The following is a 57,671-nucleotide window of genomic DNA, read 5'->3' as shown; positions in this document are numbered from 1 at the left end:
AAATAGATTAGATGAAGAAATTTTAAGATTGCGAAAAAGTGCAAATCTTAATTTAGTAATAGGAACTTTATCGACATTTTTAGCTATTTTTTGTTTAGTTTATGAAGTTTTTTATAATGGAATAAACTTTAAAAATAACGTTGAAATTTTGTCTCATTATATCCCAAGAATTTCACTTGTGATTTTCATAGAATTTTTTGCATTCTTTTTTTTAAAGTTATATAAATCAAATTTGTATGAAATAAAATACTTTAATAATGAAAAAACAAATATTGATTTTAAAATATTTTCTTTAAGAACAGCAATTCAATTGGATGATAAAGAAATGATTAAGCTATGTATTTCAAATTTCATTGAAACTGAGAGAAATTTTATAATTAAAAAAGACGAAACTACTATTGATTTTGAAAGACATAAATTTGATAATGTTAATAATTCTGAATTAAAAGACTTATTATTAGGAGTACTAAAAACTAATAAGTAAATCTCTTAATTAGTTTATGAAAGAACTACTCCAACTAAAAAAACAATTAATCAATCTGTATTTATGGACAAGTGTATTATTCACGTTAATTTAATTTATTTTATCTATTTATTTTTTTCTACAAAGAAATAGAGTGGAAATAGATTATCATTGTTTTAGTAATTATCTATACAATTTCTTTATTAATTCCTTTCTCACATGCTTTTGAAGCCTATAAAAATCGAAAGTATATTCAAAAAATTTGTTCTGAAAAACCTTATTCTGATTTGTGTAAAATTGGTTTTAACCAAAAAAAACTAATACGAGATGTATTTTCAGGAATAAAAGATTATGCTATTTTTTCTATTAAAGAAAATATCCCTATTTTCTTGAAAGCGGATAATAAAACACCAAAAAATGTTGAATTTGTCATTTATTGCTATTCTTATAAAAATCATAGAGAATTCATGATAAAACTAAAAGAATTAGAGTCAAAAAATATAGATTTAGATGTCGTTACAATTTCAATAAAAATAAACACTAAAAAGGAAAAAATTGCCTTACAAAGTCTAGAAATGAGACTTAAAGAGCTCATTCGTATCGTCAAAGTTAATAAGTTTCATGTTTTTTCATTGGATAAAATAAATCAATATTAAAAACGAACTGTAACATTTTTCATAAAAGTCTGTCTTATAAATAAAAGAAAAATTTAGTAGCTCTAGACTACTAATTATTTCTTGTTTCAATCATCAATCAACTTTAAAGTTTTACAACTAAACTTAAAAAAACACAGACACATGAAAACAAAACATCTAATTATTTTACTACTTATGAGTATTACCACACAAGCCCAACAATTTGTTGGAGACTGGAAAGGAGAACTAGACGTGCAAGGCATGAAATTGGAAGTCATTTTTCACATTACACAAAAAGACAATGTGTATACATCCACTATGGATGTTCCTATGCAAGGAGCTTCTGGTGTTGCCATTGATAAAACAGAAGTAAAAGAGAATTCCATTACTTTAAAAGCACCTCAATTAGGTATTGAATTTAAAGGGGAATTCAAAAACAAACAAATTGTAGGAGAATTTCATCAAGCAGGAATGAATCTTCCGCTTACACTTTCTTCTTTTGAAAATAAATTACCAGGAAACACAGCTCTTCCTTCTTCTAAAGAAACATTAGAAAAATTAAAAGCCTACGACAAAGGAAATTATAAATATTCTGTTTCAGATTATTTTGCTAAACCTAAAGCATCTAGTTTTCAATTGTCTCCAAACGGTAAATACATGTCTTATCGTGAAAAAGATGAAAATAACAAACGACATGTTTATGTAAAAGAATTGGCTACTGGAACTATTAAAAAGGCTATTGAAGAAAAAGAGGAATTAGTTCGTGGTTACGGATGGATTAATGACGAACGTTTGTTTTTTGCAATGGATAAAGGGGGTGATGAAAACTATCATGTTTATGCAGTAAATCTTGACGGAAGCAATTTAAAAGACCTGACTCCTTTTGACGGTGTTCAAGCTAGTATCACAAACATATTAAAAGAACAAAAAGATTATATCATCGTTTCGATGAATAAAAATAACAAACAAGTATTCGAACCTTTCAAATTGAATATTATAACTGGTGCATTAGAGCAATTGTATAAAAATGAAGACATTGCAAATCCTATTCAAGGGTACGAATTTGACAAAGACGGTAATCTTAGAGGTTATAGTAAATTGGTTAATGGTGTTCAAAATCAATTCTACTATAAAGATAATAAAACGGGAGAATTTAAATTACATACTACAACAAACTGGGATGATTCATTCGGTATAATCAGTTTTAATTATGCTTCAAAAAATAAAGATGAAGCTTATGTTTTAACTAATTTAGATAGTGATAAAACACGAATTGTTTTATATGATTTGGCATCCAAAAAAATAATCAAAGAAATTTTTTCTAATCCAACATTTGATGTAAGTGGCTTAAGTCTTGCTAGAAAACGAAATTATGAAATTGATTATTTTTCATTTGAAGGAGAAAAGAATGAAGTAATTCCTGTAAGTAAATTATACAAGGAAATTTATGGATTAATGGAAAAAGAGTTTCCAAATAAAGAAGCATATATCGTTGATAAAGATGATAATGAAACACAATTTTTAGTAATTGTACAAAGCGATAAATTATACGGAACTTATTATCAATTTGACGCTAAAACTAAGAAATTTAAATTATTATATGATTTAATGCCTCAACTAAAAGAAGTTGATATGGCAGAAATGAAACCTATACAATTTAAAAGTAGAGATGGAAAAACCATTTATGGCTACATCACTTTACCAAAAGAAGCATTACAAGGTAAAAAAGTACCGTTAATTGTAAATCCGCATGGTGGTCCACAAGGTATCAGAGACTCTTGGGGTTTTAACCCAGAAACCCAGTTATTTGCAAGTCGTGGTTATGCTACTTTACAAGTAAACTTTAGAATTTCCGGAGGTTATGGAAAAGAATTTTTACGTGCTGGTTTTAAACAAATTGGTAGAAAATTAATGGACGATGTAGAAGATGGTGTAGCTTATGCTATAAAGCAAGGTTGGGTTGATAAAGATAAAATTGCCATTTATGGAGGAAGTCATGGTGGTTATGCTACGTTGATGGGCTTAGTAAAAACTCCTGATTTATATGCTTGTGGTGTGAATTACGTAGGAGTTTCCAATATCTTCACTTTCTTTGATTCTTTCCCAGAATATTGGAAGCCTTATAAAGAAATTGTAAAACAAATTTGGTATGACCTAGATGATCCAAAAGAAGCTACCATTGCAAAAGAAGTTTCACCAGTGTTCCAAATTGACAAAATTAAAAAACCTCTTTTTGTAATTCAAGGTGCGAATGATCCTCGTGTGAATATTGCCGAATCCGATCAAATTGTAACAGGTTTAAGAGCTAAAGGATTTGAAGTACCTTATATGGTAAAATACGATGAAGGCCATGGTTTTGCCAAAGAAGAAAATTCAATAGATATGTATGAAGCGACTTTAGGATTTTTAGCGAAAAACTTAAAGCAATAAAAATAACTATTCAACAAAAGGGTGATTTCGTAATTGATATTACCCTTTTTTATATATTTATTTTTACTTTAGAAATAAACACTTTTGAAAGTTATGCTTATATTTCGAAAAAAATAATCTTACTATTTATATTCCTTTCATTACTATCATCATTTTGTAATAACGTAAAAAATACAAAAAACCATTAATTAAACAAGAGAAGCATATTGTATAAAAAACATGAAAAAAGATACCATAGAAATTCCGTTAAGTAAGAAAAAAATGATGCTTAAGTTATTGGGTTCAATACTATTTTGTTGTATAGGTTTATGGCTAATCATCAAACAACCCGTATCTAGTAATCTATTTTTAAGTAATCCAATTGTTACACTACTTATAGGCTGTATAAGTATCTTATTTTTTGGAATTATTACTATTAGTATTTTAAATAAATTTAGAAATAGTAACATTGGTTTAACCATTAATGCTGAAGGAATAATTGATAATACAAGTGGTATTTCAGGTGGATTAATTCTTTGGAAAGATATTATAGACATTCAAAAAACTACTGTTGTAAACCAACAATTTTTAAAGATCATTACAAATAACCCACAATTGTATATTGATAAACAAAAAAGTGTTTTCAAGAAAAAAGCTATGTTATTGAACTATAAATCTTATGGTTCTCCTATTTTTATTTCAGCAAATACTTTACAAATTAACTTTGACACACTTTACGAAACTGTTCTTGAAAAATATTTGTTTTATAAATCATGAATATTATTTCAATTCATCTAATCCAAACAACAACAGCTGAGCAGTTGCTTCATTAGTTGCTAATGGAACATTATGCACATCGCAAATTCTAATCAACATCGAAATATCAGGTTCATGAGGATGACTTGAATTTGGATCTTTAAAAAATAGAACCATTTTTGTTTTCCCTTCCGCAACACGAGCTGCAATTTGTGCATCTCCACCTAATGGTCCTGACAACATTTTTTTTACTTTAATTCCTATAGTTTCAACCTTTCCTCCTGTTGTACCAGTAGCTATTATAATGATATTTTCTGCTTGCAATATGGATTTATTTTTATTCACAAACTGAACCATATCTGCTTTTTTTCCATCGTGTGCAATAATTGCTATTTCAAATTTCTTTTTCATATTAACAAATATAAAAAAATCCCGATTATTCGGGATTAAATTTATTTATTTAAAACGTGATAAGCAATTAACCCATCTATTGGCCTTCTCAAAATATTACCCACATTTATCTCATACTTTTTCAAAATTTCATTTAACTCGTCTCTTAAATAAAATGCAATCGAACCTACAAAATGCACAGGTACTTCTTTATAATTTTCAAACTGCATGATATAATTCTCAACAAACGACTCCAATTCTTCTTGAATATATTTTTTACAAAAATCAGAATCTTTATACTTAATTAGGAATTTTGCAAATGTAGCTAAGTAGGCATTTGGGTTTGGCTCTTTATATAATTTATTTTTAATAAAATCTGGTTCTAGATTAAACGTCTTTTCAAAATCATTAGCCATTTCTAAAGGCATTTTATTAAAATAATACCCTCTAATTAAATGTCTTCCAAAACGATTTCCACTACAATCATCCATAGCTATATAACCTAAAGATTGTACTTTTTGATGCAACACTTTACCATCAAAATAACTACAGTTGGAGCCTGTACCTAAAATACTAACAATTGCTTTTTCATTTTTTGGTGTTGTTGCGTAAACTGCTGCATAAGTATCCTCATGAACAGTAACTTTAGCATTACTAAAATACTCTTCAAAAACAGATGCAAGGAAATTTTTCATTCTATCTGTTCCACACCCAGCACCGTAAAAATATAATTTAGAAGCTTTTGCTTTATTGTGAGAAATATCGAACTTATCATCTAATCGATTAATAATTTCTTCTCTACTTAATACTTCTGGATTTAATCCCAATGATTGTGTTGTAAAAATAACTTTTCCGTTATCATCTATAGCAATCCAATCGGCTTTAGTAGAGCCACTATCTACAAGTAATTTCATTTCGTTTCAGTTTTGTTGGTTGGTTGAAAAAAAACCAAATACTTTTTATTTTATTTGGTGATTAATAGTAGCCATCATAGATATAAAAATGTCCTGTTCTTTTAGAAAATAGCAACAGGACATTTTTCTTTATTTATTTTACTGACATTACGTGAACAGCTAAATCTATTAATTTTGATGAATATCCATATTCATTATCATACCAAGATACAATCTTGAAAAAAGTAGAATTCAATCCAATTCCTGCATGAGCATCAACTATTGAAGTTCTTGAATCAGAAATAAAATCTTGAGAAACTACTAAATCTTCTGTATAACCTAAGATACCCTTTAATTCATTTTCAGAAGCCTTTTTGAAAACAGCCATAATTTCATCATAAGATGTTTCTTTAGCAACTTTTACTGTTAAATCAACACAAGACACATCAGCAGTAGGTACTCTCATAGACATGCCTGTTAATTTACCATTTAATTCTGGAATCACTTTCCCTACAGCTTTTGCTGCTCCTGTTGAAGCTGGAATAATATTTAATAAAGCGGCTCTACCTCCTCTAAAATCTTTGCGTGAAGGACCATCAACTGTTAATTGTGTTGCTGTTGTAGCATGAACTGTTGTCATCAAAGCTTCTACAATACCAAAATTATCATTAATAACTTTAGCTAAAGGTGCTAAACAGTTTGTTGTACAAGATGCATTTGACACTATATTATTTGCTGCAGTAACTTTATCATGATTAACCCCCATTACAAACATTGGAGCATCTGCAGAAGGAGCCGAAATTACAACTTTCTTCGCACCCCCTTTAATGTGTGCTTCTGCAGTTGCTAAAGTTGTAAAAATACCAGTACATTCTGCAACTACATCAACATCTACTTTTGCATCATCCCATTTTAATTGTGTTGGATCTTTTTCAGCTGTTACACGTATGAACTTATCGTTAACATATAATTGTCCGTCTTTAACTTCAACTTTACCATTGAAACGACCATGAACTGAGTCATATTTCAATAAATAAGCTAAATGATCTACATCTAACAAATCGTTAATTGCAACTACTTCTATATTATCTCTATTGAATGATTCTCTAAATACAATTCTTCCGATTCTTCCGAATCCATTAATTCCTAATTTTACTTTTGACATTTTAATCTTTATTTAATTAATGTTTTATTATGGTTTAATTTATTCTTAAAAGTGTAATTTTTTAAAGTTTTTGTTTTAAGTCGACATAATATCAGAAACTCGAAGTAGTTCTTTATCTATTTCTGTATGACCCTTTATAGCTTGTTCTAAAGGAGTTAAAGCAACTTTATCGTTTAATAGACCTACCATAAAATTTGATTTCCCTTCAAGGATTGATTCAACAGCCTTAACACCTAATCTTGAAGCCAAAACCCTATCAAAACATGAAGGAGAACCACCTCTTTGCATATGACCTAAAACAGATACTCTTACATCATACTCTGGCATATTCTCTTCAACATAATCTTTCAGTTCAAAAACTGTTTTACCAATTTTATCGCCTTCTGCAACAACAACAATACTTGAAGATTTACCAGACTCTTTACTTTTCTTTAAAGATTCCAACAGTCTTTCTAATCCCAAATCTTCTTCAGGAATTAAGATTTCTTCTGCTCCTGCTCCAATTCCAGTATTTAAAGCTATATGACCAGCATCTCTACCCATAACTTCTACAAAGAAAAGTCGGTTATGAGAAATAGCAGTATCTCTAATTTTATCTATAACCTCAACAACTGTATTTAATGCTGTATCGTAACCTAATGTATGGCTAGTACCAAAAATATCATTATCTATAGTTCCTGGAATTCCCATTACTGGAAAACCATATTCCTTATTAAAAACTTCTGCTCCAGTAAAAGATCCATCTCCTCCAATAACAACTAAAGCATCAACTCCAGCCTTTTTTAAATTATCGAAAGCTTTTTTTCTTCCTTCTGCTGTCATAAATTCCTTAGATCGAGCTGATTTTAAAATTGTTCCTCCTTTGTTTACTATATTGTTAACAGAACGAGGACCCATTTCTTTAAAATCTCCTTCTATCATTCCTTGATATCCTCTATAGATACCTATACATTCAATACTATGAAAAGCACAAGTTCTTACAACAGAACGTATGGCTGCATTCATTCCAGGTGAATCTCCTCCAGAGGTAAGTACACCAATTTTATTAATCTTTGGCAACATTTATAATTATTTATCGTAAATTTAAAAAAGGAAAATGGAATATTTGGATATTTTTATCAAATATTAAATTTTATACTAAAATTCAATCGTTTTCGTTAATAACTTTTTGTTTTTTAATATAAAAATTGAAGAATTACTCTATTTCTGGAACTTTCTCTAGTTCTTTCTTTTTATCCTTTTCTTCCTCTATTTCTTTATTTTTTCTAATGTAGTAGTCTTTGTTCCATAATTCCTCAGAATCAGGAATATCTTCATTAGAGGAAGAACTATTATTTTTGTCTTTATTTTTTGTAAATATTTTACGAATCATTTCACCAAAGGAATCAAAATCTAGTGAATAACTTAGCCCTAGACCTTGTGTATAACCTATACCTTCTCCAATATTATAATTAATATCATTTTCTCTATTAAATACACGAGCTCTTAAAGATCCGTCTTCATTTAATTGTAATTGCACTTCAACATCACCAACTAATACAGATTCTGTAACCCCTCCTACAGGAACTCCTACTTTACCATTAATAGATATCTTGTCATTAATTTGAGTACTCAATGTTAAACCTACTCTACCTGAAATTTGATTAATTCTGTCAGCTTGATCATAATTAACACCTACTTGCAATTTAGAATCATCATCAGAAATAATATCATTAAATAATGAACTTGCTTTTTCGAACAAGGAACCATAAGCTACACTTCCTGCGTTTTCAGGAGTAGTAAATGACCCAAAAGCCAATAATGCAAATGCTTGATTTTGTCTCACATCTTTATTCTGTAATCTATAATCTATTTCACTTTTAAAAACACTACTAACTGTTGGGAAGTTTATATTAAAATCCGGTTCTGGATTACTCAAACTACCATTAATCACAATAGACACTTCTGTAGGTAATTTTCTATTAGTGTTAAAAGATGAGCTTTCAATTAAAACAGATGGATTTGCTTGAGTTTTATAAATAGCTTCAAGATTCAGTATAGCCCCTAACGGATCTCCTTCCCATCGAATGGTACTTCCTTTTTTTACAAGGAATTTTTTATCTATTAAGCCTGCTTTTTTAAAATTATAAACACCTTCTTGAACCTGAAAATCACCATACATTAAAAACTTACCTAATGTATTTATCTCCATTCTCATAGAACCATAACCGTTACCTTTCATGGCATGACCTGATTCCCTATCTAATATAACTTCAATTTCAGCATCGGTATCAATATCAAAATCTAAGTTCAATTCTAAGCCATTGTACTTGTTCTTGGATAAGTTATTAGTATTATTAGTAAGCAAATCTTCTTTCTTAATAAAAGTATAATAAGGTTTTCGTCCAACATCCTCAGCATCTCTAACAGGAATCTTTATAGAAGTTCCTTTTTCAGACTCTCCCACAACGGTAACTAATAATGATTCTATTCTTCCACTAATTTTTGCACTACCATTTAAAAATGCAGTTCCATAATAATAAGAGTCCTCAGAATCTTTTGTATTTAAAGCTAATAGATTATTAGTTCGTACTTCTAGATCTAATTCCCAATCTGAAAACATTTCGTGTTTAACAGAACCCCTTAAAACTCCATTTGTATTAAATTCTGTATCAGTTATAACTATATTTCTAAATAAGAACTCTTTCTCTGTAATATCAACTATGGCATTTTTTTCAAAATTATAATCTACATTTAAATAAGGTGCCCTTAAACCAGCTTCATTTAAGTACAATCTTCCATCAATTTCAGGATCAGTGACCAATCCTCTTATATTAGCACTTCCTGTTGCATCTCCTCTTACATCTGTAATAACTTCTCCAATCAAAGAGCCAAATGGAGCCAAATCAAAACGGTTAAAAATCGCTTCCATATTTAATGTGGATTGATTGTTTCTATATTTTAATGTTCCATTTAAATTAAAACGTTCTGATCCTTTTTGGACAATATAAGAGTCAATATCAAATTCATTGAAAGCATCATTACCTTCAACCAATAAATACATATCTCCAACTGGAAACTTGTTTATTTTTAAACTATCTATATGAATATTAGACAATGGTTTATAATAGGTCTTATCTTGTTTAAACTTAATAAAACCATTTACTTTACCATCTAAAGCTATACTATCTAAAGATGGAGTTACTTTGTCTAAATCAACATCATTAAAAGTCAGATTAAAATCTTTATAGGTAGAATCTTTCATTTCGCCATAAAAATCCATATTCTGATTATTGTGTGACAATCTTAGCTTTTGGAATTTAAAATCTTTAAAATTCTTATCAAAAATTATTTTATTATCATTGTTTTCATTTTCATTTATAAACCATAAATAATCTTTAAAATTAACTTCCGATTTTTTAAAACCAATAACTGATTGTTTATTTTCATCTATTGTATGATAAATATTCAAAGAAAAACTATCATCCTGTTCATTACCTCCTTTGAATTCCGAACGAACAAACAATGTGTCGTTCATCGTTAAATTAATTAAATTAAAGTCAGAAATTCTATAGTTTTTAGTTCGAATGCTATCCATTTCAATATAAGTATTATATAATGGATTTTTATTATCGATGTCTATTTTAATATTTTTAAAATAGTTACCAAAGGCTACTACATCTGGTGAATTGAAATCAAATTCAAATTTTCCTAAATCAGCATTTATTTTACCTTTAATCTTAGTATTTTCTGATATTGAAACTTCTGGAACAAAAATATCTACAATTTTATTATAAAGAGTAAAATTAAAATCTAAGAATTGTCCTTTTTGTAATTTATTAGGTGAATAATTAGCATAAAGACTTCCAACTGCATTTTCAAGAATTTTTCTTACTTGATTAATTTTGAATTTACCTACTACTTTTCCATTAATGATATCTTTAGAATTAATAGTAATAGTTCTTATCCTTTCTGCATCAAAACTAGAACTCAATTGGAAATCATCAAAATAATAACTGTCCTTATTGTTTTGATAAGAAACGTTTTCTACTTGTAAAACACCATCGAGATCATTCAATGTATTTCCTTTCGCTAAAAAAGAAATTTTACCTTTAAAAATAGATATAGAATCAATTTTAGAAAATTGCAAAGCATATAAATCAGCATAATCAATATTAGCTTTAAAATTATAATTTTTAGCTCTAGAGCTTAAATCTACTAACCCATCGAAATCCATCCTTAAATTAGGATCATTACTATTAAAATAACCTTTAAAATAAGGCATTTTCATATTCCCGTCTACAGTAATATTTTGATAACTGTATTTATTGAAATAAAATTTATCAATTTTACCTTTCACATTAGTATTTAGGTATTCCTTGGTAAAGCCCTGTCCTTCTACATCTAAATTCAATGTTGCTTTTCCAATATCTGATTGATTTAAAAATTCACCTAAATTAAAATCATCTAACATTACATTTCCTTGATAAGTTGCATTATCAATATTAGATAAATTCTCAATAGACAAATTGGTTACAATTTTTCCTAAAACAGAAGAAACTACTACATCTGAATTTATAAAATTATCGGTTAGTTCAACATCACCTACAAGAGTAACATTACCTAATTTCACTAACGATGAAGGCAAACTATTACCTAAAATTGTAGGAAGAATTGCAATTAAATTATTATAATTAGAGCTTATTTTACTGAATTTCCCTTTTATGTAAAAAGACTCCTCTTTATTGAATAAGTTTTTAAATTGAACGGTTCCTAAAATTTTAGAATCATTTACATCTTTTAAATGCAAATTTTCAGTAGTAAAATTATTTAAAGTTCCTATCAAATGTGTATCTATATCAAATATATTATTCTTACCAAATTCATTATAAAAATAATTTAAATCATTAGAAGCTATTGAAGCTTCATCCATTTGCACATCAAAAATTACTTTATTATTAAAATCTGAAAAATCTGATCTATTGTATCTTAATTCAAGATTACCTCTAAATAATGATTCATTTGTTTTAATATATAATTTATCTAATAATATATTCTTTTTAGTATAAGTAAAATTAGCAGTTAAATTCTCAACTAAAAGCCCTCTCTCTTCTTTAAAAGACAACTTATTTATATACGTACTAACATCTGGCCCTTTAATATAAAAATCCTCTATAGTTCCATTTAAATCTTTTAAATCAAATATCTTCTGATTTTGTAAATTCTCATTTATATATTTAAATCTACTATTATATAAAGTCATAGAACTAGACTTCATTCTAAATTTACCAGAAGAAGGAGTTCCATCATCAAAAGATTCTATAAATTTATCAATATTTGTAAAATCTTCACCTTTATATTGTTTAAGGTTAAAATCAAGTCCATCTAAAATTACTTTTCCTAAATAGGGATGCCCACTATCATACAACTCATTTATACTTAAAATAGAAGTATTCAATCTTTTAATAAAAAACAAAGTATCCTTATGATGATCTTTTATTAAAATTCCTTTTAACTTTACAGAACCAAAAGCAGTTACAGCTACTTTTTCAATATTTATATCTGTCCCAAACTCTTTATTCAATTGTTCAGTTGCATATTTTCCCAAGTAAGTTTGAACAAAAGGTAAAGACAAAAGTATTCCTGATACCAATAAAAAAATTAGCACTATTAATAGCGTTCTGAAGAATATTTTTTTAAGTTTTTTAATACTATAAAATGTTTAAATTTGTCAGAAAAAGAAGAATCATTGAATTATCAACAAAAATAATCATTTTTGTAAGATAATTACAATTGAGGTTTAGCAAATTTCATGCCCTTTTTAAAATGAAAAAAAATGTATATACTTTAGCAATAGAAAGTTCCTGTGATGATACTTCTGCTGCTATACTCTGCAACGATAAAGTACTATCAAATATTGTAGCACGACAAGCTATTCATGAAGAATATGGAGGAGTTGTACCCGAACTTGCTTCAAGAGCACACCAGCAAAATATTGTTCCTGTAGTGGACGTTGCTATCAAAAAAGCCAATATCACTAAAGAGGATTTAGACTGTATAGCTTTTACTCAAGGACCTGGTCTAATGGGATCCCTACTAGTTGGAGGTTCTTTTGCGAAATCAATGAGTATGGCTTTAGAAATTCCATTGATAGCTATAAATCATATGAAAGCTCATATTTTAGCACATTTTATTGATGAAGAAAATTATGAAAAACCTACTTTCCCTTTTTTAGCATTGACTATTAGTGGTGGACATACTCAAATTGTTCAAGTAAATAGTTTTTTTGACTTAAAAATTATTGGAGAAACAACAGATGATGCTGTAGGAGAAGCTTTTGATAAATCAGCTAAAATACTTGGATTACCCTATCCTGGTGGTCCTTTAATTGACAAATATGCACAAGAAGGAAATCCAAAAGCATTCCAATTTACAAAACCAAAAGTAGAAGGATTAAACTTTAGCTTTAGTGGATTAAAAACACAAATTCTATATTTTGTTCAAAAAAATGTGGCTATTAATCCCAATTTCATTGAAGAAAACAGAAATGATATTTGTGCTTCTATCCAATATACAATAATTAATATTTTAATGGATAAACTGAAAATAGCTGTTCAAGAAACAGGAATTAAACAAATTGCTATTGGAGGTGGAGTTTCTGCAAATAGTGGTATTAGAAAAACTTTAAAAGGAACTGAAAGCAAATTGGGTTGGAAAACTTACATACCAAAATTTGAATATACTACTGACAATGCTGCCATGATAGGAATTGTAGGATATTATAATTATCTTGAAAATAATTTTAATACCAACACCATCACTTCTAAAGCTCGAATTGAATTTTAATATGCAATTATTTTACAACCCTAACATAAAAAAAGAAGACTCCTTTTTTACTTTTGACAAAGAAGAAAGCAAACATATTGTAAAAGTCCTTAGAAAAAAAGAAAGTGATATAATTCAGTTATCGAATGGAAATGGCTCTCTTTTTACTTGCGAAATTACTATTGCTTCAGACAAAAAATGTCAAGTAAAAATAGTGGATTCACAATTCATCGAACCCAAAAAATACAAAGTTCATTTAGCAGTAGCTCCTACTAAAATGAATGACAAATATGAATGGTTTTTAGAAAAAGCTACAGAAATTGGTATTGATGAAATAACTCCTATTATTTGTGACCATTCTGAAAGAAAAGTTTTCAAAAAAGACAGGGCAGAAAAAATTTTACAATCAGCTATGAAACAATCTTTACAATATTATTTACCTAAAATCAATACACCTATCAGCTTTTTAGATTTTATTAAAGAAAATCATGAGGATTCAAAATTCATAGCACATTGCGAAGAACAAAATAAAAAATCATTTAAAAATTCTATCAAAATAAATGAAAACATATTAATCCTAATTGGTCCTGAGGGAGATTTTTCATTAAATGAGATAGCGCTAGCTTTAAAAAACAATTTTATTCCAGTAACTTTAGGAAATACTAGATTAAGAACAGAAACAGCAGCAATTGTTGCTTGTCATACAATAGCACTAATAAATGAATAAAATGAAACAACTATTTCTTTTACTTTTACTTACAAACCTTTCTTTTTCACAAGAAGTTGCCATACTAAAATATTCTGGAGGTGGAGATTGGTATGCTAATCCAACATCATTACCAAACTTAGTTCAATTTTGCAATCAAAATATTAATACTAAGATTACTCCTAAAATAGCAACTGTAGAAGTTAATAGTTCTGATATTTTTTCTTACCCATTTATTCACATGACAGGTCATGGTAATGTAATCTTTTCTCCTAATGAATCACAAAATTTAAAGAATTACCTTACTTCTGGTGGTTTTCTACACATAGATGATAATTACGGTATGGATGAATATATTAGAAAAGAAATTAATAAATTATTTCCACAAAACAATCTAGTAGAAATACCTATTACTCATGAAATTTTCAATACTCCTTATAATTTCCCCAATGGATTGCCAAAAATTCATGAGCACGATAATAAGAAACCACAAGCATTTGGAATATTTATTGAAAACCGTTTAGTATTACTATATACCTACGAATCTGATTTAGGTGATGGATGGGAAAATGCTGAGATTCACAATGATCCATTAGAAATAAGAGAAAAAGCTTTAAAAATGGGAGCCAACATTATAAATTATGCATTCAAAAACTAAAAACACAACCATATACTTAGTACTTTAATATTTTTATTGCGGTTTTTGCAATTATATAGAAAACTTTTTTATAAAACAATATACCAATATCACTTTTTTTTGAAAATCGAATCTTTTTTTAACATAATATTGTGGTGTTATAAAATAACATAATCTTAACATCAAACAAACAGTAATTATGAAAAAAATTTTCGTGCTAGCATCTGTGCTAATTTTAGGTTTTTCTTGTCAAAATGAAGACAGAGCAATAGAAGAAACCAATTCCAAAGATCTTGAAGTTGCACATAGAGGATGTGCTTCAGACGAAGTATTACAGAAACAGTTAATCGCTGATCCAGGATTAGCTAAAAGAATGCAAGACATTGAATTACAAACTGCAAAAGCCATTTCTGAAGGAAGAATTGTAAATGGAGTTTTAGAAATTCCAGTAGTATTCAACGTATTATACAGAACTACTGCTGAAAACATTTCTACCGCTCAACTACAATCACAAATTGATGTATTAAACAAAGATTTTAATGCACAAAATTCAGATTACAATACTGCCAACAATCCTTATAGCAGTGTAAGAGCAAATGTAGGAATACGTTTTGTATTAGATCAAGTTATCAGAAAGAGCACAACTAAGACATCATGGGGAACAAATGATGCTATGAAAAAAACAAGCACTGGAGGAATTGCTCCTACATCTCCTACTACAAAACTCAACTATTGGGTTTGTACTATTGGTGGTGGAATTTTAGGATATGCTCAGTTTCCAGGTGGATCATCTGCTACAGATGGTGTAGCTATTGATTCAAAATACACCGGTACAACAGGTACTGCAACTTATCCATTTAATTTAGGTAGAACTGCAACTCATGAAGTTGGGCATTGGATGAATTTACGTCACATTTGGGGTGATGCTACTTGCGGATCAGACTTAGTATCAGACACTCCAACTCACAATGCTGCTAATTATGGAGTACCTGCTGTGGGACATAAAAGCACATGTTCAGGAACTCCTTTAGAAATGTATATGAATTATATGGATTATACAGATGATAGAGGGATGTACATGTTTTCAAACGGTCAAAAGAGTAGAATGTTAGCCATATTTAATGTAGGAGGTTCAAGAGCTTCTTTTAGATAATAATTACGATTTACTAAATAAAAACCATCAGTATATAATTACTGGTGGTTTTTTTTATTTTATAAAATCATAAATAAACAAAGTCAACATTTATTCAATTTTGTTCTTACTACCTGAAAAAAAAAAAAAACATCTATAACTATTTTTAATTATTCAATAAACTCCCTTTAAAACAAGAAACAAATGAATTTAATTTACTAATTTTAACAAAAAATACAATAAATATGTAAAAAAAACAATTAAAAAAATAATAATGTTATGTTTTTATGTTATATAATTGCAATATAAATATTAACAAACAAACAGTTTACATTATGAAAAAATTTTTTTTAACAGTTTCAGCAGTAATGATAATGTTTTCTTGTAACAATGAAGACAATTCTATTTCAGAGACAGAAACAACTGAAGCATCTGTTAGTGCACACAGAGGTTGTGCATCAGAGGAGGTTTTACAATGGCAATTAAAAGAAAATCCAGGATTAGCAAAAAGAATGCAAGACATTGAAGTAGCTACATCACAAATGATTAGTCAAGGAAGAATCGTAAACGGTGTTTTAGAAATTCCTGTTGTATTCAATGTACTATATCGAACTTCTTCTGAAAACATTTCACAAGCACAATTACAATCTCAAATTGATGTATTAAACAAAGATTTTAATGCTCAAAATTCAGATTATAACACAGCTAATAATCCTTACAGCAGTGTAAGAGCTAATGTTGGTATTCGTTTTGTATTAGATGCAATTAATAGAAAATCAACGAACAAGTCATCTTGGGGTACTAGAGATGCTATGAAAAAATCAAACAGAGGTGGTCTAAACCCTACTTCACCAACTACTAAATTAAATATTTGGATATGTACAATTGGTGGTGGAATTTTAGGATATGCACAATTCCCTGGAGGATCTTCTGCTACAGATGGTGTTGTCTGCGATTCAAGATATGTTGGAACAACAGGAACAGCAACCTATCCTTTTAACTTAGGAAGAACAGCTACTCACGAAGTAGGTCACTGGATGAATTTACGTCATATTTGGGGTGATGCAACTTGTGGATCTGATTTAGTATCTGATACACCTACTCATAATACAGCAAATTATGGTGTTCCAGCAGTTGGGCATAGATCAACTTGCTCAGGTACTCCTTTAGAAATGTATATGAACTATATGGACTATACAGATGACAGAGGAATGTATATGTTTTCTAATGGGCAAAAAAGCAGAATGTTAGCTATATTTAATGTTGGAGGTTCAAGAGCTTCTTTTAGATAAATAAAAACTAAATCAAACAATTACATAAAACTCGCTATCAGTTAGCGAGTTTTTTTTTATTTTTGGTTCATGACATCAAAAGAACTTTCAAATGGTTTACTAAGAACATTACTTATTTTAACAGGAATAAGTCTTGTTTTGATTTTACTGTATAAAATATTCATTGTTATTGTTTACTTACTAATTGCAGTAGTCTTCTCTTTAATTACGAACCCTATAGTTCAATTTTTAAAAAATAAATTAAAATTTAAGAATACATTAGCTGTAATCACTACTTTGCTTCTCTCTCTTTTGTTTATTGTTAGTTTCGCTTTGCTATTTGTGCCACTAATTATTTCTCAAGGAGAAAACCTTTCTCTTTTAGATATTAATTCATTAGAAAGTAGTTTTAATGATATAGTAAATTCAATAAGTCTGTATTTAGAATCCCATCATATTAATCTTAAACAAGTATTTGAAGGCTCTGACATCTCTTCAAAAATTAATTTTAATTTTATACCAAATATTTTTAATGGAATTATCAATATAGTAGGTAATTTTGGAATGGGATTAGCTTCAGTTCTTTTTATATCCTTTTTTTTACTAAGGGAAAAAGATCAAGCTTTTAGGATATTTAAATTTGTACTTCCTAGAAATCATAAGACTAAGATTTTAACATCAATGGAAAAAATTCAACATTTACTTTCAAGATATTTTATTGGTCTTTTATTACAATTATTCATCATATTAATATTATATCTAATTGTATTTTTGATTTTTGGTATAGACAATGCTTTTATTATAGCATTACTCTGTGCCGTTTTAAACATTATCCCTTATTTAGGTCCGCTTTTAGGTATGATTGTGGCTTCAGTACTAATAATGATTAGTGGTATTGGACATGATTTTATTCAAAATACAATTCCCACCACTTTGTATGTACTTTGTGGTATGCTTGTTGTTCAATTGATAGACAATAATTTAAGTCAGCCTATTATTTTTTCAAAAAGTACTAAATCACACCCATTAGAGATATTTTTGGTCATCATTTGTGCAGGAATTTTATTTGGTATAACAGGAATGATAATTGCCGTCCCATCTTACACTGCTCTTAAAGTAATTGGCAAAGAGTTTTTACCTGATAATAGAATTATAAAAGCTTTAACAAAAGACATTTAATGCATTCTTTAAAATTATTATTACAACCTGAAATACAAGAATTTATTTCCGTTAATATTGAGAAAGATGTCAGTCAATTAGCATTTCATAAAAATGAGTTTTCAATAGATTATATTTCAATTATCAATCAAATTGTTTCTAAACAAAAGGCTAAAAAAAAATTACCTACTTGGTTCAATACATCAAAAATTTTATATCCATCAAAAATTTCAATTGAACAAACTTCCTCAGAAATAGCAGCTAAATATAAAAGTTCCTTAGTATCTGGAGAAAATTTAATTGATTTATCAGGAGGTTTTGGTATAGATGATTACTATTTTTCTTCCGTTTTCCAAAAAGTAATTCATTGTGAAATTAACCCTGAATTATCTTTTATTGTGAAGCATAATTTTCAGCAATTAAGTAAAAAAAATATTGAATGTATCGTTGGTGATAGCACAAAAACACTAGAAAACTTAAATCAAAAATTTAGTTGGTTATATATTGATCCTTCAAGAAGAAATGATACTAAAGGCAAAGTTTTTCTTTTAAGAGATTGTGAACCAAATGTCCCAGAACTTTTGGACTTTTATTTTCAGTTTACCAATAATATACTCATTAAAACCGCTCCTTTTTTAGACATTCAATCAGGTTTACTAGAATTACAATTTGTTAAAAAAATTCATATTCTAGCCATTGAAAACGAAGTTAAAGAGTTACTTTGGGAAATAGAAAACAAGTATACTGATACTATTTCAATTAGCGCCATAAATATTGAAAAAGAAGAGACTCAAATTGTCACTACCTCTTCAAACGAAGAGTCTATTGCGACCTTTTCTTTACCAAAGAAGTACTTGTACGAACCCAATGTAGCACTTCTAAAATCTGGGAATTTTAATGCCTTTTCTAACTTATTTGCTCTAGATAAATTACATCAACATTCACATTTGTACACTTCAAATGAAAAAATTCAATTTCCTGGAAGAAGTTTTAAAATAGACGCCATAATTCCTTTCCAAAAAAGTGAAATTAAAACACATTTGCAAAACAAAAAAATGAATATCACCACTCGAAATTTTCCAATAAAAGTGGATGAAATTAGAAAAAAGTACAAAATTAAAGATGGTGGAACGATTTTTGCTTTTTTTACCACAGATATTCAAAATAATAAAATAGTTTTGCTTTGCTCAAAAATATAAAACTCATGAAACAATTATTTTTACTTTTTTTCTTATTACCTCTTTTAAATTTCAGTCAAAAAAAAGATTGCAAATATGATTTCGAAGAAAAAACAGATTCGACGTATATAAAAGCTTTAAATAGCAAATTAGTCTATGAAAAAGTCTTTGGTAATTCTAAAGAATTCATTCAGTTTAATTTAATAAACAATAATGGAGTTCCAACCTTAAGTTTTCAACAAATTCAAAAAAGCTTTGATTTTATTCCTGTAAAATGTTTTAATAAAAAATCTAAAATTATTTTTCAATTGGAAAACGGTTCCATTATTACTTTAATAAGTTCTAATGATGAGACCTGTTCTGCCCTTTCGTACATTGCTGAAGAAAAAAGTAATATACGTTTATTAACAGGTTATTTTATGTTTACCAAAATGAATTATGAGGACTTAAAAAAATCACGTATTATAGTAATGCGTGTTCAATTTTCAGGAGAAACAAAAGACTATATTTTACCCGATGCAATAGAATCTGAAATTTTAAATCAATCTTTAAAACCTAGTTCTTATTTTATAGATTATTTGAGGTGTATAGAATAAAAAAGCCTTGCTTTCACAAGGCTTTACAAACAAACTCACACTTATCCCTTAATAATTTTAATGGTTTTTTTATAAGATGATTTTTCGTTAGTCACTTGAATAAAATAAAGACCAGAAGCATATTTCTCAAGACTTATTACTCTTTCATTTTTCACATTTAGTACTTCTTTTCCAAAAATATCAAATACTTGTATTTTAAAATTAATCATTTGTGTATTCAGATTAACAATATCAATTGTAGGATTTGGATAAAGAGTAATTGCATTTTCTGAATTAAAATCTTCAATAGATAAAGTAGTATCTGTTATTTTCCAAAGTTCGACTCCTTGTGTTGGATATTTCCCATCAAAATAAACTTCATTATTGTAAACAACAGGTTGAAAAACCGTAACACCTGTAGGCACATTTGTTACACCTGTATTTGTTATTTTCTGTGTACCTGCATCTGTTCCATCCGTAACCCAAACCTGTTGTGCATTATGCTCAAAATACAATTTGTTATTTAAAACTGTAAATGTTTTGTCCAGCAATGAAAAATAAGGAGAGACATTATTTAGAGTACTCGAATTGATCACTTTTATTGTTCCATTCTCCGTACCATCCGTTTTCCAAATCTCTCTTGAACTCGCTGTTCCATCTTTTGCTATCACATATAACTCATTGTTTAAAATAAAAAAAGGATTACTAGTGCTAATACCATCATTTAAATTACCAGAATAAAAGTCTTTTACTCGATTCCAGCCATTTGCAACAGTATATTTATACAATTCAGTGCCTGTTATTTGGTTTAAACCTGCATCATAACCTCTTGCTGTAAAATAAAGTTCGTTATTAAATTCGATAAAATCATCTGGACCACTCCCTTTTCCAAAAGAAGGATTTAAAGTATTTGGAAAAATGTCTGCCACCATGGTTGTTCCAATAGCTGTCCCATCGGTTCTCCAAAGTTCTCTTCCATTGGTTCCATCATCAGCAGAAAAAAACAAATAGCTATCATATACAAACAAATCATTTGGATTAGAACCAGAAGACAAATTTGATGCTGTTGAAGGGTTAATTTCTAAAAACAGTCCGGTTCCACTAGCAGTTCCATCAGTAACATACAATTCAGGATTTTCGCCTGGTGCACTATAAGCCGTGAAGTAAATTTTCCCGTTATAGGTTGTCATATAATTTGGCCCTCCTGAAAAAGAAGGATCTAAAACCTTAACTGTTCCTGAAGGAGTACCATCTGTTTTCCAAAGCGAATAAGGCCCTGAAACTTCTCGTGCCCAAAAATACAATTCTCCATTTAATTCTCCATAGAAATCGAGATAATCATAGTTAAGACTTGATCCATTTGGACCTGGATAAATATCCAATAAGACTTCTGTACCAGAAGCAGTTCCATCTGTTATAAAAAGCTCTCCACCATGTGCTTGAGAAGAGGCGAGAAAAAGTAATTTATTATTAATTACTTTTAAAGGTTTAGGGTTATAACCCACACCATTTCCATTTATATCAGCCACTAAAGTAGCTCCTGAACCTGACGTTTTATATAGTTTTTGCTGAAAACTAACAGAAGCATTAAAATACAATTCTCCATTATATTCCATAAAATACCTTGGATTACTACCATCACTTCCAGCGTTAATTTCGGCTACTTGTGTAAACTGGTATTGTGCTATACTTAATTGACTAAGCCAAAAAAAAGCAATTAATATGTATATTTTTTTATTCATGATTTTTTTGTTTTTGTGTAACTGTTTTTTTGTACTGTTTATTTTTTTAGAATTTTATAGGTTTGAATTTGTTCTCCATTATCACTACTTAAAACTAAAAGATACATTCCTGAGGTACACTTTTCTAATGAAATTTGAGTTTCAAGTGAATTAATAGTATGAGTTAGGATTTGTTTTCCTAATTGATTAAACAAAGAATAACTCCCTTTAAAATCATTTTGAAACTGGATAGTAACTAAATCATCTGTAGGGTTTGGATAGACTTTTAATTCGTTTAATAGATCAAATTCTGAAGTTGATAAATTAGTTGCTGTAAGTTTCCACAATTCATTTCCATTAGAATTAAAGCTTGCTGTAAAAAACAAGGAGTTGTTAACTTTAGTAAAATTTCTACCGTTATCCGTTAATGGGCCAACATTAGGAGCTATAGGAGGTGAAATTTTTATAGTACCTGGTTGTGTTCCATTTGAAACCCATAAATCGTATGCGAAAATAGCAGTCTCATCAGCAGTAAAGATTAGCTCATTATTATATTCATTTAGAAAACGAGGCTTACTACTTCCAGCAAAAGGAAGAATATCTTTAACTAAAAAAGTATTTAAATTACCAGAAACTCCATAAGTAGCAAAAAGTTCTTCCCCTACTGTTGTACCATTTGCTCTAAAGAATAGTAAATTATTTACTACAGTAAACTCTTCTGGATTAGAATCTCCGGGAGTTAACAAGTTGCTAAAAAGCACTGTTCCTGCTGTAGTTCCATCTGTCACCCATAATTCTTTTCCTACAGCACCATCATTTGCAATAAAAAATAATTTATTATTGAATACTTTAAAATTAAAAGGTCTAGAACTTTCAGTTCCAGGATAAATATCTTTAAGCAATTGTGTTCCTGCGGTAGTGCCATCTGTACTCCAAAGTTCAATACCATTACTGTTGTTTTGGGCGCTAAAATAGATTTTACCTCCAAAAGCAGTTAATTCGAACGGTTCAATAGGAGCATTACTTAAAACTGTGGTACCTAAAGTTGTACCATCGGAAATCCACAATGCTATTGAACTTGTTTGTGGATTTCTAGCACTAAAGTATAAGTTTCCATTTAAAACTTCAAAATCTAGTGGATTACTACTAATGCTCGAATACAAATCTTTGACTAATTGTGTACCTACTGTAGTACCGTCTGTCACCCATAATTCTGTATCAGATGTGCTGTCTGTTCCTGAAAAATACAATAATTCGTTAAAAACTATTGCCGAAGTACTAAATATATCTATACTAATGTATACATTCTTTAAAAATTGAGTTCCAACTGTAGTACCGTCGGTAACCCAAAGTCCAGAATTCACTCCGTCATCTGCATTAAAATAAACTTTTCCATTGCATTCATAAAATTGGGTAGGAGTCGTATCTCCATTAGGGTTTATATCTTTAAGCATAAAAGTTCCTGCGTTAGTGCCATCAGATATCCAAGGTTCTCTACCATGCACTCCATCGTCTGCTGTAAAAATGAGTTTGCTGTTAAAGTAAGTAAACTTGCCTGGGTTAGAATCACCATTTGGATTAATGTCTTTTATAAGCTCAAAATTATACTGAGCATGTAATAAAAAACTGGAAAATAACAGACAAGCATGTAATAAAGTAATTTTTTTAATTTTCATAAGTAAAGATTTTTAATTGTTTTCATCCACTTTTTAGAATAAAAAATGGGTTCACTTTATACATTGGTAGAAAACCAATTAAAAAGTAAACCCAAAAACAAAAAAAATCTATCTTATTTCTTTTTTAAAACAATTTCCACTCTTCTATTTTTCATTCTTCCTTCCTCTGTTTCATTGGTAGCAACTGGACAAGCAGGTCCAACGCCTAATGGAGTTAATCCGGTTCCAAAATCACCATAATTATTCATCAAAGCGCTCACAACAGCTCCTGCTCTATCTTCAGATAATTGCAAATTAGTATCTAAAGACCCTACATCATCGGTATGGCCAACAATATAAATTCTAGCTTTTGGGTTTTTATTTAAATATTCGCCTACCATTTCAATAACTGAAAATGAACTTTGCTTTAAAGTGGCTTTTCCTGTGTCAAATAAGATTCCATCTAGAATTAATTTGCCTTCTTTTTCCAGTTTGTCTTTAATTACATCTGCATTAATTTGAATTAAACCACTTTGTAATGCTTCTTGTTCGATTACTTCCACACATACTTTTACAGGTTTCCCATCATAAGCTGGAGTCATTCCAATTTCAATGAAATAAATTTTATCAGAAGTAATTATTTTACCAACCATATAGCGTTGGGCAACATGATAGGCTCCAAAATCATAATAATGTCCTGTTTCCCCGTTACTTTGTCGGTTGTCTTTACCGTAGACTTTTTCAAAAAACTTAGCACTATACCAAGCCGTTGTTCCATCACATTCACCGCCTTTACATTGGAACAAAATTTCGGCATTATTGGCTTTAAAAGCATCTTGGTAATTTTTCATTACCTCAACAGTAGATTTACCTATAGGAACTTCATACACAATTGAAGTTTGGTATCCTGAAACATCTAACCATTTTTGAGGCTCTTTTTCTGGTTTCGCAGCTTTAACAGCAAATTTTAATTCATTGTAGTCTTTTTGGAAGTAATAAATAATTTTAGAACCAGGATAACGAGTCAATAATTCATGATCTTTTGCTTTATCAATATCTTGAGCTAATAGAGTAAAACAAGATAAAAACAGTACTATCAAAAATTTAGTTTTCATATGTATAACTTGTTAGTTCAGAAGAAGTAGTTCCATTATAGATAGTTGTTGTTGTAAATGACATTACTTTTTCATTTTCTAAAGTATAGCTCATGGTTACGTCAAAAATAGGTTGAGTAGTATTATTTACACTATACTCTTTAACAGATTTAATGTTATATTCTGGTAAAATATAAATATTGTTATAATCCGTATAAGCAAAAATACGACTGAAATAAGGATAAATTTCAATTGGTGAAAATATAAATTGACCAAAATCCATTTGTTGCTTAAAGAATTTATAGACCGGATTTTTATGCGATTCGTACTCATATTCAGCATACGATGTTAAAACATAAGGCTCTGCAGGACTTCCTGTGCCTAATTGATCTACTCGAATAATTCGATTCGAAGAATCGTAAGTATAAGAAAAACGGGTTTGTTCATCATTATTCGTTATTGTTGCTATTCTACCAACAGCATCATAAGTAACATTGACAGTGTTTTCCAAAGAAGGATCGAAAAATTCAAAGTCTGATATTCTAAAGTTGTTGTATATTAAATCCGTTTCATAAGTATCTACTTTAATTTTATTTAAAGAAAAATCAGGAGCTGGAGAATAAAGGTATTCTACACCACTAGATTGATTCTCTACATCAAACGATGAAATTTTATCATTGCTAGTATAACTTACACTGTAATTTTTACCAAAACGATTTACACCAGATATCCATTTTCCAGAAGTATCATAATTAAAAGTAGTTGTTTTAGTTGTTACTCCTTTAGAAGAAGTGATGCTTTTAAGCTTTTTTTCTGGTGTTTCAACAGGATCACTATCATCATCTTTTGAACATGATACAATCGTTAATAACAATAAAATTGCTATTGTTTTTAATATACTTTTTGTCATTATATTTTTTGTTTTATGTTTTTACCAATTTGAAGTAGTTTTTCTTTTATCTCTTCTGAATTTACTGTTTCTGAAGAATTAAAAAGTATCTCAATTAAATAGGCTTCATTAGACTGAAATTTAATTTTTTGAACATTTTGAAAATCAGGTTCAACCCAATGATACGCATTTGCTCCAAAGCCGTCAATTGGAGTTGGTTTTATGATTTGCTGTTTAGTTCCCATAACTCCTTTTTCTATGTCCATTCGTAACATATTGGAGAATTTACGAGGCATGTCCTCCATTTCTAAATTGGAAGAAATCGTAATCATGATTTGACTTGCTTTAGTAACCTCATTTGGATCATTCCATATAAATTCACATCTATTAGTATCTGGATATGGGTTTCTAGCATAACTTTCGATTGTTGCAATATCTATTCCAAAAGCTGAAGCAATATCATCCATAGAAACTAAATCACAAGGATTGACTAACATTACTTTTTCTGACACCTCATTTTCTATGGCAGCTTCCTTATTATCTGAATTTGTATTTTCCTTTTTAGAAGTACAACTTATTAGAAATACTACTAGTATTGTGTTTGCGATATTTTTCATTTTATTATAATTTATCAACTATATATGTAATTCTGAAGGTGTTGTCACCATTTACAATTATAAAATAGTTGGGTTTACCCATTTTAACATCTTTTATAAGAATAGCTCTTTGGTGAAAACCAAAGTTGATATCTTGTCTTAAATTCTTTTCTTCTTTTAAATTGCATTGTACATTTACTTGTAACTCTTGATTGGCTAATTCTCCTTTTATTAAATAAAATCGTTCCTTATTAATCGCTTTTTTACCTAAATAAAAAATAGCATCACCAAAAACATCATTATATCTTGTACCTGCATTCTGCTTCACATCAAACGTATCAGAACCACCACTATAATCCCAAATTCTGGCAGGGTAATTTTTAATTGATGGTATATCAATAGTTCCTGATTTACTCTTTCCATATATTCTAATTCCTATCGCACCATAAAGTTGAATCGTACTAGCTAATTGCGATCTTCCAATGCATGTAGTTTGCATATCAATCACCTTAATTCTGTAAAGACCTCCATAAGGAGAATCATCACACAAATTTGATTTTGTAGCTTTGGTACCATTCCATTTATCTTTTAGAGAATTGTTCCAACTCCATTTCCCTTTAAAAGCGTTACATTCCATGGTGAATTCAAAATTTCCTTTACTTCCATTATTTGTAAAAGTTCCTATAAGTTTATCACCAACAACAGTTGCTTCTATGTAACCAAGATTTCTATATTTCCCTTTAACCTTATTTCCAGTTTGCTCTAAAACAATTTTACCAAAATCAGTCTCCCAAATACCACTCCAAATAGCAGATTTCATTGTAGTTGAAGGTTTATCATATATAATTTCTCCATTCCAATTTCCTCCTGATAATGAGGAATTCCAACCCCATTTTCCAGAAAATGTATTGGATACAAAACTCCATTTAAACGAACCCCATTTATTGTCTCCATGAGCAAATGTTCCCACTAAATATCCCTGTCCATTAAATTTATCCACTATAAATTTGCCCACTACGGTTCCTCTTTCTCCATAATCTCCGTATACAATTGAATCTTCTTGTATTAATTTTACAATACCAAAATTAGTACTGTAAGTGCCGTCAACTTGAGCATAACAGAATTGAATTAGAAAGAAAACAATAACTATTTTTAGATTTTTCATTTTATTAGTTTTTTTCAATTTTAAAACCTATTGCTATCCAATTATCTTTGTCTTTTTTATTTACTAAATAATATTGCTTACCAAACTCGATGTCTTTGATTTTTATACTTCTTTGTTTCCAACCAAATTTATAATCTGGTCTTCCAGTCAGTTTTTGTGTAACGTCCATTTGAACATTTACTTCCAAATTTTCATTTGCTAAATCTCCTTTTATATCAAATTCGATAATCCTATCGATATTATAATACATGTTAGAATCTGAAACTTTTATTAATTCATATATGCTTTCAGAATTTTCGTTACTACTATCTGGATTATTCAGACCACTATTTTGTTTCAGCTTAACAGGGTCTGAGGAAGAAATATCCCATAGTCTTGGTTTCTTGTTTCCAATAGCTTTAATTTCAACATTACTTGAAGTTGACTTTCCATACATCCGAATTCCCGCTGTACCAAAAATATCTACATTCCATGTTAAAGGATTATCTAAATCATAAAAAAAAGTGTCAATATCCGCTTTTATATGTGTAAGTGTTACTCTATACCTTCCCTCATAATCTTTTTTCGTTTTTATACTACTAGTTGAATTACTTAATCCTTGTGAAACTGTTGTTAAGCCTCCAGTAGCTTTTGTATAATTTGTAGCCGATGTACTATTTCCTCCTGTCAAAGAAGTAAATTCAGCTACAGTCATCGGTTTTAAAAATTTTGCATAAAACTTAACCTTTTCATTAGTATTTAATTTTCCTATTTGTCCATACCAAGCTGTTATATTTTCACTGTTTTCTGTTTTTATATAACTTTTGTAAAGACTATACTGAGTATTTTCATGATAAAACGAACCATAGGCTACCGTTTTCAAATCATTGTCTAGTTTTCCGAAAAAAGATTTTCCATCATCAAATTTACCTACCAATCGTAACCCTTTTTGTTGTAAGTTTAGTTTTTTATTAAACACTCCTGGATAAGCATTGAACTCATATTGACCAGTCCATTTGTCCATTTTTAAACTTGGGTAAGAATCTGATTTTAAAGTTCCTGTCCAATTGCCTTGATTTTTAGTATCTCCTTGCCATTTCCATTCACCAGTAAACGATTTATTATCTGACGCTAATTTGAAGTAGAACTCTCCTACTTTTCCGTTATTGGTAAACTTCCCATTAATAGTATATCCTGTTTGTATGGCATCAATTATACCTATTGAAGAATAATCTCCATATACAAATTGATCTTCGTGAATTAATCTTACATCGCCAAAAGGAGTATTCCAAGTGCCTGTAAAATTTTGTGCTTGTAGTAGTATTACAAACAAAAATGTAATTATTGTTGTGATTTTTTTCATTTTGTTTTCAGTATGAAATAAATTAATAAATGATTATTACATCGGCAATTTTTACCTGAGTATTAGTGTTTATCATAGCATAATATGTTAAACTGCCTTTTTCTGATTCATTAGTAATAGAATAATTTTCATTATTAAAAAACAATGTTGATGCAGCATTTCTATCAAAAAACAAAAAATCTCCATTGGATAAAAAAGATGAAATAAATGCGAATAATTTATCTTGATTTGCGTAGATACCTTTAATACTTGGTACTATGTTTTTAGAAAATACAGAGATATTATTTGAAGAAATTCCTATCAAATTCTGATTTTCTCCATAGGTGAGAGTTCCTGAGTCTGTTCCATTAGAATAATTATAAGTGCCATTAGTAGTATTATAAGTTAAACCATAGGGTTCATTTTGTCCAGATATTGAAACAGTAGCGTTCTCTCCATTATAAGCAACAGTAAGAATTTTAGTAACATTATTGAATGTTTGAGTAATTTGAGAAACTTTTTTATCTGCGTTATAATTGATTGTTCTGTTCTTAACACCATCAACATTGGAAATTTTCATTGCTGATAGTAAATTATTTTCATTATAACTAAATTCATACAAAGTAGTGGTTGTTATGTTACCTTGCTCCGAATAAGTATTAAGTATTACTTTTTTAGCATTTCCTAAGGTTTCTTGTTGTACTGTTCCATCATCATCTTTTGAACATGAAATCAAAGAAAAAATCGACACGAATAATAGGGTTGAAATATTTTTTTTCATTTTTATTTTTTTTTTTAAATTTTAATAGAATAACTCTTCTTTTTTAACCTGAATAAAATTCATTACAGGATATTTACTTATTATTTTTCCATGAATGGGTTTCCAATTTTCGGGTTTATTGGCATCTAAAAAAGTTCCAGCTTTACCAGAAAATTCAATACTAACTTCATCTTGTACTAATTTTGTTATTGTAGCTTCACCTTCTAGCAACGTATAAACAAACCCATTTTCCTTAGCTATTACAATAGTTACTACTGTACCATTGGCATCTTTAGGATCTAACTTTCCTTCTTTATTTTTTCCAATAATAGGCTTGACGTCTAACATATCTTTCAGTCCTGAGAAGGATATATTAATCTTTGCATCTTCACTATCAATAGAGAAAACCATCATCTGTTTTCCTGCTGTATTCATGATAGTTTTAAAATTTTCATCTTTACTAAATAGATTTTGTCCGTCATAAGTAATTTCAATTTCAGCTTTATTTTGATTGGCTCTTTCAATATTTTCAGAAGCAACACCAACTTGATTGAGTGTTTTTTCAATTACTGAGTTTGTAACATTTTCAGATGCTTTTTCTTTTGCATCTTGGCAACTTAAAAACATTACAATTGATATTAGTAGTGCATTAATTTTTTTCATTTTATAATTTTTGGATTTTAAACAAACTCATATTTATCATTCTCACTTTTTCCTCTAAAGCAATTACTTTCATAGAGTTTTGTTTTTTGGATTGTTTATTGAAAAAAGTCATTTCCATAACGTAACCATAGTCTGTATTTAAAAGTTGTATTGGATTTTCTTCTTTTTTCTTGGAGAATAATTTTGACATTCCTCTCAAATAATCTTGATAATCAAATTTTACATCAGGAGCATACCAAGCATTAATTTTTCCTTCATCGTAAGTAATATTGTATTCATGGCAAGTATACCCATTCATTACTTTTGTTTTTCCTGTTTTTTTTACTGAAGGAACAACGTCTGAAGCTTCTTCACTTGAGATATTTTGGTTACCCATTATCTTTTCCATCCATTCTAAAGACATCACTTGAGCCGTTCCACTAGAAATATTTAACATAATCGCAGATTCATTTTTCATATCAATGATAAAAGGATCTCCATTTTTTTCCATTTCTGTGATCAAAGCCTCTTTGCCATAGCCTTGTTTCATAGTTGTTTTTTTACTATTAGCGTTTACATCTTCTACTTCAATAGTTGCTATTACAGGAAAAACATATTTAGGTTCATGAGCAGCATTACCCATTTGAGAAATCATTTCTTGTGTATCAACATTTGATTCTTTACTTGCTTTTTTCTGTTTTCTTTGTTTTTTCTTTGTTATTTTTTTAGGGGCTTCAAAAATAGTATCTACAGTCGCTTCTGTAGTTTGATCAATTTTCTCATCTGTTTTTCTTTCCAAAGCACGTTCCATAGACTGCTGGGCTTTGTCTTGTAATTTTTTAAAAAACTGTGCATGAGTGCAATGACTAAAAGCGAAAGTCATTAGTAACAGTGCATAAAATTTCTTCATGATTTATAGATTTTAAATGTTTATTGCTCATTTGTAGAAAAAAAACAAAAAAGTAAACCCATAAATATTATTTTTGCTTTAAAGTTTACTTTACAAAACATTTTCTACTAATGAATAAAAACAACATAGTTGAAAGAATAAAACAAAACGATACAGCTACTATAAAGAAGATTTATCTTGATAATAAATTGTCTTTTTTCAAGTTGGCAAACCGTTATTCTATTCCTAATGAAGTTGCCTTAGACATCTATCAAGATAGTATAGTTGCGCTAGTTGAAAATGCTAGAAAGAATAGCATTGATGATTTAAAAAGCAGTATAAATACATATTTTATTGGAATCGGAAAATTTATGATTTTTAATTATCTGAAGACAAAGAAAACAGTTGATTTAAGTGAGTTTGAAAATACTGTAATAACAGAATCGTATACTACTGAAGATAACACTCTAAACGAGCGAGAAATAGCACTTAAAAAGGCTTATGAGAATTTAGGAGAACAATGTCAAAAAATTTTAAGTCTATTTTATTTTGAAAACAAAAAATTAGAGGAAATACAAACGATTTTAAACTATGAAAATAAAGATGTTTTAAAAAGTCAGAAATCGAGATGCATTTCTCATTTAAAAAAATCCCTAAATCTAAAGAAATGATGCATGAACTAATTGAAAAATATTTTGAACACAATTTAACCGAAGAAGAAAAACTACTTTTCAATAAATTGCTAGTTGAAGATCCCGATTTTAAAAAAGAATTTGAGTTTTATAGCGAATTGAAAAATGCTGTTGTTGTTTCAGAAAGACAAAAAATTAAAAAGGAAATCCAACAATTTGAAAATAGTGATGATATGCCTATTTTTAATCTAAAACGTTATTTACCATATGCTGCTATTTTATTAGTAATGCTTTCATTATGGTTTATTTTTTTTAGCAATAACTCCAATAATACAGACTTATACAACAGCTATTTTGAAGCCTATCCCAATACAGAGGTTTCAAATACTAGAAGTGATATGAATGACAAATCGGTAATTGAAGAAGCTTTTATTGCTTATGATTTAGAAGAGTATGCTAAAGCGAATGAATTATTTGATTTGGCCTTAAAAATTTCGAAAGTAGACTACATTCCATTCTATAAAGCTATCTCTTTAATGGAATTAGAACAACATAAAGAAGCTTTAAACTTATTTGAATCTGTAAATTGGTCAGAGGCATACAAAGAGAAATCTATGTGGTTTAAATCACTTTGTTTTTTGAAATTAAATCAAGTAAAAAAAGCTAAAAAAGAACTAACACTACTTACAGAAAAAGGAACCTTTAAAAGTTCAGAAGCAAAAGAGTTACTTTCGAAACTTTAAAAAGAAAACCAATAGAATTCCTATAATAACTAATCCCAAAAGTATAAAATAGAAATAATTAGTTTTAACAACCAAGGCATCAGGATTTCCATTTAAAACAAAACCTGACCAATAATAAGGATGCTTGAGTTCTTGAGCTTTTACTGTAGAAAGGAATTTAATTTTAGCCTTTTGTAAAGCTTCATTTTTAGGTAAACCTTCATTCAAAAATTCATAAAAATACTGCATAATTTCATACCCTTGTTTATCTGGAGTTTGCCATAAACTATGAATGGTAGCTGAAACACCACTAAAAGTAAAGGCTCTAGAGATACTCATAATACCTTCTCCTTCTTGACTTTTCCCTAAACCTGTTTCACAAGCACTAAGAACTACTAAGTCTAAAGGTAAATTCAATGCATATAAATCAGAAAAAAACAAATCATTGTCATGAAAAATAAGTTTTGATTTAAATTCATTTTCATAATCAATCTTAGCGTGCATCGCTAAGTGATAAATTGTATTTTCTTTATATTTCAAAAAATTATTTATGGTAGCTTGACTGGCGGTAAAGTAGTTGGAATCAAAATTATTTTTTAAAAATAATGCCTCTTTTTTAGCAAATGGCAAGGAAGTATAATCACTATTTTTGTAATCAGGTTGAAAAACAGCAATTTTAATAGCTTTATTTTGATGTTTCGCTTTTTGTAATTCCAAAAGAGATAAAGAAGTAGAATAATTTATTTTCAATTGTTCCACAAGAAATTTATTTTCCTTATTCAATAGAGCTTCAAACGGTAATTTATTTAAAAAGGTATTAGTAATAATTGTTATTTCATCATTTTTTATATCAAATGGCGCTAGTAGTATATCATATAATTCTTTTGAAACAGTATCTACAGAATTTCTGATATCTATTTTTGACAAAAAAATGATTACTTTTTCATTTAACAGTTTTAAATCACAAATCTTTTTTACCTTGATATCATCATTCGTTTTAATATAAACACCGTATACACTATCATCTGTTTGATAATATACCAAAATAGGAGAATTAGTTTTTGATAAAAATTGATTTAAATTAAAATTTGGATTCAAAAAGGTATTCAAATATGGAAACTCTTCCTTGATTTTTCTCTCTAATAAATCAATCTCATTCTTTAATTGATTGATTTTAAACTTATTTGCTGAATTACTTTTTAAGTAAAAAGACAACTTAGATTTTAATGTATTTATTTCCGATAAGTAATTTGCAACTTCATCAAAACTTTTTATTCTTTTGTTCATTAAAAAGTTTTTACAAAGATATTTAGATTGTGTATTTTCAATCATTTCAATAATTTCAACATTATGATTAGGATTAATTAAAGCAATATTTAGAAGACCATTTCTAATCTTTTTCACATATTCTTCTAAACTATAATTAAATATATCATTTTCATAAATATTATTGAAAAGATTGACCGAAAGTTTATATCCTTTGTAAGCTTTTTTTAAACAACTTGTTTTTTTAGTTACTTCATAAATATCAAAATACTCTTTTGCAATCTCACTATTATATGAAAGCAAATAAAAATCTGCATTCTTACATAGTTCGATATAGGAAACAGCTTTATCAAAGTTTTTTTCAGATTCAATAAAAGATTTTTCTTGGAAAAAAATCATGGCTTTGCTAGTATACAAACCTGCTAAATCTCTAAATTCATTTTCATTACAAAGTAGAATACCTTCATCAATATAAAAATGTGCTTTATTAAAGTCTTTTAATTCTCTCCAAAAATAACTATAAAAAGAATACAGGTCTATTAATGCTTTTTTATCAGTAAATGGAATTAATATTTTTTCAGCCTTATCTAATAATAAAAATGCTTTTTTATACTCTTTTTTTCTATATGAATATTCTGCATAAATACTTGTCGCATCAGAAAAACTTACTAATACTGATTTTTTATCAGTTAACTTAATAAAGTAATCATATAATTGATGATAGGTAATTGAGGCTTCATTCTCCTTTTTTTCAGCAATATTTATTTTCAATTGATTATGCAAATAAAGTAAAGTTCCTTTTTGTAAGGATAAAGAACTTTTATCTCTTAAAGAAAAGATTATTCTTTTAAGCTTAGATAGATAATATTTTGCGTTTTCAAGATTTCCATATTCTAATAAGTTACTTATTAAACTATTATAAGATAGTATTAAATTATCAGTATTATTAATCAAGTCTCTTTCCCAGATTGAAGTAGCTCTAATATAATAATTTTGAGAATTTTTAAAATCTGAAACCTTATACGATGAAGTACCTAGGTTATTATACAAGAAAGCTACTTCATTGGATTCAATTAAACCCTTTTTAAAATAAATTTCTTCAGCAGTTTTATAATATTCTATTGCTTTGTTTTCATTATCTAACTCTTTATATATAAATGCAATATCTTGCAATAATTTTATTTTTTTACGAAAATTTAATTTGTAATTTTTCGTATTGATATTTTTTAAATAATCTAAAGCAATTTCAAGTGATTTAACCCAATCACCAGTTGCATTACCAATTGTTAAATAATAGTTTTCAAAAAACTCAAATTTAAAATTTTCAGATAAGGATGTTTCAGAAGTAATTTTTTTATTTATTTCTTCTAGTAATTCTAACTTTTCATTCCAATTAGTTGTAAGGTAATATTTTGATAAGTATAATTTAATTTCATTATTTATATACTGACTTGATTGTTTATTTTTAATATTACTCAAATAAAATTCTCGAAGACGAATTGCTTTTGAATAGCTTTTTTTTTCATGAAGTGAATCTGCCTTCTTTTCTAATGCATTAGTCCCAATTTGACTATAAGAGGAAGTAACAATCAGAAATAAAAAAAAATTAAAAAATAACTTCATTAGGCAAACAGTTTTAGTGCTGTCGCAATTTAAAAAATTATTAAAAATAATAGTAATCTTTTAAAAACAAAAAAGCCTAGTAAACTTACTAGGCTTTTGTGATCGCGCCAGGATTCGAACCTGGGACCTACTCATTAGAAGTGAGTTGCTCTATCCAGCTGAGCTACGCAACCTTAATATTTTTCGTCGGGGTGGCAGGATTCGAACCTGCGACCTCCTGCTCCCAAAGCAGGCGCGATGACCGGGCTACGCTACACCCCGAAAAAAGCGGAGAGACAGGGACTCGAACCCTGGCGACGATTGCTCGTCGACAGATTAGCAATCTGCTCCGTTACCACTCCGGCACCTCTCCTATTAAACTTGCAAAGAACTGATCTTTTTTGCGGTTGCAAATGTATGTCTTACTATCTTAATTTACAACATTTATTAAGTTTTTTTTTTACTTTTTTCACTTATTTATCAGAAGCTACTATAATTCAAATAGATAGAAACTAATTTATTTTTCAAAGAAAATAAATATTTTTCATGTAAACAGTTTTTTTAATTTCTAAAATTATAAAAAATGTAATTTTTATCAATAAAAATAGTAAATTCGCAATTCAATTAAAAAAAACCATATTATGAAAAAAGTTGTTATAGTTTCTGCAGTAAGAACACCTATAGGAAGTTTTATGGGTGCTTTATCTTCTGTTCCTGCAACTAAATTAGGAGCAACTGCTATAAAAGGAGCATTAAATAAAATCAATTTAGATCCTAAATATGTTGACGAAGTATTAATGGGTAATGTAGTACAAGCTGGTAATGGACAAGCTCCCGCAAGGCAGGCTGCCATTTTTGCTGGAATTCCTAACACTGTTCCATGTACAACTATTAACAAAGTTTGTGCAAGTGGAATGAAAGCAGTTATGCAAGGAGCACAAGCGATCATTACTGGTGATGCAGATATTGTTATTGCTGGTGGAATGGAAAACATGAGTTTAATACCACATTACGTTCAGATGAGAAATGGTGTTAAATTCGGCCCAACAACACTGGTTGATGGCATGCAAAAAGACGGATTAGTTGATGCTTACGATAATCAAGCCATGGGTACTTGTGCAGATTTGTGCGCTACAGAATATAAAATATCTAGAGAAGAACAAGATAATTTTGCTATACAGTCTTACAAACGTTCTGCTGAAGCTTGGGAAAATGGAAAGTTTGATTCAGAAATAGTTTCTGTTGAAGTTCCACAAAGACGCGGAGATGCAATTATCGTATCAAAAGATGAAGAATTTACTAATGTAAAATTAGAAAAAATACCAACTCTTTCACCTGTATTTACAAAAGATGGAACTGTTACCGCAGCAAATGCATCTACAATAAATGATGGTGCAGCTGCCTTAGTTTTAATGAGTGAAGAAAAAGCAAATTCATTAGGTTTAAAGCCATTAGCATATATTAAATCATATGCAGATGCAGCACAAGAACCAAAATGGTTTACTACAACACCAGCAAAAGCATTACCTAAAGCGCTTGACAAAGCTGGATTATCCATTAGTGATATTGAATATTTTGAATTTAATGAAGCTTTTGCAGTTGTAGGTTTAGCAAATGCTAAAATTCTTGGACTAAAAGAAGATAACATAAATGTAAATGGTGGTGCCGTTTCTTTAGGACACCCACTTGGTTGCTCTGGAGCAAGAATTATTGTTACTTTAATAAATGTATTAGAGCAAAACAATGCAAAATTAGGTGCTGCTGCAATTTGCAATGGTGGTGGTGGTGCTTCTGCTATTGTTATTGAAAGAGCATAAATTAAATTATGAATTATGAGTTAGGAATCGTAATTTTGTTCTAACTCATAATTCATCTCACTTTTAGTTGCATATCAATGTTTGGAATTTGTAATCTAGCTATTATACCTCTAAGATTTGAACCGTCAGATAGAAGCGAACAAGTTTCTCAATTATTATTTGGTGAGCATTTCAGAATCTTAGAAAAATTAGAAAAATGGACTCATATAGAGTCTGCTTTTGACAGATACACTGGTTGGATAGACAACAAGCAATATGACACAATTAATGAAGATCAATTTATTTCAATAGAAAAATCTCCTATTGTTTTAAATGGAGATTTAATTGAATATATCACTAGTACAAATAATCAATTAACTCCAATACCACTAGGAAGTTGCCTTTCTTTTTTAGATAACGAGCAAATAAATACTTCTAATTATATTTTTGAAGGTATTAAGATTTGCGGCATAAAAGAAAAATCAAATTTAATTAATACAGCTTTTATGTATCTAAACACTCCATATCTTTGGGGTGGAAAAACACCTTTTGGAATTGATTGTTCAGGTTTTACACAAATGGTTTATAAACTAAATGGATATAAAATATTACGTGATGCTTCCGAGCAAGCTACTCAAGGAGAAGCCTTAAGTTTTATTGAAGAAAGTGAACCAGGAGATTTAGCTTTTTTTGATAATGAAGAAGGAAACATTATTCATGTAGGCATCATGATGGACGACAACTACATTATTCATGCTTCTGGTAAAGTCAGAATAGATAGATTAGATCATTTAGGAATTTACAATGCTGAAACTAATAGACATACTCACAAACTAAGAGTTATTAAAAAAATAATATAAAAACATAGTTTCACACAAATAAAAAAGACCCATTTTAGACTGCCCCCAAAAAGTTAGACACTATTTGAGGGTGTTTTTATGGAAAGAAAAGTCAAGTATGATTATGCATTTAAATTAGAATGTGTAAAATTAGTTTTAGAATTTCATTATTCTTGTGAATCAGTTTCTAAAGAAAAAGGACCTAATAAATCTAACATTCGTAAATGGGTTGGGTCTTACAAACAATATGACAAAATAGGTCTTTTGCCTAGGAAAAATCAAAATTACTCAACAGATTTTAAGTTAAAGGTTTTTAACTCTATTGTTGATGATTTTTTATCTCTAAGTGAGACCTGTTTGAAGTTTAACATTACTTCAGAATCAGTTATTATAAAATGGCAAAAAGATTTTACTACTTTTGGCATTGAAGGCTTGAAGGTTAAACCCAAAGGAAGACCAAAAATCATGAGTGATTATAAGCGTAAAAAACGTAAAACAGACAAACCACTAACCAGAGAAGAAGAACTTTTACTGGAAATAGAATCATTGAAATATGAAAATGCTATTTTAAAAAAGTTCAATGCCTTAGTTCAAGCCGAAGAAATCAAAAACATAAAGCGCAAGTCATAATAGAATTAAGGCATCAATATGATTTAAATATTTTATTAAATCATATCAATATGGCACGAAGTAGTTATTATTACTATGAAAAAAAACAGCAACTAATCGACAAATACAAATTAATTAAAGAACTCATTATCTCTATTTATCACAAGCATAAAGGGCGTTATGGTTATAGACGAATAACTAATGAACTTCAAAACAAAGGAATAATTATCAATCACAAAACATTTTTGAAACTAATGAAAACATTAGGACTAAAAAGTATTATTAGGATCAAAAAACACAAATCATACAGAGGTGAGAATGGTAAAATAGCACCAAATATTTTGGAACGTAATTTTAAAGCTTCGGCTCCAAATCAAAAATGGGCAACTGATATAACTGAATTTAATGTCTCTGGAAACAAATTGTATTTATCACCAATAATTGACTTGTTTAATCAAGAAATAATTAGTTATGAATTAACAGATAGACCTGTATTTAGTCAAGTTGTAACAATGTTTAAAAAAGCATTTAAGAAAATACCAAATAATACTAATTTGATACTCCATTCAGATCAAGGTTAGCAATATCAAATGAAACAATACCAAAAATTACTAAAGAGAAAAGGAATCAAACAAAGTATGTCAAGAAAAGGAAATTGCTTGGATAATGCAATTATTGAAAACTTCTTCGGAATATTAAAATCAGAAATGTTTTACACGCAAAAAATCAAATCAATAGAACAACTTAAAAAAGAAATTAAACAGTATATAATCTATTACAACAATCAAAGAATTAAATCAAATTTAAACAAAATGAGCCCGATACAATATCGAACTCATTATTATCAAAATTAATTATAAATTTGTCTAAAATTTTGGATGCAGTCTAAAGTGGGATTTTTTTATTTGTGTGATATACCTACAAAATTAATTAATAGTGGCAGCCTTATCCTTCATATCAAGAATTTCATAAGCAGATCGCAATAAAATTTTGGTATTACCATCTGTAGCTTTTAATTGATATGCCTTTTCAAGATACGGCAAAGATGACTTAAATAATTTCTTTCTTTTTTCCATTAGTTGGTCATATTTGGCTTTATCAGCTACACTTGCATTAATTTCATCTACTAACTTACTATCATCTTTTAAATAATCATAACCTAGAGTAAAATATAATTGAAATTCCGCATCAATCAATTCAGAATCATTAGGGTTCAAAACTTTAGCTTCTGCCAACGTTTTTTTAGTCTTTTCTATATCCTTATTTTGTAATGCAATCAAAGCAAGCATCTTATAAATCTCAGGTTTTTTAGATGACATTTTTTCCTCTCTTGGATTTTCTGTAAGACCTAATTGAACCTGTCTATCTCTATCTTCTTTATTAGGATACAAAGATTCTTTTCCAGTTGTTTTTGGAGTGGCATAGTAATTAATTCCGTTTTTTAAATAATTACTTTCCTTTAAATCTTCATAAAATTTTTCAGCTAAGAGATAGTCTTGAGCCTGTACCGCTAATTCTGCAGAGTTATTAAGAGCAATTCCTTCGTTTTTAGGATCAAAAACATATAAATTATGAAACATCAATGAAGCTTCTCTGTAATTTGATTCTTGAAAAAGCCTTGATGCATTTCCGTAAAGAAAATCTCTAAACTCATATTTTTTTCTAATTAAATCATCTGAATATATTTTTTTTCCAGATTTTTTCTCAAAAGCAATAGTTTTATCAATAGTAACTCCATATTCAGCTAAGAAATCTGGATTAAATAATTTAGCTTTATCTTTCATAGTTGCATTTGCTCCTTTCGAATCAAATTCAACAGCAGTATACATCACTTTAAATAGTTTAGCATACACCTTATCAGATTCCGATGATGCTATAGCATTTAGCTTATCCGATGCTTCTTTATAATTATTTAAATCTTCATTAGAAATTACATCTTTATTGTAAATCTTTTTTAATACTTTCAGCTCATCCTTTTGACCAAAAGTAGTAATTGAAATTAAGGCAACAACTCCTAAAAATAATTGTTTCATTTTTCTAATCTTTTTTTATAGTTTAATCTTCAATATAAAGCCCAAAATTAATTTTGGGCTTTATATTTTTTATTCATTTGTTTCACTAGTATTTGTTTCATCAAATTCTGTACCAGAATTTTCAGGATCATCCATTTCTAGATCAATTTCAGACTCTTCTTCTCTTAATACCTTAGTTACTGCAGCAATAGAATCTTTCCCTTTTAAATTAATCAAACGAACTCCTTGAGTAGCTCTACCCATCACACGTAAATCAGAAACTTCCATTCTAATTGTTAATCCTGATTTATTAATAATCATCAAATCATCTGCATCGGTAACATTATTAATAGACACTAAAGCACCTGTTTTTTCAGTAATATTTAATGTTTTAACTCCTTTACCTCCTCTATTAGTAATCCTATAAATAGCTTCTCCTTCTTCTTCTAATTTAGTTCTTTTACCATAACCATTTTCAGTAACAACTAAAATTTGAGATTCATTTACGTCTTTTCCTTCAACCGAAACCATTCCTATTACTTCATCCTTATCATTAGCTAAAGTTATACCTCTAACACCTGAAGCAGTTCTACCCATAGGACGTGTCTTACTTTCCTCAAAACGAACTAATTTACCAGACTTAACCGCTATTAAAACTTGACTGTTTCCTGTCGTTAATTTTGCTTCTAGTAACTCATCATCCTCCTTAATCGTAATAGCATTAATCCCATTCTGACGAGGGCGTGAATATTGTTCTAATGGTGTCTTCTTAACCTGACCTTTTTTAGTAGCCATTATGACAAAATGACTGTTTATATACTCTTCGTCTTTCAAATCTTGTGTACAAATAAAAGCTTTAACTTTATCATCTGGCTCGATATTTATAAGATTTTGAATAGCTCTTCCTTTACTCACTTTTGTCCCTTCAGGAATTTCAAAAACACGCATCCAGTAACATTTTCCTTTTTGTGTAAAATACATCAAATATTGATGATTTGTTGCAACGAACAAATGCTCTAAGAAATCTTGATCTCTAGTAGCAGCACTTTTTTGACCAACTCCTCCTCTATTTTGAGTTTTATATTCTGTCAATGAAGTTCTTTTAATATAGCCTGCATGAGAAATAGTAACTACAACCTGCTCATCTGCTATTAAATCTTCAATACTTACATCTCCACCTGCATACTCTATTACAGAACGTCTTTCGTCTCCATATTTCTCTTTCATTTCTGCTAATTCTGATTTAATAAGTTCCATTCGCAATTCTTTACTTGCCAATAATTCTTTCAAACCATTAATCAACTTCATAATCTCCTCATATTCAGCACGTAACTTATCTTGTTCAAGACCTGTTAGCTGACGTAGACGCATTTCTACAATAGCCTTAGCTTGAATTTCAGATAATTTAAATCTTTCTATTAATTTATTTCTAGCCTCTTCACCATCTTTAGATGAACGAATTAAAGCAATAACTTCATCAATATTATCTGAAGCAATAATTAACCCTTCCAATATATGAGCTCTCTCCTCTGCCTTTCTTAATTCATATTGCGCTCTACGAACTACAACTTCATGTCTATGTTCAACAAAATAATGTATTAAATCTTTAAGATTCAACATCTCTGGTCTACCATTTACTAATGCAATATTATTTACACTAAATGAAGTTTGAAGTTGAGTATACTTATATAATGTATTTAAAACAACATTAGGAACAGCATCGCGTTTTAATTCATAAACAATACGCATACCATTTCTATCCGATTCATCTCTTATAGTTGCTATTCCTTCAATTTTCTTATCATTTACTAAATCTGCCGTCTTTTTAATCATATCGGCTTTATTCACTTGATAAGGAATTTCCGTTACAATAATAGCCTCTCTACTATTAGATTCTTCAAAACCAGCTTTAGCACGCATTACAATACGTCCTCTTCCTGTTTTAAAAGCTTCTCTTACACCTTCATAACCATAAATAATTCCGCCAGTTGGAAAATCAGGTGCTTTTACATACTGCATCAATTCATCAATTTCGATGTCATTATTATCAATATATGCTAAAGTACCATCAATGACTTCAGAAATATTATGAGGAGGCATGTTTGTAGCCATACCAACAGCGATACCGGAAGCACCATTAATTAATAATGTAGGAACTTTTGTAGGTAAAACTTTAGGCTCTTCTAACGAATCATCAAAATTCAATTGAAAATCAACAGTTTCTTTTTCAATATCTGCCAACATATCTTCAGATATCTTACGCATTCTTGCCTCAGTGTAACGCATTGCAGCAGGGCTATCACCATCTACAGAACCAAAGTTACCTTGACCATCAACCATTAAATATCGTAAACTCCATTCTTGAGCCATACGAACCATAGCGTCATATACAGATGTATCTCCATGAGGGTGGTACTTACCTAAAACTTCTCCAACAATTCTTGCTGATTTTTTATAAGCACTATTAGACCTAATTCCTAATTCATGCATACCAAATAATACTCTTCGATGTACAGGTTTTAAACCATCTCTAACATCTGGAAGTGCTCTCGATACAATAACTGACATTGAATAATCAATGTAAGCTGATTTCATTTCATCTTCAATGTTAATAGGAATTAATTTTTCTCCTTCAGACATAAGTATTTATATTAAAATTATATTTTTTCTTTAACGTGCCAATATACAGCTTTTTCTCATTTTTTCCCCTCATTTGATTGACAAATATAAACGATTTATTAACAATCTATTCTTGAAAAAACATATCAAAAGAACTGACAAGAATTTTTTTTTATCAGATTTTTTTTGTCACTTAGCTAATCATTCTATAAAAGGCATATTTTTTGCTTATTAACTGATATCTTAGTATATTTACAATTACAATTTTCACATATGGACGATAATTTTTCACCAAGAGTTAAAGATGTTATTTCTTTCAGCAAAGAAGAAGCCTTGAGATTAGGGCATGACTTTATTGGAACTGAGCATCTTATACTGGGTTTGCTTAGGGAAGGTCAAGGGAAAGCAATGGCTATCTTAAATAATCTTGCAGTAGATTTTGATTATCTAAGAAAAAAAGTTGAAGTTTTAAGTCCTTCTAGTACTGTTTCGATTCAAAGTAATGATAAAAAGAACCTTCATCTTACCCGTCAAGCAGAAAGAGCCTTAAAAACTACTTTTTTAGAAGCTAAGTTATATAATAGTGCAACTATTAGTACAGCTCATTTGTTGTTGTGTATTTTGCGTAATGAAAATGACCCAACAACCAAATTATTAAATAAATTAAAATTAGATTACGAATTGATTAAAGATCAATACACCGCTATGATAACAAACGAAAATGATTATACAGAAGACCTACCTAAAGCAGAGTTTAATGAAGATTCTGGACAAGAGGAAGGTACTAGAGATAGTGGTTTTAACAACCCTACTTCTGGAAATAAAACCAATAAAAAATCTAAAACTCCTGTTTTAGACAATTTTGGTCGCGATCTAACTGAAATGGCTGAAGAAGGAAAACTAGATCCAGTAGTTGGTCGTGAAAAAGAGATTGAAAGAGTTTCACAAATATTAAGCCGAAGAAAGAAAAACAATCCTTTATTAATAGGTGAACCTGGTGTTGGAAAATCGGCAATAGCTGAAGGATTAGCCTTGCGTATTGTTAAGAAAAAAGTTTCAAGAATTTTATTTAATAAAAGAGTAGTTACTTTAGACTTAGCAAGTCTTGTTGCTGGAACAAAATACCGTGGTCAGTTTGAAGAAAGGATGAAAGCTGTCATGAATGAGTTAGAAAAAAATGATGACATTATCTTATTCATAGATGAAATTCATACTATTGTTGGTGCAGGTGGAGCAACAGGTTCACTTGATGCTTCAAATATGTTTAAACCAGCTTTAGCAAGAGGTGAAATTCAATGTGTAGGTGCAACAACTCTTGATGAATACCGTCAGTATATTGAAAAAGACGGTGCTTTAGAAAGACGTTTTCAAAAAGTTATTGTAGAACCTACTTCTGTAGATGAAACAATAACTATTTTAAATAATATAAAAGGTAAATATGAAGATCATCATAATGTAACTTATACTGATGAGGCAATTGAAGCATGTGTTAAGCTTACAAATAGATATATGACAGATCGTTTTCTACCAGACAAAGCTATTGATGCTTTAGACGAAGCTGGATCTAGAGTACATATTATTAATATTGATGTTCCAAAACAAATTTTGGAATTAGAAAAACAATTAGAAGATGTACGAGAATTAAAAAACACAGTTGTCAAAAAGCAAAAATATGAAGAAGCTGCTAAGTTAAGGGATGACGAAAAACGTATTGAAAAAGAATTAGCAATTGCTCAAGAACAATGGGAAGAAGATGCTAAAACTAATCGTGTTACTGTTACTGAAGACAATGTGGCAGATGTAGTTTCAATGATGACAGGAATTCCAGTAAATAGAATTGCTCAAACTGAAAGTAATAAATTAGCAATACTTCCTGAATTAATAAAAGGAAAAGTTATTGGTCAAAATGATGCTGTTGAAAAAATAGCAAAAGCAATACAAAGAAATAGAGCAGGCTTAAAAGATCCTAATAAACCTATTGGTTCTTTCATATTTTTAGGTCAAACTGGTGTCGGTAAAACACAACTTGCTAAAGTTTTAGCAAAAGAATTATTCGACTCAGAAGATGCCTTAATCCGTATTGACATGAGTGAATACATGGAGAAATTCGCAATATCAAGACTAGTTGGAGCTCCTCCGGGTTATGTCGGTTATGAAGAAGGTGGTCAATTAACTGAAAAAGTGAGAAGAAAACCATATTGTGTAATTCTTCTTGATGAAATTGAAAAAGCGCATCCTGATGTATTTAATATGATGCTTCAAGTACTAGATGATGGTCATTTAACAGATAGTTTAGGTCGTAAAATAGATTTCAGAAACACCATAATTATAATGACATCCAATGTAGGTGCTCGTCAATTAAAAGATTTTGGGCAAGGAGTTGGTTTTGGAACTACAGCAAAAACACTTCAAGCAGATGATCATTCAAAAGGAATCATTGAAAATGCATTGAAAAAAGCCTTTGCACCAGAATTCTTAAATCGTATTGATGATGTAATTGTATTTAATGCATTAGAAAAAGTAGATATCGATTTAATTATTGATATAGAAATGGATAAATTATACCTAAGAGTAAAAGATCTAGGGTATGATTTAAAATTATCTGAAAAAGCGAAAGACTACATTGCTGAAAAAGGTTTTGATAAACAGTTTGGTGCAAGACCGCTAAAGAGGGCTATTCAAAAATACGTTGAGGATGCTCTCGCTGAAGAAATAATAACTTCTAAAATTCATGAGGGTGACCAAATCTTCATGGATCTAGATGAATCTTCCAACGAATTGACCATAAAGATTAAAAAATCAGAAAAACCTACTAAATAGTAGGTTTTTTTTTCTCGTACAAAAGATTATAAAATTTAAAATAAAATACTACTTTAGAGTCAAAATTAAAGAATAAAAATGCAAGACAAAGTAATCGTTGGTAGTGAAGAATGGTGTTCATTCCCAAGCTTAGCAATTCCAACTATAAAAGCAAGAGTAGATTCTGGAGCAAAAACTTCTGCTCTACATGCAACTAACCTAAAATCATTTCAAAAAGATGGTGTTGACTGGGTTAAATTTGATATTAACCCGATTCAAAATAATGCCAAAACTATAATTCATTGTGAGGCTCAATTAGTAGATCAAAGAATTGTAAAAAGTTCAAGTGGTTTTAGAGAAAGAAGATTTGTTATAAAAACAAATTTAGAAATTGGAGGTAAAAAGTGGGAAGTTGAACTGACTCTTACTAATAGAGATTCTATGGGGTTTAGAATGTTATTAGGTAGAGAAGCTATGTCTGGAAGAATATTAGTTGATCCAGAAAAAAAATATTTATTAGGTCAACCAACAAATGAAAAATTAAAAGAATTTTATTTTGATAATTCTACAGAAAAGAAAGGTTTACGAATTGGACTTTTAGCCAGTAATCCTGAACTATATAGTAACAAGCGTATAATAGAAGCTGGTGAATTGAGAGGACATGAAATGCATTTTCTTAATTTGAAATATTGCTATATGAAATTAGATGCAGATAATCCTGAAATTCATTATAGAGGCGGTAAAATTTTAAATGATTTTGATGCTGTTATACCAAGAATAAGACCAAGTATGACCTATTATGGCTGTGCATTAACACGTCAGTTTGAAGCATTAAAAGTATTTGCATTAAACAATGCTGCCGCAATTACGCAATCTAGAGATAAATTATTCTCTTTACAACTTCTTTTGAACAATGGAGTAGATATTCCTACAACTGGTTTTGCTAACTCTCCATTGGACACAGATGACCTAATCAAAATGGTTGGTGGTTCTCCATTAATAGTAAAACTTTTAGAAGGAACCCAAGGTAAAGGTGTTGTTTTGGCCGAAACTAAGAAAGCTGCAGAATCTGTAATAAATGCTTTTAAAAGTCTAAATGCTAACATCTTAGTGCAAGAATTTATTAAAGAGGCTAATGGTAAAGATTTACGTCTATTTGTGGTAGATGGTAAAGTGGTAGCTGCGATGCAAAGAGAAGCTGCACCAGGAGAATTTAGAGCCAATATTCATATGGGAGGAACTGCTTCTATTGTTAAAGTTACTCCAGATGAAAAGAAAATTGCAATAAAAGCTGCTAAAGCAATGGATTTAAAAGTTGCAGGTGTAGATATTATACGGTCAAGTAAAGGTCCTTTATTATTAGAGGTAAATTCTTCACCTGGCTTAGAAGGAATTGAGGGCGCAACTAACAAAGACATTGCTGGAGAAATGATTAAAGCCATTGAAAAGAATTTTAAATGGAAATAATTTTAATATATAACCAAAGGAAAATTTATTCACTTATACATTTATGATTAAGCAATTAAAACCCTTTCTTTTTATTTAATATTAATTGTACTTCTATTTGTCCTATTGGGTGCCATATCAAAAATGATTGATTTTCCATTACTATGCGTAATTTTCAATATACTAGTTGTTCCAATTCTAATAGTAGCATTTTTATATTTAATAGTTCAAATAATTAAATTTTTACTACATGAAAAAAAATAGACTAGAAACTTTTAGCGATGGTGTTTTAGCTATTATAATAACTATAATGGTACTTGAATTAAAAGTACCAGAAGGATATGAATTTAAGAATTTGGCAATTCTAGCACCAAAATTCTTAAGCTATGTATTAAGTTTTATCTATTTAGCTATTTATTGGAACAATCACCATCATTTGATGCATACAGTTAATAAATTAACAAGTGGCATTTTATGGGCAAATATGAATCTTTTATTTTGGCTGTCTTTAATTCCATTTACTACTGCATGGGTTGGTGAAAACATAACTCATTGTGATCCTATGTCTTTATATGGCTTCATTTTACTAATGGCTGCTGTATCATATTGGCTTTTAAGTAATAGAATAATTGATTCCGAGGGAAATAAATCTCTTCTATTAAAAGCAATAGGTAAAGATTTCAAAGGTAAAATTTCGATTGTAATTTATGCTATAGGAATTCTGTCATTACAATTTGTTTCATGGATAGCTCCAATTTTATATATATTAGTAGCAATATTATGGATTATTCCAGACAGAAGAATTAAAAATAATTTAACTTAAACATTTAAAACAAATCAATTATGAGTATTTTATCGCAAATTATTATCGGGCTAGTTGCATTCATTCACCTTTACATTTTTTGGTTAGAAATGTTTGTTTGGACTACAGTTGGAAGAAAAGTATTTAAAACTATTCCATCAGATATGTTTGATAAAACAAAAGTAATGGCAGCAAACCAAGGGTTATATAATGGATTTCTAGCTGCTGGCTTAATTTGGTCTCTTTTTATTACAGATGGCATATGGTCAAAAAATATAGCTCTGTTTTTCCTAAATTGTGTACTTATTGCAGGAATCTATGGTGCTTTTTCAGTGTCTAAAAAAATATTTTTTATACAAGGAATTCCTGCAATTCTTGGAATTTTGAGTTTATTCCTTTAATATAATAAAGAAAGTCTTATTGATAAGAAACTCAATAAGACTTTTTAAGCTTTTATAATTTATAAACTAGTTCTCTAATTCAATTTGAAAACTCTGCAAAAAAGAAATTGTTTTTTCAATATCATAATGCAAAATTCTATCTTCATCAACAAAAGATACTTCTTCTCTGTATGATTTTAAAAACATTTCAATAAATTCACTTGATTTTAAAGGTCTTCTAAACTCTATTGCCTGCGAAGCATTTAACAGTTCAATTGCTAAAATACGTTCTAAATTATCTATAATTCGTAAAGTTTTAGTTGCTGCATTAGCTCCCATACTCACATGGTCTTCTTGACCATTACTAGAAACGATACTATCAATACTAGCAGGTGTAGCCAATTGTTTATTTTGACTAACAATACTTGCTGCAGTATATTGTGGAATCATAAAACCTGAATTTAAACCTGGATCACTAACTAAAAAAGCTGGTAAATCTCTTAAACCAGATATTAATTGATAAGTCCTTCTTTCAGATATACTTCCAAATTCGGCTAAAGCTATACCTAGAAAGTCTAAGGCTAAAGCTAAAGGTTGTCCATGAAAATTTCCACCTGAAACAATGATATCTTCACCCACAAAAATATTAGGATTATCAGTAACCGAATTAATCTCAGTACGAAAGATCCTTTTCACATAATCTATGGTGTCTTTACTAGCTCCATGAACTTGCGGAATACATCTAAAAGAATAAGGATCTTGAACATGTTTCTTCTCTTGTTCAATAATTTCGCTACCTTCTAATAGTTCTCTAATATGTTCAGCAGTCTGTACTTGACCTTTATGAGGACGAATTAAATGAATCAAATCCGTAAATGGCTCCAATCTTCCATCAAAGCCCTCTAATGAAATTGCTCCAATAACATCAGCTAAATAAGAAAGTTTAGTAGATTTAATTAAAATATAGACTCCATATGCACTCATAAATTGAGTTCCATTTAACAATGCCAAACCTTCTTTAGATTGTAAAGAAATAGGATTCCAATCCATTTTCTCAAGCACTTTAGAAGTAGGTTGTCTAAATCCATCTTGATACACTTCTCCTTCTCCTATTAATGGAAGTGACAAGTGAGCTAATGGAGCTAAATCTCCACTTGCACCAAGCGAACCTTGATTATAAATAACTGGTAATACATCATTATTGTAAAAATCTATCAAACGTTCAACCGTTTCAAGTTGAACTCCAGAGTGTCCATAGCTCAAAGATTGTATTTTTAACAATAGCATTATTTTTACAATCTCTAGTGGAACTTCTTCTCCTGTACCACAAGCATGAGATTTTACAAGATTTTCTTGTAATTTAGATAAATTTTCATTCGAAATTTTAACATTACACAAAGAACCAAATCCTGTATTAATTCCATAAATAGGCTTCTCATTGGATTTTAATTTTTCATTTAAATACTTTCTACACTTATCAATATTAGCTCTAGCTTCTTCAGATAATTCTAATTTTAAATCTTGTAAAATAATTTTCTCTATTTGGTCGATCGAAAGTAAATCAGAAGTTATATAATGTATTGTCTCCATTTTCAGTAATTAAAAGCCCAAAATTCCGTAAACAAATGTTAAAAAGCAACAATTTTAACTACTATTTTATTATCATATTGATAATCATATAGTATCTAATTTATTAAAACCATTTTTTATACAACTTAAAACTGTATAAAGTAAAGTATTCGTAAAAATGCATTTCATATTTTTTGAACAAAAAAATATAATCTATATTTGAATAATGTTAAATAACAAAAAATCATATAAGATCCTTTTTCCAACCATTACTCCGGTTGGCTCTTTTGTTATTACAACAATTATTACCCCGTAGGGGTATACTCTATTACATATAATCCCATATTATATATTTTTCATTCGAAAAATAAATTTTTAATTCTATTTTTATAAATAAACAATCATGAACGTATTAAAATTTGGTGGAACATCTGTTGCCAATGCACAAAATATCTCTAAAGTAATTGAAATAGTTACAAAAAAATCACAAAACAACAAACTAATAGTTGTAGTATCTGCTTTAAGCGGTATAACAGATTTATTACTTTTAGCATCTAATACAGCTGCAAAAAAAGACAAGAATTATAGTAAACAATTAAATTTGATTAAGACTAAACATTTAGAAGTTGTAGAAGCGTTAATTACATCTGATAAAAAAAATGACTTAGTTGTAATTTTAGACGAAGAATTAGAACAGTTAAAAACGTTACTTGATGGTTGTTTTTTATTAGGTGAGTTAACTCCACGCACTTTAGATATTATTTTGAGTTTTGGAGAATTATTATCTTCACAAATTATTGCTGTAGCACTTGAAAAAAAAATCCCATCTTCTCTCTTTAAAGATAGTAGGGAAATAATAAAAACAAATGCAAACTTTGGAAAAGCAACAGTCGATTTTAAAATAACAAATACATTAATTCAAAATTACTTCAAAGATGTAGAAGCAGCTGTAGTCCTTTTACCTGGTTTTATAGCATCATCAATTAATGGCAACACAACAACACTAGGACGTGGTGGTTCTGATTATACAGCCTCTATTTTAGCGGCTGCAGTAAATGCATTTTCTTTAGAAATTTGGACCGATGTAAATGGAATGTTTACAGCCAACCCAAAAATTGTGAAACAAGCCCAACCTATAGCTTCTATATCTTATCAAGAAGCTATGGAATTATCTCATTTTGGTGCTAAAGTTTTATATCCACCAACTATACAACCTGTACTAAATTCAAATATTCCCATTTGGATTAAAAACACTTTTGAACCAGAAGCTTTTGGTACATTAATTTCAAATGACTCAAAAACTAATGGAAATCCTATCAAAGGAATTTCTCATATAGAATCTATTGCGCTTATAACAATTGAAGGATCTGGCATGATAGGTGTTTCAGGATCTTCTAAACGCTTATTTGAAACGCTTTCAAATCATAAGATAAATGTTATTTTTATCACTCAAGCATCATCTGAACATTCAATTTGTATTGGAATACAAAATCAAGATGCTGAAGAAGCAAAATTAGCAATCGATACAACTTTTGAAATCGAAATAGCTCAAAACAAAATTGAAGCCTGTGTTGTAGAGAAAGATTTGTGTATTGTTGCATTAGTAGGTGAAAATATGAAAAATCACCAAGGTTTAAGTGGAAAAATGTTTAGTACTTTAGGTAAAAACAATGTCAATATTCGTGCTATTGCTCAAGGTGCTTCCGAAAGAAATATTTCAGTAGTTATAGCTAAAAAAGATGTCCAAAAAGCATTAAATACATTACACGAACGTTTCTTTGAAGACAACACGAAACAATTGAATTTATTTGTTATGGGTGTGGGTAATGTAGGTGAAAAATTCATTGATCAAATTTATCAACAAAAGAAATTTTTAAAAGAAAACTTAAAACTAAACTTAAGGGTTATTGCTTTATCGAACTCCAGAAACATGTATTTTGATGAAGAAGGAATTGCGCTAAAAGATTGGAAGCAATTATTAAACGAAGGAGAAAAAGCTGATAGAAATGAATTTATTACTAAAACAAAGACATGTAATTATCGTAACAGTATTTTTGTTGACATTACAGCTAATAATGAAGTAGCCACTATTTATGACCAATTTTTAACAGATAACATAGCCGTTGTTACTTGTAATAAAATTGCCGCATCTTCTCAATATGATAATTATAAAAACTTAAAGAATTTATCAAGAAAATTCAATGCTCCCTTTTTATTTGAAACTAACGTTGGTGCAGGTTTACCAATAATCGACACCTTAAAACACCTTATCGTTTCAGGAGACAAAGTCCATAAAATTCAAGCTGTTTTATCGGGAAGTTTAAACTTTATCTTTAATAATTTTAGTGAAAGTTACTCGTTTCATGATGTAGTAAAAGAAGCAGGTATACAAGGTTTCACAGAACCAGATCCAAAAATTGATTTAAGCGGAATTGATGTAGCTAGAAAAATACTAATACTAATTAGAGAAAGTGGTTACAAAATGGAAATTGAGGATATTATAAACAATTCCTTTCTTCCCGAAGAATGTATGTTGACTTCAAATAATGAGGATTTCTTCGCTTCTTTAATTAAGCACACATCACATTTTGAAAATTTATTAGCTCAAGCCAAAGCAAAAAGTAGTCGATTAAAATTTGTTGCCACATTTGAAAACGGTAAAGCTAGTGTTGGTTTAGAGTTCATCCCATCAGATAGTCCTTTTTATAATTTAGAAGGGAAAGACAATATTGTTCAGTTTTACACGGATAGATATGTTGATCAACCCTTATTAATAAAAGGTGCTGGTGCTGGTGCAGCAGTAACAGCTTCAGGTATTTTTGCCGATGTAATTAGAATTGGAAATGTATAACAGAAAATCATGGAAATAAAAATATTCTGCCCAGCAACAATAGCCAATTTAAATTGTGGATTTGATATTATGGGTTTATGTCTTGAAAATATTGGTGATGAAATGATCTTTAGAAAATCAGTAACAAAAGGTGTTCAAATTACCAAAATAACAGGTGCTAATTTACCTTATGAAGTAACTAAAAATGTAGCTGGTGTTGCAGCATTAGCTTTACTAAATACTGTTGAAAATAATTTTGGTATAGAAATCGAGATTCACAAAAAAATAAGAGCAGGAAGTGGTATTGGTAGTTCTTCGGCAAGTGCTGCTGGAGCTGTTTTTGGTGTTAATGAACTATTAGGTAAACCACTTTCTAGAAATCAGTTAGTCGATTTTGCTATGAAAGGTGAAGCCATTGCCAGTGGTAGTGAACATGCCGATAACGTTGCTCCTTGCCTATTGGGTGGTTTTACTTTAGTAAGAGGTTACAACCCCTTAGATGTTATTAAAATTGCTTCTCCTAGTGAATTATATGCTGTTGTATTACATCCGCATATTGAAGTTAAAACTGCTGATGCAAGAGCGGTACTTGAACCAACTGTTCCTTTTAAAAACGCAATTACACAAACTGGAAATTTAGGAGGGTTAATTGCCGGTTTATTTACAAATGATTACGAGTTAATAGGTAGATCTTTAAATGATGTTTTAGTAGAACCTTTTCGAAAACAACTCATCCCGTATTTTGATGATGTTAAAATTGCTGCCATACAAAGTGGTGCTTTAGGTGCTGGAATTTCTGGTGCTGGACCTTCAATTTTTGCTTTGTGTAAAGGAGAAAATTTGGCTAAAGAAGTTGCAAAAGCTATGCAAAACAGCTATTCCAGAACCAATATCCCTTTTGATTTCTATATTTCAAAAGTAAATGAACAAGGAATAAAAGTTATCTAAAGTCATAAAATATATTATAAAACTTACAACATACAGTTCACAATGAAATACTATAGTCTAAACAATAAAAATCACCAAGTTTCTTTTGAAGAAGCTGTTACTAATGGATTAGCACCAGATAAAGGTTTATATTTCCCAATAGAAATTCCAAAATTACCTCAAGCATTTTTTGATACTATTGAAAGTTTATCCAATATTGAAATTGCTTTTGAGATAATCAGACCTTACGTTGGCAATGAAATTCCAGAAGATGAATTAAAAAAAATTGTTACTGAAACTTTATCTTTTGAATTTCCATTGGTAAAAATAGAAGAGAATGTCTTTTCATTAGAACTATTCCATGGACCAACGATGGCTTTCAAAGATGTTGGAGCACGTTTTATGTCGCGATGTATTGCCTATTTTAATAGAAATAAAAATCAGAAAAACATCGTGTTAGTTGCTACATCCGGAGATACTGGAGGAGCTGTCGCTAGTGGATTTCTTGATGTAAAAGGAGTTGATGTAGTCATCCTCTACCCTTCTGAAAAAGTAAGTGACATTCAAGAAAAACAATTGACCACATTAGGACAAAACATAACAGCTTTAGAAGTTGATGGAGTTTTTGATGATTGCCAAGACATGGTTAAAAAAGCTTTTTTAGATGAAAGTTTAAAACATAAAAACTTAACTTCTGCCAATTCTATAAATATTGCTCGTTGGTTACCTCAAATGTTTTATTTCTTTTTTGCCTATAAAGAATTGAAAAAAAACAATAAACCCTTAGTTACTTCTTGTCCAAGTGGCAATTTTGGGAATATTTGTGCAGGGATAATCGCTAAAAAAATGGGATTATCTATCCAACATTTCGTAGCTACAACAAATGCCAATGATACGGTTCCAAGATTCCTAGAAAATGGAAAATATGAACCTAAACCTTCAATTGCAACAATTTCAAATGCTATGGACGTAGGTAATCCAAGTAATTTTGTTAGAATTCTAGAAATGTATGATCATGATTTGACAGCATTCGAAAAAGATTTCTCCTCATATACTTACAATGATGAAGAAACCAAAGTAGCAATGAAAGAGATTTATACAAAATCTAATTATATAGCAGAACCGCATGGTGCTGTAGGCTATTTAGGTTTAATAAAAGAATTAAAAAATCATCCTGAAAGTATTGGTTTTTTCTTAGAAACTGCTCACCCCATTAAATTTTTAGATGTAGTTGAACCTATTTTAAAAATCAAATTAAGCATCCCAAAACAAATAGAAAGTGTGCTAAATAAAGAAAAAAAGAGTATAAAAATTAGTACTTATAATGATTTAAAAAATCACCTTTTAAAATAATCTAAAAAAAATTATATAACTAATTTTAAAAATCATGTAAAACAAAAAGCTAGTATTTTTTTCAATTTTACATAATAATAATTGACATGGAATATTTCATTTTAATATTATGTCTAAAAAAATAAAATATGAAACGAATTACTGGCTTTATACTATTATCTACATTTATCCTTACATCATGTAACAAAGAGGAAACAATTCCTAATGCTACGCTTAAAAGAACAATTCCAGAAAGAAAAAAACCTAAAAGTTTTACCTATTCTTACTTGGATATAAAAAAGGTTAATATAGATTCACTAAAACAAGAAGAATTAGATATCATTCTAGGAGTAAACAGAATGGATGAAACAAATATAAAGAAAACAGACTCTATATTAGTTCCAACTGATTTATCTGGTGATATTACTTATTATTTACCTTTCCCTTTTGAAATAAAAGCGTTGGATTCTGTAAAAAAAATTATCTTTTTCTCTTATCCAAGTGAAACATTTGCAACCTATGAGTATGGCATTTTAACACATGAAGGCCCTACAAATATGGGTAAAGAAATAGCTTTAACTCCTACTGGATTATTTTTTACCAATTGGAAAGCAAAAGAAACTATAAGCACTGTAAATGATGAATGGCATTTAAAATGGAATTTTAATATTGCAAATGGACTTGGAGTAGGTTTTCACCAATATGAATTACCTGGTTATCCTGCTTCTCATTCTTGCATGCGTTTAAGGGAAAAAGATGCAAAAATGCTTTATAATTTTGCAGAACAATGGGTGTTAGAAAATGAAGATTCTGTTAAGGTAAAAGGAACTCCAGTCATAATTTTTGGAAAATATGATTTTAAAGCACCAAAACCTTGGTTAGCGCTAAAAACCGATCCAAATGCATTAAAAACAACTGAAGATGAATTAAATAGAATAATAAAACCACATATAAAAACAATTAAGAAAGAGGAAAAAATAAGAGATGCGTATACAACAAATAAAAATTAAAAAAATAATTAAGAAAAAGAAAAGTTCACTCCTCCTTTAAAAATGCTTGACAGAATATAATGTTCTATCAAGCATTTTTATATCTAGTAATTTTAATTAATTTAGCACCACAAAATTTAAACGATGAAAAATACAGCTTTATCACACATTCACGAGAGTTTAGGAGCAAAAATGATTCCTTTTGCAGGTTATAATATGCCTGTTCAATATGAAGGAGTTAATGCAGAACATGAAACCGTAAGAAACGGTGTTGGTGTTTTTGATGTTTCTCACATGGGAGAATTTTTATTAACTGGAGAAAATGCATTAGCATTAATACAAAAAGTAACTTCAAATGATGCATCTGTTTTAGAAATTGGTCGAGCTCAGTATTCTTGTCTACCAAATAAAGATGGTGGAATTGTAGATGATTTAATTATATATAGAGTTAAAAAAGAGCAATATTTATTGGTAGTTAACGCATCAAACATTGAAAAAGATTGGAATTGGATTGCTGACCAAAATGATTTAGGTGTCGAAATGAAAGATTTATCTGACGAGTACTCTTTATTAGCTATTCAAGGTCCTAAAGCAGTAGAAGCGATGCAATCTTTAACTTCAGTTGATTTATCTGCAATTAAATATTATCATTTTGAAGTAGCCGATTTTGCTGGAATCGAACATGTAATTATTTCTGCAACAGGTTATACTGGTTCTGGAGGATTTGAAATTTATTGTAAAAATACTGAGGTAGAACAAATCTGGAACAAAGTATTTGAAGCAGGAGCATCCTTTGGTATACAACCAATTGGTTTAGCTGCAAGAGATACTTTGCGCTTAGAAATGGGCTTTTGTTTATACGGTAATGATATCAATGATAGCACTTCACCATTAGAAGCGGGTTTAGGTTGGATAACCAAATTCACAAAAGAATTTACCAATTCTGAAAATTTAAAAAAACAAAAAGAAGCTGGTGTTTCTCGCAAATTAGTTGCTTTTGAAATGGTCGATAGAGGAATTCCTCGTCACGATTACGAAATTGCAGATGCTAACGGCAATGTAGTAGGAATTGTAACTTCTGGAACACAATCACCATCTTTAGGAATTGCAATTGGTTTAGGATATGTTCCAACTTCTTTATCTACTGTAGATTCTGAAATTTATATTAGAATCAGAAATAAAGATGTAAAAGCTAAAGTGGTAAAATTACCATTTTATAAAAAATAGTTCTAAAATGAAATTACAGTTATATGCTTTCTTGTTTTTTATACATTTTATTTTCTCTCAAAATAAACAAGAAAATGGTATAACTATTTTTAAAATAAATACTCTTATACAAGACTATCATTACCAACCAAAACTGGTAGATGATAGTCTTTCTTTATATGTTTTTAATTCAATTATTGAAAAGTTAGATAGAGAAAAAAATGTTTTCTTACAGTCTGAATATGATCTTTTATCCAAACACAAATACAATATTGATAATTATATATTAGATAAAAAATGTGCCTTTCTAGATGAAATAGCTATTTATTACAAAAAAGGATTAGAAAGAAAACTAAAACTAATTGAGTTTTTAGAAAAAGAAAACATTTC

Annotated in this window: 47 protein-coding genes, 3 tRNA genes and 1 pseudogene (2 of these 51 cut by a window edge); 29 read left to right on the top strand and 22 right to left on the bottom strand. The window is 29.3% G+C overall.

What is annotated here, in order from left to right; all coding sequences use genetic code 11:
* From FIA58_RS01300 to FIA58_RS01285, 4 genes are all read left to right on the top strand, one after another.
* A protein-coding gene (locus FIA58_RS01300) for a hypothetical protein (RefSeq protein ID WP_140959219.1) crosses the window boundary here: on the top strand, positions 1–484 show its 3' end. 560 nt of this gene lie to the left of the window's left edge; the window shows 484 of its 1,044 coding nt (coding positions 561–1,044); the start codon falls outside the window, past its left edge; its stop codon occupies positions 482–484.
* A 266-nt stretch (positions 485–750) separates the two neighbouring features.
* On the top strand, positions 751–1,119 hold the full coding sequence (locus FIA58_RS01295; protein WP_140959217.1) for a hypothetical protein: 369 nt from the start codon (positions 751–753) through the stop codon (positions 1,117–1,119).
* A gap of 141 nt (positions 1,120–1,260) precedes the next feature.
* Complete coding sequence (locus tag FIA58_RS01290; protein WP_140959215.1) at positions 1,261–3,528, top strand: alpha/beta hydrolase family protein; 2,268 nt, start codon at positions 1,261–1,263, stop codon at positions 3,526–3,528.
* Positions 3,529–3,747: 219 nt separating this feature from the next.
* Positions 3,748–4,284 (top strand): STM3941 family protein, encoded by a 537-nt coding sequence (locus FIA58_RS01285; RefSeq protein ID WP_140959213.1) that lies wholly within the window; start codon positions 3,748–3,750, stop codon positions 4,282–4,284.
* A gap of 3 nt (positions 4,285–4,287) precedes the next feature.
* On the opposite strand, the gene FIA58_RS01280 is transcribed toward FIA58_RS01285, so the two are convergent.
* The 5 genes from FIA58_RS01280 to FIA58_RS01260 form a co-directional block, all read right to left on the bottom strand.
* The gene (locus FIA58_RS01280) at positions 4,288–4,674 is read right to left on the bottom strand and encodes a methylglyoxal synthase (RefSeq protein WP_140959211.1); all 387 of its coding nucleotides are present in this window, start codon (positions 4,672–4,674) and stop codon (positions 4,288–4,290) included.
* A 41-nt stretch (positions 4,675–4,715) separates the two neighbouring features.
* Entirely contained in the window at positions 4,716–5,567 is an 852-nt protein-coding gene (locus tag FIA58_RS01275; RefSeq protein WP_140959209.1) for a BadF/BadG/BcrA/BcrD ATPase family protein, read from the bottom strand.
* Between the two features lie 133 nt (positions 5,568–5,700).
* On the bottom strand, positions 5,701–6,711 hold the full coding sequence (gene gap, locus FIA58_RS01270; RefSeq protein WP_140959207.1) for a type I glyceraldehyde-3-phosphate dehydrogenase: 1,011 nt from the start codon (positions 6,709–6,711) through the stop codon (positions 5,701–5,703).
* A gap of 75 nt (positions 6,712–6,786) precedes the next feature.
* Complete coding sequence (pfkA, locus tag FIA58_RS01265; protein ID WP_394352400.1) at positions 6,787–7,773, bottom strand: 6-phosphofructokinase; 987 nt, start codon at positions 7,771–7,773, stop codon at positions 6,787–6,789.
* 133 nt (positions 7,774–7,906) lie between these two features.
* The gene (locus tag FIA58_RS01260) at positions 7,907–12,298 is read right to left on the bottom strand and encodes a translocation/assembly module TamB domain-containing protein (RefSeq protein ID WP_243754621.1); all 4,392 of its coding nucleotides are present in this window, start codon (positions 12,296–12,298) and stop codon (positions 7,907–7,909) included.
* Between the two features lie 218 nt (positions 12,299–12,516).
* Between FIA58_RS01260 and tsaD the strand changes: the two genes are divergently transcribed.
* From tsaD to FIA58_RS01220, 8 genes are all read left to right on the top strand, one after another.
* Positions 12,517–13,536: a tRNA (adenosine(37)-N6)-threonylcarbamoyltransferase complex transferase subunit TsaD gene (gene tsaD, locus FIA58_RS01255; protein ID WP_140959205.1), complete on the top strand. Its 1,020-nt coding sequence runs from the start codon at positions 12,517–12,519 to the stop codon at positions 13,534–13,536.
* A 1-nt stretch (position 13,537) separates the two neighbouring features.
* Positions 13,538–14,242 carry a 16S rRNA (uracil(1498)-N(3))-methyltransferase gene (locus FIA58_RS01250; RefSeq protein WP_140959203.1) on the top strand — a complete coding sequence of 235 codons (705 nt, stop codon included), beginning with the start codon at positions 13,538–13,540 and terminating at the stop codon, positions 14,240–14,242.
* A gap of 1 nt (position 14,243) precedes the next feature.
* Positions 14,244–14,879, top strand: a complete 636-nt coding sequence (locus FIA58_RS01245; protein WP_140959201.1) for a DUF4159 domain-containing protein — start codon at positions 14,244–14,246, stop codon at positions 14,877–14,879.
* A gap of 178 nt (positions 14,880–15,057) precedes the next feature.
* Entirely contained in the window at positions 15,058–16,011 is a 954-nt protein-coding gene (locus tag FIA58_RS01240; RefSeq protein WP_140959199.1) for a zinc metalloprotease, read from the top strand.
* A gap of 314 nt (positions 16,012–16,325) precedes the next feature.
* Complete coding sequence (locus tag FIA58_RS01235) at positions 16,326–17,282, top strand: zinc metalloprotease (RefSeq protein ID WP_140959197.1); 957 nt, start codon at positions 16,326–16,328, stop codon at positions 17,280–17,282.
* Between the two features lie 69 nt (positions 17,283–17,351).
* Complete coding sequence (locus tag FIA58_RS01230; protein ID WP_140959195.1) at positions 17,352–18,440, top strand: AI-2E family transporter; 1,089 nt, start codon at positions 17,352–17,354, stop codon at positions 18,438–18,440.
* The gene (locus FIA58_RS01225) at positions 18,440–19,618 is read left to right on the top strand and encodes a THUMP-like domain-containing protein (RefSeq protein ID WP_140959193.1); all 1,179 of its coding nucleotides are present in this window, start codon (positions 18,440–18,442) and stop codon (positions 19,616–19,618) included. The genes FIA58_RS01230 and FIA58_RS01225 overlap by 1 nt, the downstream gene beginning before the upstream one ends.
* Before the next feature lie 5 nt (positions 19,619–19,623).
* Positions 19,624–20,193 carry a hypothetical protein gene (locus tag FIA58_RS01220; protein ID WP_140959191.1) on the top strand — a complete coding sequence of 190 codons (570 nt, stop codon included), beginning with the start codon at positions 19,624–19,626 and terminating at the stop codon, positions 20,191–20,193.
* Between the two features lie 41 nt (positions 20,194–20,234).
* On the opposite strand, the gene FIA58_RS01215 is transcribed toward FIA58_RS01220, so the two are convergent.
* The 10 genes from FIA58_RS01215 to FIA58_RS01170 all read right to left on the bottom strand — a co-directional run bounded on the left by FIA58_RS01215 (position 20,235) and on the right by FIA58_RS01170 (position 30,925).
* Complete coding sequence (locus FIA58_RS01215) at positions 20,235–21,914, bottom strand: T9SS type A sorting domain-containing protein (RefSeq protein WP_140959189.1); 1,680 nt, start codon at positions 21,912–21,914, stop codon at positions 20,235–20,237.
* 38 nt (positions 21,915–21,952) lie between these two features.
* Positions 21,953–23,569, bottom strand: coding sequence for an ELWxxDGT repeat protein (locus tag FIA58_RS01210; RefSeq protein ID WP_140959187.1), 1,617 nt, complete (start codon positions 23,567–23,569; stop codon positions 21,953–21,955).
* A 113-nt stretch (positions 23,570–23,682) separates the two neighbouring features.
* Positions 23,683–24,663: an OmpA family protein gene (locus FIA58_RS01205; protein WP_140959185.1), complete on the bottom strand. Its 981-nt coding sequence runs from the start codon at positions 24,661–24,663 to the stop codon at positions 23,683–23,685.
* Positions 24,653–25,552 (bottom strand): RHS repeat domain-containing protein, encoded by a 900-nt coding sequence (locus FIA58_RS01200; protein WP_140959183.1) that lies wholly within the window; start codon positions 25,550–25,552, stop codon positions 24,653–24,655. The genes FIA58_RS01205 and FIA58_RS01200 overlap by 11 nt, the downstream gene beginning before the upstream one ends.
* Positions 25,552–26,148 (bottom strand): hypothetical protein, encoded by a 597-nt coding sequence (locus FIA58_RS01195; protein ID WP_140959181.1) that lies wholly within the window; start codon positions 26,146–26,148, stop codon positions 25,552–25,554. Before FIA58_RS01195 ends, FIA58_RS01200 begins: the two co-directional genes overlap by 1 nt.
* Before the next feature lie 4 nt (positions 26,149–26,152).
* Positions 26,153–27,292: a hypothetical protein gene (locus FIA58_RS01190; protein WP_140959179.1), complete on the bottom strand. Its 1,140-nt coding sequence runs from the start codon at positions 27,290–27,292 to the stop codon at positions 26,153–26,155.
* Positions 27,293–27,296: 4 nt separating this feature from the next.
* On the bottom strand, positions 27,297–28,634 hold the full coding sequence (locus FIA58_RS01185; RefSeq protein ID WP_140959177.1) for a hypothetical protein: 1,338 nt from the start codon (positions 28,632–28,634) through the stop codon (positions 27,297–27,299).
* Positions 28,635–28,656: 22 nt separating this feature from the next.
* Entirely contained in the window at positions 28,657–29,394 is a 738-nt protein-coding gene (locus FIA58_RS01180) for a hypothetical protein (protein ID WP_140959175.1), read from the bottom strand.
* 21 nt (positions 29,395–29,415) lie between these two features.
* Positions 29,416–30,036, bottom strand: a complete 621-nt coding sequence (locus tag FIA58_RS01175) for a hypothetical protein (protein WP_140959173.1) — start codon at positions 30,034–30,036, stop codon at positions 29,416–29,418.
* A gap of 1 nt (position 30,037) precedes the next feature.
* Complete coding sequence (locus tag FIA58_RS01170; protein WP_140959171.1) at positions 30,038–30,925, bottom strand: DUF4412 domain-containing protein; 888 nt, start codon at positions 30,923–30,925, stop codon at positions 30,038–30,040.
* A gap of 110 nt (positions 30,926–31,035) precedes the next feature.
* Between FIA58_RS01170 and FIA58_RS01165 the strand changes: the two genes are divergently transcribed.
* Positions 31,036–31,575 (top strand): RNA polymerase sigma factor, encoded by a 540-nt coding sequence (locus FIA58_RS01165; protein ID WP_140959169.1) that lies wholly within the window; start codon positions 31,036–31,038, stop codon positions 31,573–31,575.
* Entirely contained in the window at positions 31,572–32,279 is a 708-nt protein-coding gene (locus FIA58_RS01160) for a tetratricopeptide repeat protein (RefSeq protein WP_140959167.1), read from the top strand. Before FIA58_RS01165 ends, FIA58_RS01160 begins: the two co-directional genes overlap by 4 nt.
* Here FIA58_RS01160 and FIA58_RS01155 read toward each other — a convergent pair.
* From FIA58_RS01155 to FIA58_RS01140, 4 genes are all read right to left on the bottom strand, one after another.
* The gene (locus FIA58_RS01155; protein WP_140959165.1) at positions 32,262–35,147 is read right to left on the bottom strand and encodes a CHAT domain-containing protein; all 2,886 of its coding nucleotides are present in this window, start codon (positions 35,145–35,147) and stop codon (positions 32,262–32,264) included. The genes FIA58_RS01160 and FIA58_RS01155 overlap by 18 nt on opposite strands.
* Before the next feature lie 99 nt (positions 35,148–35,246).
* Positions 35,247–35,320: transfer RNA gene (locus tag FIA58_RS01150), tRNA-Arg, on the bottom strand.
* A 13-nt stretch (positions 35,321–35,333) separates the two neighbouring features.
* Positions 35,334–35,408 (bottom strand) — tRNA-Pro (locus tag FIA58_RS01145).
* A 7-nt stretch (positions 35,409–35,415) separates the two neighbouring features.
* A tRNA-Ser gene (locus FIA58_RS01140) sits at positions 35,416–35,499 on the bottom strand.
* 265 nt (positions 35,500–35,764) lie between these two features.
* On the opposite strand from FIA58_RS01140, the gene FIA58_RS01135 reads away from it, so the two are divergent.
* The 5 genes and pseudogenes from FIA58_RS01135 (at position 35,765) to FIA58_RS01115 (ending at position 39,224) form a co-directional block, all read left to right on the top strand.
* Complete coding sequence (locus FIA58_RS01135) at positions 35,765–36,943, top strand: acetyl-CoA C-acyltransferase (RefSeq protein WP_165928835.1); 1,179 nt, start codon at positions 35,765–35,767, stop codon at positions 36,941–36,943.
* 77 nt (positions 36,944–37,020) lie between these two features.
* Positions 37,021–37,782, top strand: a complete 762-nt coding sequence (locus FIA58_RS01130; RefSeq protein WP_140959161.1) for a C40 family peptidase — start codon at positions 37,021–37,023, stop codon at positions 37,780–37,782.
* 78 nt (positions 37,783–37,860) lie between these two features.
* The gene (locus FIA58_RS01125) at positions 37,861–38,391 is read left to right on the top strand and encodes a transposase (protein ID WP_140959159.1); all 531 of its coding nucleotides are present in this window, start codon (positions 37,861–37,863) and stop codon (positions 38,389–38,391) included.
* Positions 38,385–38,951 (top strand): annotated as a pseudogene (locus FIA58_RS01120) (IS3 family transposase); the annotation flags it as partial. The gene FIA58_RS01125 and the pseudogene FIA58_RS01120, both read left to right, overlap by 7 nt.
* 9 nt (positions 38,952–38,960) lie before the next feature.
* Entirely contained in the window at positions 38,961–39,224 is a 264-nt protein-coding gene (locus tag FIA58_RS01115) for an IS3 family transposase (RefSeq protein WP_140959155.1), read from the top strand.
* Between the two features lie 72 nt (positions 39,225–39,296).
* Here the strand turns inward: FIA58_RS01115 and FIA58_RS01110 are convergent, their stop codons facing one another.
* Positions 39,297–40,403, bottom strand: a complete 1,107-nt coding sequence (locus FIA58_RS01110; RefSeq protein ID WP_140959153.1) for a hypothetical protein — start codon at positions 40,401–40,403, stop codon at positions 39,297–39,299.
* A 69-nt stretch (positions 40,404–40,472) separates the two neighbouring features.
* Positions 40,473–43,022 (bottom strand): DNA gyrase subunit A, encoded by a 2,550-nt coding sequence (gyrA, locus tag FIA58_RS01105; protein WP_140959151.1) that lies wholly within the window; start codon positions 43,020–43,022, stop codon positions 40,473–40,475.
* A gap of 252 nt (positions 43,023–43,274) precedes the next feature.
* Here gyrA and FIA58_RS01100 point away from each other — a divergent pair, with 252 nt between their 5' ends.
* The 4 genes from FIA58_RS01100 to FIA58_RS01085 all read left to right on the top strand — a co-directional run bounded on the left by FIA58_RS01100 (position 43,275) and on the right by FIA58_RS01085 (position 48,449).
* Positions 43,275–45,821 carry an ATP-dependent Clp protease ATP-binding subunit gene (locus tag FIA58_RS01100; protein WP_140959149.1) on the top strand — a complete coding sequence of 849 codons (2,547 nt, stop codon included), beginning with the start codon at positions 43,275–43,277 and terminating at the stop codon, positions 45,819–45,821.
* Between the two features lie 78 nt (positions 45,822–45,899).
* A complete protein-coding gene (gene rimK / locus FIA58_RS01095) occupies positions 45,900–47,267 on the top strand; it encodes a 30S ribosomal protein S6--L-glutamate ligase (protein ID WP_140959147.1) in 1,368 nt (455 codons plus the stop codon).
* Positions 47,268–47,496: 229 nt separating this feature from the next.
* Positions 47,497–48,069 (top strand): TMEM175 family protein, encoded by a 573-nt coding sequence (locus FIA58_RS01090; protein ID WP_140959145.1) that lies wholly within the window; start codon positions 47,497–47,499, stop codon positions 48,067–48,069.
* A gap of 20 nt (positions 48,070–48,089) precedes the next feature.
* A complete protein-coding gene (locus FIA58_RS01085; protein ID WP_208022734.1) occupies positions 48,090–48,449 on the top strand; it encodes a DUF1304 domain-containing protein in 360 nt (119 codons plus the stop codon).
* 66 nt (positions 48,450–48,515) lie between these two features.
* On the opposite strand, the gene hutH is transcribed toward FIA58_RS01085, so the two are convergent.
* A complete protein-coding gene (gene hutH / locus FIA58_RS01080; protein ID WP_140959141.1) occupies positions 48,516–50,018 on the bottom strand; it encodes a histidine ammonia-lyase in 1,503 nt (500 codons plus the stop codon).
* Positions 50,019–50,400: 382 nt separating this feature from the next.
* Here hutH and thrA point away from each other — a divergent pair, with 382 nt between their 5' ends.
* The 6 genes from thrA to FIA58_RS01050 form a co-directional block, all read left to right on the top strand.
* Positions 50,401–52,848 (top strand): bifunctional aspartate kinase/homoserine dehydrogenase I, encoded by a 2,448-nt coding sequence (gene thrA / locus FIA58_RS01075; RefSeq protein WP_140959139.1) that lies wholly within the window; start codon positions 50,401–50,403, stop codon positions 52,846–52,848.
* 6 nt (positions 52,849–52,854) lie between these two features.
* Positions 52,855–53,775 (top strand): homoserine kinase, encoded by a 921-nt coding sequence (locus FIA58_RS01070; protein ID WP_317167859.1) that lies wholly within the window; start codon positions 52,855–52,857, stop codon positions 53,773–53,775.
* A 42-nt stretch (positions 53,776–53,817) separates the two neighbouring features.
* Complete coding sequence (gene thrC, locus FIA58_RS01065) at positions 53,818–55,107, top strand: threonine synthase (RefSeq protein ID WP_140959135.1); 1,290 nt, start codon at positions 53,818–53,820, stop codon at positions 55,105–55,107.
* 128 nt (positions 55,108–55,235) lie between these two features.
* Positions 55,236–56,096 carry a L,D-transpeptidase gene (locus FIA58_RS01060; protein ID WP_140959133.1) on the top strand — a complete coding sequence of 287 codons (861 nt, stop codon included), beginning with the start codon at positions 55,236–55,238 and terminating at the stop codon, positions 56,094–56,096.
* Positions 56,097–56,219: 123 nt separating this feature from the next.
* Positions 56,220–57,302, top strand: coding sequence for a glycine cleavage system aminomethyltransferase GcvT (gene gcvT / locus FIA58_RS01055; RefSeq protein WP_140959131.1), 1,083 nt, complete (start codon positions 56,220–56,222; stop codon positions 57,300–57,302).
* 7 nt (positions 57,303–57,309) lie between these two features.
* Positions 57,310–57,671: the beginning of a S41 family peptidase gene (locus tag FIA58_RS01050; protein ID WP_140959129.1), read on the top strand. It continues 1,666 nt past the right edge of the window; the window shows 362 of its 2,028 coding nt (coding positions 1–362); it begins with the start codon at positions 57,310–57,312; its stop codon lies beyond the right edge, outside the window.

The sequence above is a fragment of the Flavobacterium jejuense genome, from assembly GCF_006491595.2.
Lineage (GTDB): Bacteria > Bacteroidota > Bacteroidia > Flavobacteriales > Flavobacteriaceae > Flavobacterium > Flavobacterium jejuense.
The sequence above is the reverse complement of the archived record's forward strand: the minus strand, read 5'-3'. Positions and strand labels throughout refer to the sequence as shown.

Excerpts from the sequence above, each read along its gene's own strand:
- FIA58_RS01180 (WP_140959175.1), bottom strand. The coding sequence starts at position 29,394 with ATGAAAAAAAATATTTCAACCCTATTATTCGTGTCGATTTTTTCTTTG.
- rimK (WP_140959147.1), top strand. The coding sequence starts at position 45,900 with ATGCAAGACAAAGTAATCGTTGGTAGTGAAGAATGGTGTTCATTCCCA.
- pfkA (WP_394352400.1), bottom strand. The coding sequence starts at position 7,773 with ATGTTGCCAAAGATTAATAAAATTGGTGTACTTACCTCTGGAGGAGAT.
- FIA58_RS01285 (WP_140959213.1), top strand. The coding sequence starts at position 3,748 with ATGAAAAAAGATACCATAGAAATTCCGTTAAGTAAGAAAAAAATGATG.
- FIA58_RS01090 (WP_140959145.1), top strand. The coding sequence starts at position 47,497 with ATGAAAAAAAATAGACTAGAAACTTTTAGCGATGGTGTTTTAGCTATT.
- tsaD (WP_140959205.1), top strand. The coding sequence starts at position 12,517 with ATGAAAAAAAATGTATATACTTTAGCAATAGAAAGTTCCTGTGATGAT.
- FIA58_RS01245 (WP_140959201.1), top strand. The coding sequence starts at position 14,244 with ATGAAACAACTATTTCTTTTACTTTTACTTACAAACCTTTCTTTTTCA.
- FIA58_RS01195 (WP_140959181.1), bottom strand. The coding sequence starts at position 26,148 with ATGAAAAATATCGCAAACACAATACTAGTAGTATTTCTAATAAGTTGT.
- FIA58_RS01280 (WP_140959211.1), bottom strand. The coding sequence starts at position 4,674 with ATGAAAAAGAAATTTGAAATAGCAATTATTGCACACGATGGAAAAAAA.
- FIA58_RS01155 (WP_140959165.1), bottom strand. The coding sequence starts at position 35,147 with ATGAAGTTATTTTTTAATTTTTTTTTATTTCTGATTGTTACTTCCTCT.
- FIA58_RS01175 (WP_140959173.1), bottom strand. The coding sequence starts at position 30,036 with ATGAAAAAAATTAATGCACTACTAATATCAATTGTAATGTTTTTAAGT.
- gcvT (WP_140959131.1), top strand. The coding sequence starts at position 56,220 with ATGAAAAATACAGCTTTATCACACATTCACGAGAGTTTAGGAGCAAAA.
- FIA58_RS01060 (WP_140959133.1), top strand. The coding sequence starts at position 55,236 with ATGAAACGAATTACTGGCTTTATACTATTATCTACATTTATCCTTACA.
- FIA58_RS01240 (WP_140959199.1), top strand. The coding sequence starts at position 15,058 with ATGAAAAAAATTTTCGTGCTAGCATCTGTGCTAATTTTAGGTTTTTCT.
- FIA58_RS01220 (WP_140959191.1), top strand. The coding sequence starts at position 19,624 with ATGAAACAATTATTTTTACTTTTTTTCTTATTACCTCTTTTAAATTTC.
- FIA58_RS01125 (WP_140959159.1), top strand. The coding sequence starts at position 37,861 with ATGGAAAGAAAAGTCAAGTATGATTATGCATTTAAATTAGAATGTGTA.
- FIA58_RS01100 (WP_140959149.1), top strand. The coding sequence starts at position 43,275 with ATGGACGATAATTTTTCACCAAGAGTTAAAGATGTTATTTCTTTCAGC.
- FIA58_RS01230 (WP_140959195.1), top strand. The coding sequence starts at position 17,352 with ATGACATCAAAAGAACTTTCAAATGGTTTACTAAGAACATTACTTATT.
- FIA58_RS01130 (WP_140959161.1), top strand. The coding sequence starts at position 37,021 with ATGTTTGGAATTTGTAATCTAGCTATTATACCTCTAAGATTTGAACCG.
- FIA58_RS01205 (WP_140959185.1), bottom strand. The coding sequence starts at position 24,663 with ATGAAAACTAAATTTTTGATAGTACTGTTTTTATCTTGTTTTACTCTA.
- FIA58_RS01110 (WP_140959153.1), bottom strand. The coding sequence starts at position 40,403 with ATGAAACAATTATTTTTAGGAGTTGTTGCCTTAATTTCAATTACTACT.
- FIA58_RS01170 (WP_140959171.1), bottom strand. The coding sequence starts at position 30,925 with ATGAAGAAATTTTATGCACTGTTACTAATGACTTTCGCTTTTAGTCAT.
- FIA58_RS01215 (WP_140959189.1), bottom strand. The coding sequence starts at position 21,914 with ATGAATAAAAAAATATACATATTAATTGCTTTTTTTTGGCTTAGTCAA.
- FIA58_RS01115 (WP_140959155.1), top strand. The coding sequence starts at position 38,961 with ATGAAACAATACCAAAAATTACTAAAGAGAAAAGGAATCAAACAAAGT.
- FIA58_RS01290 (WP_140959215.1), top strand. The coding sequence starts at position 1,261 with ATGAAAACAAAACATCTAATTATTTTACTACTTATGAGTATTACCACA.
- gyrA (WP_140959151.1), bottom strand. The coding sequence starts at position 43,022 with ATGTCTGAAGGAGAAAAATTAATTCCTATTAACATTGAAGATGAAATG.
- FIA58_RS01200 (WP_140959183.1), bottom strand. The coding sequence starts at position 25,552 with ATGACAAAAAGTATATTAAAAACAATAGCAATTTTATTGTTATTAACG.
- FIA58_RS01275 (WP_140959209.1), bottom strand. The coding sequence starts at position 5,567 with ATGAAATTACTTGTAGATAGTGGCTCTACTAAAGCCGATTGGATTGCT.
- FIA58_RS01185 (WP_140959177.1), bottom strand. The coding sequence starts at position 28,634 with ATGAAAAAAATCACAACAATAATTACATTTTTGTTTGTAATACTACTA.
- FIA58_RS01250 (WP_140959203.1), top strand. The coding sequence starts at position 13,538 with ATGCAATTATTTTACAACCCTAACATAAAAAAAGAAGACTCCTTTTTT.
- gap (WP_140959207.1), bottom strand. The coding sequence starts at position 6,711 with ATGTCAAAAGTAAAATTAGGAATTAATGGATTCGGAAGAATCGGAAGA.
- FIA58_RS01190 (WP_140959179.1), bottom strand. The coding sequence starts at position 27,292 with ATGAAAAATCTAAAAATAGTTATTGTTTTCTTTCTAATTCAATTCTGT.
- hutH (WP_140959141.1), bottom strand. The coding sequence starts at position 50,018 with ATGGAGACAATACATTATATAACTTCTGATTTACTTTCGATCGACCAA.
- FIA58_RS01210 (WP_140959187.1), bottom strand. The coding sequence starts at position 23,569 with ATGAAAATTAAAAAAATTACTTTATTACATGCTTGTCTGTTATTTTCC.
- thrA (WP_140959139.1), top strand. The coding sequence starts at position 50,401 with ATGAACGTATTAAAATTTGGTGGAACATCTGTTGCCAATGCACAAAAT.
- FIA58_RS01225 (WP_140959193.1), top strand. The coding sequence starts at position 18,440 with ATGCATTCTTTAAAATTATTATTACAACCTGAAATACAAGAATTTATT.
- FIA58_RS01085 (WP_208022734.1), top strand. The coding sequence starts at position 48,090 with ATGAGTATTTTATCGCAAATTATTATCGGGCTAGTTGCATTCATTCAC.
- FIA58_RS01235 (WP_140959197.1), top strand. The coding sequence starts at position 16,326 with ATGAAAAAATTTTTTTTAACAGTTTCAGCAGTAATGATAATGTTTTCT.
- thrC (WP_140959135.1), top strand. The coding sequence starts at position 53,818 with ATGAAATACTATAGTCTAAACAATAAAAATCACCAAGTTTCTTTTGAA.
- FIA58_RS01165 (WP_140959169.1), top strand. The coding sequence starts at position 31,036 with ATGAATAAAAACAACATAGTTGAAAGAATAAAACAAAACGATACAGCT.
- FIA58_RS01160 (WP_140959167.1), top strand. The coding sequence starts at position 31,572 with ATGATGCATGAACTAATTGAAAAATATTTTGAACACAATTTAACCGAA.